General features: G+C 56.9%; 55 protein-coding genes and 1 tRNA gene (2 of these 56 cut by a window edge). 26 read left to right on the top strand and 30 right to left on the bottom strand.

Going from position 1 to position 56011, the window contains the following annotated elements:
* Positions 1–104 carry the start of a winged helix-turn-helix transcriptional regulator gene (locus tag PHA01_RS01395; RefSeq protein WP_271892852.1) on the bottom strand. 304 nt of this gene lie to the left of the window's left edge, so only the first 104 of its 408 coding nucleotides appear in the window; the start codon lies at positions 102–104; the stop codon falls past the left edge of the window.
* 89 nt (positions 105–193) lie between these two features.
* Here PHA01_RS01395 and PHA01_RS01390 point away from each other — a divergent pair, with 89 nt between their 5' ends.
* The gene (locus PHA01_RS01390) at positions 194–754 is read left to right on the top strand and encodes an NADPH-dependent FMN reductase (RefSeq protein ID WP_271892851.1); all 561 of its coding nucleotides are present in this window, start codon (positions 194–196) and stop codon (positions 752–754) included.
* Positions 755–784: 30 nt separating this feature from the next.
* Here PHA01_RS01390 and PHA01_RS01385 read toward each other — a convergent pair whose 3' ends face one another.
* Entirely contained in the window at positions 785–1141 is a 357-nt protein-coding gene (locus tag PHA01_RS01385; RefSeq protein ID WP_271892850.1) for a VOC family protein, read from the bottom strand.
* Between the two features lie 8 nt (positions 1142–1149).
* The gene (locus tag PHA01_RS01380; protein ID WP_271892849.1) at positions 1150–1560 is read right to left on the bottom strand and encodes an SRPBCC family protein; all 411 of its coding nucleotides are present in this window, start codon (positions 1558–1560) and stop codon (positions 1150–1152) included.
* A 137-nt stretch (positions 1561–1697) separates the two neighbouring features.
* Between PHA01_RS01380 and fumC the strand changes: the two genes are divergently transcribed.
* Together fumC and PHA01_RS01370 are read left to right on the top strand one after the other, a co-directional pair.
* Positions 1698–3089, top strand: a complete 1392-nt coding sequence (gene fumC, locus PHA01_RS01375) for a class II fumarate hydratase (RefSeq protein WP_271892847.1) — start codon at positions 1698–1700, stop codon at positions 3087–3089.
* 106 nt (positions 3090–3195) lie between these two features.
* Complete coding sequence (locus PHA01_RS01370) at positions 3196–3582, top strand: DoxX family protein (protein ID WP_271892846.1); 387 nt, start codon at positions 3196–3198, stop codon at positions 3580–3582.
* Positions 3583–3647: 65 nt separating this feature from the next.
* Here the strand turns inward: PHA01_RS01370 and msrA are convergent, their stop codons facing one another.
* The 6 genes from msrA to PHA01_RS01340 form a co-directional block, all read right to left on the bottom strand.
* A complete protein-coding gene (gene msrA / locus PHA01_RS01365) occupies positions 3648–4337 on the bottom strand; it encodes a peptide-methionine (S)-S-oxide reductase MsrA (protein ID WP_271892845.1) in 690 nt (229 codons plus the stop codon).
* Between the two features lie 20 nt (positions 4338–4357).
* Positions 4358–4852, bottom strand: coding sequence for a peptide-methionine (R)-S-oxide reductase MsrB (gene msrB / locus PHA01_RS01360; RefSeq protein WP_271892843.1), 495 nt, complete (start codon positions 4850–4852; stop codon positions 4358–4360).
* A 113-nt stretch (positions 4853–4965) separates the two neighbouring features.
* The gene (hisG, locus tag PHA01_RS01355; RefSeq protein WP_271892842.1) at positions 4966–5664 is read right to left on the bottom strand and encodes an ATP phosphoribosyltransferase; all 699 of its coding nucleotides are present in this window, start codon (positions 5662–5664) and stop codon (positions 4966–4968) included.
* A complete protein-coding gene (locus PHA01_RS01350; protein ID WP_271892840.1) occupies positions 5661–6791 on the bottom strand; it encodes an ATP phosphoribosyltransferase regulatory subunit in 1131 nt (376 codons plus the stop codon). The genes hisG and PHA01_RS01350 overlap by 4 nt, the downstream gene beginning before the upstream one ends.
* 6 nt (positions 6792–6797) lie before the next feature.
* Positions 6798–8312: a histidine--tRNA ligase gene (gene hisS / locus PHA01_RS01345; protein WP_271892839.1), complete on the bottom strand. Its 1515-nt coding sequence runs from the start codon at positions 8310–8312 to the stop codon at positions 6798–6800.
* Between the two features lie 97 nt (positions 8313–8409).
* Positions 8410–9066 carry a DNA-3-methyladenine glycosylase I gene (locus PHA01_RS01340; protein ID WP_271892838.1) on the bottom strand — a complete coding sequence of 219 codons (657 nt, stop codon included), beginning with the start codon at positions 9064–9066 and terminating at the stop codon, positions 8410–8412.
* Between the two features lie 188 nt (positions 9067–9254).
* Here PHA01_RS01340 and PHA01_RS01335 point away from each other — a divergent pair, with 188 nt between their 5' ends.
* Positions 9255–10040, top strand: coding sequence for a L,D-transpeptidase (locus PHA01_RS01335; protein WP_271892837.1), 786 nt, complete (start codon positions 9255–9257; stop codon positions 10038–10040).
* A 75-nt stretch (positions 10041–10115) separates the two neighbouring features.
* Here PHA01_RS01335 and glcF read toward each other — a convergent pair whose 3' ends face one another.
* From glcF to PHA01_RS01320, 3 genes are read right to left on the bottom strand one after another with little or no spacing between them, the layout of a single operon-like run.
* On the bottom strand, positions 10116–11447 hold the full coding sequence (glcF, locus tag PHA01_RS01330; RefSeq protein ID WP_271892836.1) for a glycolate oxidase subunit GlcF: 1332 nt from the start codon (positions 11445–11447) through the stop codon (positions 10116–10118).
* A gap of 2 nt (positions 11448–11449) precedes the next feature.
* The gene (glcE, locus tag PHA01_RS01325; protein WP_271892834.1) at positions 11450–12661 is read right to left on the bottom strand and encodes a glycolate oxidase subunit GlcE; all 1212 of its coding nucleotides are present in this window, start codon (positions 12659–12661) and stop codon (positions 11450–11452) included.
* On the bottom strand, positions 12662–14158 hold the full coding sequence (locus tag PHA01_RS01320) for an FAD-linked oxidase C-terminal domain-containing protein (RefSeq protein ID WP_271892833.1): 1497 nt from the start codon (positions 14156–14158) through the stop codon (positions 12662–12664). It abuts the gene before it with no gap.
* Between the two features lie 98 nt (positions 14159–14256).
* Between PHA01_RS01320 and PHA01_RS01315 the strand changes: the two genes are divergently transcribed.
* Positions 14257–14991 carry a metallophosphoesterase family protein gene (locus tag PHA01_RS01315; protein ID WP_271892832.1) on the top strand — a complete coding sequence of 245 codons (735 nt, stop codon included), beginning with the start codon at positions 14257–14259 and terminating at the stop codon, positions 14989–14991.
* 13 nt (positions 14992–15004) lie between these two features.
* On the opposite strand, the gene PHA01_RS01310 is transcribed toward PHA01_RS01315, so the two are convergent.
* Together PHA01_RS01310 and PHA01_RS01305 are read right to left on the bottom strand one after the other, a co-directional pair.
* Positions 15005–15145, bottom strand: coding sequence for a hypothetical protein (locus PHA01_RS01310; protein WP_271892831.1), 141 nt, complete (start codon positions 15143–15145; stop codon positions 15005–15007).
* Positions 15146–15323: 178 nt separating this feature from the next.
* The gene (locus PHA01_RS01305; protein ID WP_271892829.1) at positions 15324–16022 is read right to left on the bottom strand and encodes a type 1 glutamine amidotransferase; all 699 of its coding nucleotides are present in this window, start codon (positions 16020–16022) and stop codon (positions 15324–15326) included.
* A gap of 72 nt (positions 16023–16094) precedes the next feature.
* Here PHA01_RS01305 and PHA01_RS01300 point away from each other — a divergent pair, with 72 nt between their 5' ends.
* The gene (locus PHA01_RS01300; protein ID WP_271892827.1) at positions 16095–16712 is read left to right on the top strand and encodes a hypothetical protein; all 618 of its coding nucleotides are present in this window, start codon (positions 16095–16097) and stop codon (positions 16710–16712) included.
* Here PHA01_RS01300 and PHA01_RS01295 read toward each other — a convergent pair.
* Entirely contained in the window at positions 16686–17585 is a 900-nt protein-coding gene (locus tag PHA01_RS01295) for a DMT family transporter (RefSeq protein WP_271892826.1), read from the bottom strand. The two genes, PHA01_RS01300 and PHA01_RS01295, sit on opposite strands and share 27 nt — an antisense overlap.
* Positions 17586–17716: 131 nt before the next feature.
* Here PHA01_RS01295 and PHA01_RS01290 point away from each other — a divergent pair, with 131 nt between their 5' ends.
* The 6 genes from PHA01_RS01290 to PHA01_RS01265 all read left to right on the top strand — a co-directional run bounded on the left by PHA01_RS01290 (position 17717) and on the right by PHA01_RS01265 (position 23396).
* Positions 17717–18154, top strand: a complete 438-nt coding sequence (locus PHA01_RS01290) for an Lrp/AsnC family transcriptional regulator (RefSeq protein WP_114428303.1) — start codon at positions 17717–17719, stop codon at positions 18152–18154.
* A 20-nt stretch (positions 18155–18174) separates the two neighbouring features.
* Positions 18175–18909 carry a 16S rRNA (uracil(1498)-N(3))-methyltransferase gene (locus tag PHA01_RS01285; RefSeq protein ID WP_271892823.1) on the top strand — a complete coding sequence of 245 codons (735 nt, stop codon included), beginning with the start codon at positions 18175–18177 and terminating at the stop codon, positions 18907–18909.
* Between the two features lie 104 nt (positions 18910–19013).
* Entirely contained in the window at positions 19014–20387 is a 1374-nt protein-coding gene (locus tag PHA01_RS01280; RefSeq protein ID WP_271892821.1) for a glutamate--cysteine ligase, read from the top strand.
* A gap of 18 nt (positions 20388–20405) precedes the next feature.
* Complete coding sequence (locus PHA01_RS01275) at positions 20406–21149, top strand: SDR family oxidoreductase (RefSeq protein WP_271892819.1); 744 nt, start codon at positions 20406–20408, stop codon at positions 21147–21149.
* An 81-nt stretch (positions 21150–21230) separates the two neighbouring features.
* A complete protein-coding gene (locus tag PHA01_RS01270) occupies positions 21231–22169 on the top strand; it encodes a phosphoribosylaminoimidazolesuccinocarboxamide synthase (protein ID WP_271892818.1) in 939 nt (312 codons plus the stop codon).
* Positions 22170–22247: 78 nt separating this feature from the next.
* Entirely contained in the window at positions 22248–23396 is a 1149-nt protein-coding gene (locus PHA01_RS01265) for a DUF937 domain-containing protein (RefSeq protein WP_271892817.1), read from the top strand.
* 136 nt (positions 23397–23532) lie between these two features.
* On the opposite strand, the gene PHA01_RS01260 is transcribed toward PHA01_RS01265, so the two are convergent.
* Positions 23533–23820 carry a DUF1127 domain-containing protein gene (locus PHA01_RS01260; RefSeq protein WP_271892815.1) on the bottom strand — a complete coding sequence of 96 codons (288 nt, stop codon included), beginning with the start codon at positions 23818–23820 and terminating at the stop codon, positions 23533–23535.
* A gap of 214 nt (positions 23821–24034) precedes the next feature.
* Here PHA01_RS01260 and PHA01_RS01255 point away from each other — a divergent pair, with 214 nt between their 5' ends.
* Positions 24035–24991 carry a LysR substrate-binding domain-containing protein gene (locus PHA01_RS01255; RefSeq protein ID WP_271892814.1) on the top strand — a complete coding sequence of 319 codons (957 nt, stop codon included), beginning with the start codon at positions 24035–24037 and terminating at the stop codon, positions 24989–24991.
* Here the strand turns inward: PHA01_RS01255 and PHA01_RS01250 are convergent, their stop codons facing one another.
* Positions 24992–25582, bottom strand: coding sequence for a DUF2585 domain-containing protein (locus PHA01_RS01250; RefSeq protein WP_271892812.1), 591 nt, complete (start codon positions 25580–25582; stop codon positions 24992–24994).
* A gap of 115 nt (positions 25583–25697) precedes the next feature.
* Between PHA01_RS01250 and xseA the strand changes: the two genes are divergently transcribed.
* Positions 25698–27281 (top strand): exodeoxyribonuclease VII large subunit, encoded by a 1584-nt coding sequence (xseA, locus tag PHA01_RS01245; RefSeq protein ID WP_271892810.1) that lies wholly within the window; start codon positions 25698–25700, stop codon positions 27279–27281.
* A gap of 160 nt (positions 27282–27441) precedes the next feature.
* Here the strand turns inward: xseA and PHA01_RS01240 are convergent, their stop codons facing one another.
* From PHA01_RS01240 to PHA01_RS01230, 3 genes are read right to left on the bottom strand one after another with little or no spacing between them, the layout of a single operon-like run.
* Positions 27442–28539, bottom strand: coding sequence for an ABC transporter substrate-binding protein (locus PHA01_RS01240; RefSeq protein WP_271892808.1), 1098 nt, complete (start codon positions 28537–28539; stop codon positions 27442–27444).
* A complete protein-coding gene (locus PHA01_RS01235; RefSeq protein WP_271892806.1) occupies positions 28536–29936 on the bottom strand; it encodes a sensor histidine kinase in 1401 nt (466 codons plus the stop codon). The genes PHA01_RS01240 and PHA01_RS01235 overlap by 4 nt, the downstream gene beginning before the upstream one ends.
* Positions 29926–30603: a response regulator transcription factor gene (locus PHA01_RS01230; protein ID WP_271892805.1), complete on the bottom strand. Its 678-nt coding sequence runs from the start codon at positions 30601–30603 to the stop codon at positions 29926–29928. The genes PHA01_RS01235 and PHA01_RS01230 overlap by 11 nt, the downstream gene beginning before the upstream one ends.
* A gap of 629 nt (positions 30604–31232) precedes the next feature.
* Between PHA01_RS01230 and PHA01_RS01225 the strand changes: the two genes are divergently transcribed.
* Entirely contained in the window at positions 31233–32324 is a 1092-nt protein-coding gene (locus PHA01_RS01225; protein WP_271892804.1) for an AbrB family transcriptional regulator, read from the top strand.
* Between the two features lie 35 nt (positions 32325–32359).
* On the opposite strand, the gene PHA01_RS01220 is transcribed toward PHA01_RS01225, so the two are convergent.
* Together PHA01_RS01220 and PHA01_RS01215 are read right to left on the bottom strand one after the other, a co-directional pair.
* Positions 32360–32436, bottom strand: a tRNA-His gene (locus PHA01_RS01220).
* Between the two features lie 222 nt (positions 32437–32658).
* A complete protein-coding gene (locus PHA01_RS01215; protein WP_112526051.1) occupies positions 32659–33114 on the bottom strand; it encodes a phasin in 456 nt (151 codons plus the stop codon).
* A 301-nt stretch (positions 33115–33415) separates the two neighbouring features.
* Between PHA01_RS01215 and PHA01_RS01210 the strand changes: the two genes are divergently transcribed.
* Both PHA01_RS01210 and PHA01_RS01205 read left to right on the top strand, forming a co-directional pair.
* On the top strand, positions 33416–36511 hold the full coding sequence (locus PHA01_RS01210; RefSeq protein ID WP_271892803.1) for a PAS domain S-box protein: 3096 nt from the start codon (positions 33416–33418) through the stop codon (positions 36509–36511).
* Between the two features lie 149 nt (positions 36512–36660).
* Entirely contained in the window at positions 36661–38544 is a 1884-nt protein-coding gene (locus tag PHA01_RS01205; RefSeq protein WP_271892802.1) for an AsmA family protein, read from the top strand.
* A gap of 396 nt (positions 38545–38940) precedes the next feature.
* Here the strand turns inward: PHA01_RS01205 and PHA01_RS01200 are convergent, their stop codons facing one another.
* The 5 genes from PHA01_RS01200 to PHA01_RS01180 all read right to left on the bottom strand — a co-directional run bounded on the left by PHA01_RS01200 (position 38941) and on the right by PHA01_RS01180 (position 44119).
* Complete coding sequence (locus PHA01_RS01200) at positions 38941–39759, bottom strand: ABC transporter permease (RefSeq protein ID WP_112526061.1); 819 nt, start codon at positions 39757–39759, stop codon at positions 38941–38943.
* Between the two features lies 1 nt (position 39760).
* Positions 39761–40672 carry an ABC transporter permease subunit gene (locus PHA01_RS01195; RefSeq protein ID WP_271892801.1) on the bottom strand — a complete coding sequence of 304 codons (912 nt, stop codon included), beginning with the start codon at positions 40670–40672 and terminating at the stop codon, positions 39761–39763.
* Between the two features lie 14 nt (positions 40673–40686).
* On the bottom strand, positions 40687–41835 hold the full coding sequence (locus tag PHA01_RS01190; protein ID WP_271892800.1) for an ABC transporter ATP-binding protein: 1149 nt from the start codon (positions 41833–41835) through the stop codon (positions 40687–40689).
* A 72-nt stretch (positions 41836–41907) separates the two neighbouring features.
* Positions 41908–42999, bottom strand: a complete 1092-nt coding sequence (locus PHA01_RS01185; RefSeq protein WP_271892799.1) for a polyamine ABC transporter substrate-binding protein — start codon at positions 42997–42999, stop codon at positions 41908–41910.
* A 178-nt stretch (positions 43000–43177) separates the two neighbouring features.
* Entirely contained in the window at positions 43178–44119 is a 942-nt protein-coding gene (locus PHA01_RS01180; RefSeq protein ID WP_271892798.1) for a DMT family transporter, read from the bottom strand.
* Positions 44120–44366: 247 nt separating this feature from the next.
* On the opposite strand from PHA01_RS01180, the gene PHA01_RS01175 reads away from it, so the two are divergent.
* The 3 genes from PHA01_RS01175 (at position 44367) to PHA01_RS01165 (ending at position 46040) form a co-directional block, all read left to right on the top strand.
* On the top strand, positions 44367–44963 hold the full coding sequence (locus tag PHA01_RS01175; protein ID WP_271892797.1) for a L,D-transpeptidase: 597 nt from the start codon (positions 44367–44369) through the stop codon (positions 44961–44963).
* Positions 44964–45115: 152 nt separating this feature from the next.
* Positions 45116–45247, top strand: a complete 132-nt coding sequence (locus tag PHA01_RS01170) for a lipoprotein (protein WP_271892796.1) — start codon at positions 45116–45118, stop codon at positions 45245–45247.
* Positions 45248–45401: 154 nt separating this feature from the next.
* Complete coding sequence (locus tag PHA01_RS01165; protein ID WP_271892795.1) at positions 45402–46040, top strand: hypothetical protein; 639 nt, start codon at positions 45402–45404, stop codon at positions 46038–46040.
* Between the two features lie 188 nt (positions 46041–46228).
* On the opposite strand, the gene PHA01_RS01160 is transcribed toward PHA01_RS01165, so the two are convergent.
* Entirely contained in the window at positions 46229–47671 is a 1443-nt protein-coding gene (locus tag PHA01_RS01160) for a helix-turn-helix domain-containing protein (protein ID WP_271892794.1), read from the bottom strand.
* A gap of 406 nt (positions 47672–48077) precedes the next feature.
* On the opposite strand from PHA01_RS01160, the gene aceA reads away from it, so the two are divergent.
* Entirely contained in the window at positions 48078–49367 is a 1290-nt protein-coding gene (gene aceA, locus PHA01_RS01155) for an isocitrate lyase (RefSeq protein ID WP_271892793.1), read from the top strand.
* A gap of 27 nt (positions 49368–49394) precedes the next feature.
* Complete coding sequence (locus tag PHA01_RS01150; RefSeq protein ID WP_100000043.1) at positions 49395–49628, top strand: SMc00767 family acetate metabolism repressor; 234 nt, start codon at positions 49395–49397, stop codon at positions 49626–49628.
* Between the two features lie 201 nt (positions 49629–49829).
* Here the strand turns inward: PHA01_RS01150 and PHA01_RS01145 are convergent, their stop codons facing one another.
* A complete protein-coding gene (locus PHA01_RS01145) occupies positions 49830–50075 on the bottom strand; it encodes a hypothetical protein (RefSeq protein WP_271892792.1) in 246 nt (81 codons plus the stop codon).
* An 854-nt stretch (positions 50076–50929) separates the two neighbouring features.
* Here PHA01_RS01145 and PHA01_RS01140 point away from each other — a divergent pair.
* From PHA01_RS01140 to PHA01_RS01125, 4 genes are all read left to right on the top strand, one after another.
* Complete coding sequence (locus PHA01_RS01140) at positions 50930–51649, top strand: Crp/Fnr family transcriptional regulator (protein ID WP_271892791.1); 720 nt, start codon at positions 50930–50932, stop codon at positions 51647–51649.
* A gap of 99 nt (positions 51650–51748) precedes the next feature.
* Positions 51749–53182 (top strand): glutamine synthetase family protein, encoded by a 1434-nt coding sequence (locus tag PHA01_RS01135; RefSeq protein ID WP_271892790.1) that lies wholly within the window; start codon positions 51749–51751, stop codon positions 53180–53182.
* A 2-nt stretch (positions 53183–53184) separates the two neighbouring features.
* Positions 53185–54471 carry an NAD(P)/FAD-dependent oxidoreductase gene (locus tag PHA01_RS01130; RefSeq protein WP_271893898.1) on the top strand — a complete coding sequence of 429 codons (1287 nt, stop codon included), beginning with the start codon at positions 53185–53187 and terminating at the stop codon, positions 54469–54471.
* A gap of 221 nt (positions 54472–54692) precedes the next feature.
* Positions 54693–55754: a calcium-binding protein gene (locus PHA01_RS01125; protein WP_271892789.1), complete on the top strand. Its 1062-nt coding sequence runs from the start codon at positions 54693–54695 to the stop codon at positions 55752–55754.
* Between the two features lie 69 nt (positions 55755–55823).
* Here the strand turns inward: PHA01_RS01125 and PHA01_RS01120 are convergent, their stop codons facing one another.
* Positions 55824–56011, bottom strand: partial view of a beta-ketoacyl-ACP synthase III gene (locus tag PHA01_RS01120; RefSeq protein WP_271892788.1) — the 3' end only. It continues 937 nt past the right edge of the window; the window shows 188 of its 1125 coding nt (coding positions 938–1125); its start codon lies off the right edge, out of view — the gene reads right to left on this strand; its stop codon occupies positions 55824–55826.

Below are 56011 nucleotides of genomic sequence, written 5' to 3'. Positions count from 1 at the left end.
CCAAGGTAACTGACGACCAGCACCGTCCATTTATCGCCGACCCGCGCCAGAATGTGATGAACCGCGCTACACGCGGAGGTTACTTCAAAGTGATCCGGTTTCAAAAAAGTGCCTCCTTGCGGTCGTTTCGAACAGTCACTTATATAGCGCCGGTCACAAATAGTTACCATCCCAAGACAAAGGATTTCTCAACATGGCTAAAGCAAAAATCGGCATCATCGTTGGCAGCACGCGGATCGGCCGTTTCGCCGAATTTCCGGCCAAGTGGATCGCCGAAATAGCCGGCAGGCGTGACGATATCGAAATCGAAATCCTCGATTTGCTCGACTATCCCATGCACTTCTTCGGCGAAGAGCGCACGTCGACCGCCCAAACCGAGACGGCAGAGCGCTGGAAAAAGAAACTGCGTGAGTTCGATGGTTTTGTTGTCACCGTTGCGGAGTACAACCATGGCCCGACCGCCGTTCTGAAGAACGCCATCGATCTTGGTGAGTTCATTCACAAGCCGGTTGGATTTGTCGGCTATGGCGGCGTTGGCGGTGCCCGCGCAATCGAGCATCTTCGACTGGTTTTCGTGGAAATGAGTGCCGCATCAGTCAAGACCGGCATCCACATCTCCTTCCCCGAATATCTCACTGTGGTCAAAGGCGAGAAGAAGCTTGCCGACTATGAACATCTCAATGAAGCGGCCAACAACCAGCTCAACCAGCTTGTTCTGTGGGCAAACGCTCTAAAAACAGCTCGTGCTGCTTGATAATTGAAGAGCGGCCGCGCAAACGGCCGCTCACTTGTCGGACCAGACCGCCAATTCGTAACCCTCCGGATCGGTGAAGTGAAAGCGGCGCCCACCGGGGAAATTGAAGATCGGCTTGACGATCTCGCCGCCTGCTTTTTCAACCCGCTTCAATGTATCCGCAAGGTCGTCGGCGAAGAAGATCACCCGCGGACCGCCAACCGGTTTGACCTCGCCGGCATTGGCAAATCCGCCTTTGAGATTACCGTCGGAAAATTCGCAATAATCAGCTCCGTAATCGGTGAAAGACCAGCCGAATGCGCCGCCGTAGAAGCTGCGAGCCCGCGCGATATCCTTCACGTTGAATTCGATATAGTCGATACGCTTGTCTTTGCCAGAACTGGCCATTTTTCACCTCACTCTATAAGTTGTGCTTCAAGCACGTCCTTGAGTTTCTGCAGGTCACGCATCACCCAGGCCGCGTCTGCAGTGAATTTTTCGTCGTCCATTCCCGGCAGCCGGAATAAAGTGAATGTTACCTCCGAATTGTCTCCATTGGCGACAACCCGCAATGGAATATAAACCTCCTCGCCAGTTTCGGTGATGACCCAGTGATCGAGAACGCCGAGCTTGTTTGGCGGTGCAAAACGTAGTCTGAGCTTACCGGCAGGACTGTCCGCCAGCCATTCGTCGCCCGACTTTTGCAAGGCAGAAGTTAGTCCGGAGGCCCATTCCGGCAGGTTTTCCGGGATGCTTGCGTAGTCATAGACGTCGCGCCAAGATCGCTGAACGGAAATTTGAAGGGTTCGCGCTTCATGCGTCGCCATGCCCTGTCCTCCCTGCATGCTCTAATCGATTTTAACTTAGCATGGCATCGTTTTCCGGCCAACATTTGCGGCTCGAACCTTGCCTCCCGTCAAGCTTCGCAGTAGTGATCTGCCAACTCCCATCAGGAAAAGTGCAGATGAGCTCTACGCGTACCGAAACAGATACTTTTGGCCCGATCGAAGTTGCCTCGGACAAATATTGGGGAGCACAAACCGAACGCTCACTGCACAATTTTAAAATCGGCGGCGAAAGAATGCCGATCCCGCTTGTACGTGCTCTCGGTATAGCAAAGCGCGCGGCCGCCGAAACCAACATGGCACTTGGCAAGCTCGATGAAGTGATTGGCCGTGCCATCACCGTCGCTGCCGAAGAAGTGATCGAGGGCAAGCTGGACGACCATTTCCCGCTCGTCGTCTGGCAGACGGGATCAGGCACGCAGTCGAACATGAATGCCAACGAGGTGATCTCCAATCGCGCTATCGAGATGCTGGGTGGAACAAAGGGCTCGAAAAAGCCGGTTCATCCCAATGATCACGTCAATATGAGCCAATCGTCGAACGATACGTTTCCGACTGCAATCCACATTGCCACAGCGGTGGAAGCGACAGAGCGCCTCTTTCCAGCACTGAACCATCTGACGGCGGCGCTGGCCAAAAAAGAAGAGGCCTTTGCAGACATAATCAAGATCGGCCGCACACATACGCAGGATGCAACCCCGGTCACGCTTGGCCAGGAATTCTCGGGCTACCGGGCTGCGCTGGAATACGCGCACAAGCGTATCGAACAAAGCTTGGCGGACGTTTTCCTGTTGGCACAGGGCGGCACCGCCGTCGGTACCGGCCTCAATGCGCCCATCGGCTTCGATACCGGATTCGCTGAGGCCGTATCCGATATAACCGGCCTTCCCTTCAAAACGGCACCAAACAAGTTCGAGGCACTGGCCAGCCACGGTGCACTCACAAACTTCCATGGCAGCCTCAATGCGCTTGCCACCGATCTGTTCAAGATTGCCAACGACATCCGTTTTCTCGGCTCCGGTCCTCGCTCCGGTCTCGGTGAGCTGAAGCTGCCCGAAAACGAACCGGGCTCATCGATCATGCCTGGCAAGGTCAATCCGACCCAAGCTGAAGCACTGACCATGGTGGCCACACAGGTGTTCGGCAACAACGCCACCGTCACCGTCGCAGCCAGCCAGGGTCATTTCGAGCTCAATGTTTTCAAGCCTGTGGTTGCATTGAACGTGCTTCAGTCGGTCCGCATTCTCTCCGATGCGATGATCTCCTTTGCCGATAATTGCGTCGAAGGTATTGAGGCGGATGAAGTCCGCATCAAGGACCTGCTTGAGCGTTCATTGATGCTTGTAACGGCATTGGCTCCGGCTATCGGCTATGACAACGCTGCCAAGATAGCCAAGACAGCCCACAAGAATGGTACGACACTGAGGGAAGAAGCTCTCGCCAGCGGTCACGTCTCGGCCGAAGACTATGATCGCCTCGTTCGCCCGGAACGTATGATTGCGCCGGAGTGAGATTGGAAAACCGTTCTCTTGTGAACAATGTGTAGAGAAAATAATGGCTTTGTTTGACAATCGGATTTAGCTATTGGGGATCAACGCCAAACCGGAGAGATTCCTTATGTCTAACAATGCCCTAGTTACACTAGTCAGTCGTATTCTACTTTCAATTCTGTTCATTCCTGCTGGCTTCGGCAAGCTGACCGCTATTGGCGCCACAGGCGGGTACTTCGCTGCCAAGGGCCTTCCTCTTCCGGAAGTTACCGCAGTCATCGTTGGTCTGGTTGAGTTGTTGGGCGGACTTGCCGTACTCGTCGGCTTTCAGACGCGCTATGCTGCGATCCTGCTTGGCCTATTTACCATTGCCGCAGCATTTGTCGGTCACCTGGTTCCATGGGACATGGCGAACCAGACCAACTTCTTCAAGAACCTTGCCATAGCCGGAGGCTTCTTCGTTCTCGCGCAACACGGTGCTGGTGCACTTTCGGTAGACGCCAAGCGCGGCTGATCCGGTTTGACCGAATGTAAAAAAGGCCGCCCAGAGCGGCCTTTTTCTATAAGAGGAACAGGGATTTAGTTCGAAGCTTTCGCTTCGCTGACCAATATCGGCTTGTCCCGATAGTCCTGCGGGAACAACTTGCTCAAGTTTTCGATTTTTGGCAGATCGTAGTAAGCGATATAGGGCTGGGTCGGATTGATCGTGGCGTAGTCCTGATGATAGGCCTCGGCCGGATAAAATTTTTCGAGCGACGAGATTTTGGTAACGATCGGGTCGGAATAGACTTTCGCCTTATCAAGCTGAGCGACGTAAGCTTTGGCTACCTTTTCCTGATCGGCACTGGTCGTGAAAATCGCTGAGCGATACTGGGTCCCCGAATCCGGCCCCTGACGATTGAGTTCCGTCGGATTATGAACCACCGAGAAATACACCTGCAGGATTTTGCCAAGGCTGACAGCCTTCGGATCGAAAGTCACCTCGACCGATTCGGCATGGCCGGTGTCGCCGCCGCTGACAATCTCATAGCTCGCCGTTTCTTTCTTGCCGCCGGAGTAGCCGGAAACGGCGCTGGATACACCCTTCATGTGCTGGTAAACGCCTTGGACGCCCCAGAAGCAGCCGCCGGCGAGGACGATAGTCTCGCTTTTGGCCGGTGTCGTTTGATCGAGCGCCGGCGGTGGCACCATGGTGACATCCTCCCCGGCAAGAGCAAAACCGGGAGCCAACAGAATCGCCGTGGCGAGCAGAATTTGACGAAGTTTCATAGGTTTTGTCCTTCTAGCGCTTACGCAGCGACAGGTTTGAATTTCAACGCAACGCCATTCATGCAATAGCGCAGGCCCGTCGGCTTTGGGCCATCATCGAAAACATGGCCAAGGTGACCGCCGCAGCGATGGCACGAGACCGCGGTGCGCGCCATGCCAAACGACCGATCCGTCTCCTCATTGACGGCGCCCTTTATCGGCATCCAAAAACTTGGCCAGCCAGTGCCGCTATCGAACTTTGTGTCTGAATCGAAGAGCTGCAAATCGCAGCCGGCACATGCAAACGTGCCTTTGCGTTTCTCATGATCCAACGGGCTCGAGAAGGGACGCTCTGTACCCTCCTGCCGCAGCACATCGTACTGTTCCGGCGTCAGCAGCTTTCTCCATTCGGCGTCTGTATGCTCGACTTCGAAAGTGCCTGCTGCATGGGCGGCGGGCGCGCTCGCAAAGCGCGTGGCCACGAACGCACCAAGCCCTGCTATAGCACCGCCAAAAAGCGTTCGACGTGTCATCATGGCTGAACTCCCTGTTCCAATATACCGATAATAGTCGGTTTCTGCAGGGAGATACGTAAGGACGGCCGGAAAGGTTACACAACCAGCCTGGAATCACGGAGAGTTGATGAAAATCAGCCTTTGTTCAAAGCGGCCTCGATGCGCCGCGATAGTTTTTCGACTGCGCCAGCCTCGGCTGTACCACGTGATGAAAACAGACAGGCTTCCGATTTGAGGATTGTTCCGTCGTCAAGAACCTTGAGATGATTAGCTTGCAGCGTCGACCCTGTCGATGTGATGTCGACGATAATATCAGCGGAGCCCGAAGCCGGGGCACCCTCGGTCGCGCCAAGACTTTCGACGATGCGGTAGACCTGAATGCCATGCATCTGCGAAAAGAACTGCTGTGTGAGACGCCAATATTTGGTAGCAATGCGCAGACGTCGGCCATGGCGCTGGCGGAAATCAGCGGCAACGTCATCTAGATCGGCCATGCTCGATACGTCGTACCAGACCTCTGGTACCGCGACCACAACGTCCGCTTGGCCGAAACCGAGTCGAGCTTCGATCTGAACACGCTCATCAGCCGATGACAAAGTCTCGCGGATCAAGTCTTCACCCGTGATGCCGAGATCGACGCTGCCATAGCCAAGCTCGCGCGCAATTTCCGAGGCGGAGAGAAACAGGATATCGATTTGGCTTTCGCCCTTGACCTGCGCTCGGTAGTTGCGTTGATCCTTGGGAAGGATCACGCTGAGACCGGCGCTTTCGAGCACAGCAAGCGCCTGATCCTTGAGACGACCTTTGGAGGGAAGGGCCAAGGTAACCGTCATTTTGCCCCTCCCGCGATCTGTTCAAGCCTGTCGAGCCAGATCGAGAATCCGACGCCTGGAATAGAGCCAACGGCTCCGAGCATCGTCAGCAACCGGTCATAACGGCCGCCACCCACGATTGCACCGAGGTCGAGATTATTCAGCGCGCGCGTTTCATAGACCAGACCGGTATAGTAATCGAGCGGGCGTCCGAACGCGGCGTCATAGATAATCGTCTCATCTCCGATGCCCGCTTCGACGACCGAGGCCGCCCGCGCTTCGAACTGTTCAAGCGCAGGCCCAAGATCAAACTCGTTGGAGCGCGCGAATTTGAGCAATTCACCGGCGGCGGATCGCAGTGGCACGCGGATCGCAAGAAAGCTCTCCAAAGCAGAGAAGGCCTTGGCGGGCAGCCGTACCGAAGCAAGCGCCGCCTTTTCGATCAAGCGGCGCGCGATTTCGACAGGTGCGCGACCTGCGGCCGGCGAAATACCAGCAACCCGCATATCCTGTTCGAGTGCAGCAGCCAGTACAGCTTCATCGCCTTTTTCGACCAGTGCCGCGAGATGATCTGGTAGCGCATCGCTTTGCCGGTCGGACGACAGATCTTCAAGCAAACCCTTCAATTGACCGGGATTACCAAAGGCACGCGCGAGTTTTTTCTGCCAGCCTCGCGGCAGGCCGAGCGCCGCCAGCACCGACTCGAAAATCGCCTGGTCGCCGAGCAGGGTTTCGAGTTGCGCATCGGGAGCAATAAGGCGGATCGTGGCAATAGCATCGGCCAGCGAACGCGCATCAGCACGAGCCCGGTTGGCATCGCCAAGATCCTCGATGCCGGCCTGGAAAAACTCGTTACCGCCCTCGCGGCGCTGGCGGAAGACCTCGCCCAGATAGGCATAGCGTTTTGGCGTCGCGGCGTTGCGTTCGATATGATTGCGGCAAACGGGAATCGTGAATTCCGGGCGAAGGCACAGGCTCTCGCCCTTTTCATTTTCTGTCAGAAAGATGCGGCGGCGCAGGTCTTCGCCCGCCATGTCAAGGAACTGGTCGGCAGGCTGAATAACAGGAATATCAACGAGCTCAGCATCCCGCCCCGAAATCAACGCTGCGAGTTCATCGGAAAAAGCTGGGGCTCTGGAGGCGACCATCTGAATTCAGACGGCCTTCGCCGCGTTGGCGCGATCTTCCGCCTGCGCCTCAAGGATTTTGCGCACCTCGGTGACCAGATCGCTTTCCTTGGTTGTGATCTGTGCGGGACGGCCCTCACGCCACGTGACATTGTCCTCGATTTCCGCCGAAAGACGCGCGCCCTCGATCAGGTCCTTGATCTGGACTTCGCCATTGTCGCGCTCCTGCGATCCCTGGATGATCACGCAAGGCGCACCGCGGCGATCGGCATATTTCATCTGTGGCTTCATGCCGGACCCGCCGAGATACATTTCCGCCCGGATGCCGGCTTGGCGCAGATCCGACACCATCTTCTGATAGCGGCCAAGGCTAGAAGTATCTCTATCCATGACGAGCACGACGACCGGGCCGATATTGTCGGACGTATCGAGCTTGCCGAGATTTCTTAAAGCAGTCATGAGGCGCGAAACGCCGATTGAGATGCCGGTTGCGGGCACTGGTTCACTGCGGAAGCGGGAGACAAGCCCGTCATAGCGGCCACCGCCACCGACGGAGCCGAAAACAACCTTTTCGCCCTTTTCGTTGGTAACGTCGAAGGTCAGTTCTGCCTCGAATACCGGACCGGTGTAATATTCCAGACCGCGCACGACGGAAGGGTCAATCTTGACACGGCCTTCATAACCCGCCGCGGAGCAAAGCGCCTCAATTGTTGCAAGTTCTACAACTCCCTCGACACCCTTCTCATTGCCGGTAACAACACGTTCAAGGTTGGCAATCGTCTCGCCGCCCGTTGCGCCACCTGCGGAGGTGAAATCGATTACCTTGGCAATAGCCGCCTCGTCTAGACCAGCGCCCTTGGTGTAATCACCGCTCTCGTCGAGACGGCCCTTGCCCAGCAATTCGCGCACGCCATCGGGACCAAATTTGTCCAGCTTGTCTATGGCGCGCAATACGACCAAACGCTTGCCACTGTTCTCCTCGCCACTCAAGCCAATTGCGTCGAGCACGCCGTCCAAAACTTTGCGGTTGTTGACCCGAATGACATAGTCGCCGCGTTTGATACCCAAGGCCTCCATGACGTCGGCCATCATCATGCACATTTCCGCATCCGCCGAGACGGATGGTGCGCCGACCGTGTCGGCATCGAACTGCATGAACTGGCGGAAGCGGCCAGGACCGGGCTTCTCGTTGCGGAACACCCAGCCGGCGCGGTAGCTGCGGTAGGGTTTGGGAATGCTCTCGAAATTCTCGGCGACGTAACGTGCCAGTGGTGCGGTCAGGTCGTAGCGCAGCGACAGCCACTGCTCATCGTCGTCCTGAAACGAAAACACGCCTTCGTTCGGACGATCCTGATCCGGCAAGAACTTGCCCAGCGCATCGGTGTATTCAATGAGCGGCGTTTCGACAGGCTCGAAACCATAGAGTTCGTAGACCTTGCGAATCTCCGCCATCATTTTTTCGGCAGCGCGCAGATCCTCCGGCGCACGATCCACGAATCCTCGTGGCAGCCGTGCCTTAACTCTATCTGCTTTCATTGCCATGATGGAACCTTGAAATCTCTTGATTGCTGAAGCGGGTTTGCTCTAGCCGATCAGTGCATCAAGGGCAAGGATTGATGAAGCCGCAGCGATTTGAGAGCTACGAGGCCGGGACGGGTCGTTTGAAATCTTTACGCAGCTTTTCTATTTCCTGACGGCATTTGCAGCCTTCAATATGATCGTTAACGAGCCCCATGGCCTGCATATGCGCATACATCGTCGTCGGACCGACGAAGCTCCAACCACGCTTCTTCAGATCCTTGGACAAGCGGATCGAAGTCGGCGAGGTGGGGTTTGCAACAAGCGTCGGATAGTCGACCACCTTGGGACGCTCGTCTGCCGGAGGCTCGAAGGTCCAGAAATAGGCAGCAAGCGATGCCGTCTCTTTAACGAGTTCAATCGCGCGGTTGGCATTATTGATTGCGGAATTGATCTTGCCGCGATGGCGGATGATCCCCGCATTTGTAAGCAGCCGCTCGACATCCTTCTCGCCATAGCGGGCGATACGGTGATAGTCGAAGCCGTCGAACGCCTCGCGAAAATTCTCGCGTTTCCGCAATATGGTCAGCCAGGAAAGGCCAGACTGGAAGCCTTCGAGGCATATTTTCTCGAACAAGCGCGTATCATCCGTAACCGGCCTGCCCCATTCGTGATCGTGATAGTGAACATATTCGGGAAGAGTGCCCGGCCAGAAGCAACGGGTGACGCCATCCTCGCCTGTCATCAGACCAGTCTTGACCGGGACATCATCTTGCATATTGCCTACCCTTCGAATGTTTCACTGGACGTTAACCAGTTCTGAAAACCAGCTGGTAACCACACCAAATAGTTTCGACAAAAAATCGTATTTTATCGATCGCGATTCACTTTTTTCTACCCACGCGCAGGCAAACTCAACCCGAAAGCTGACAAATCCTGTCAGCAGAGTTTTTGAGAACAATCAAAATGAGAACTGCCTTACTGCTTCTGACATCCTGCCTGGTCGTGGCCGTTGTCCCCGGTGCGATAGCCAGCGAGCGCTACGCAACAAGGCCGCCTGTCATGAGCCCCGACCTCACTGCGCCCTGGGTCATGCAACTGCGCCAAAGGCCCGTCGGCGCACCAGTCAATCCTCGCGGTTATGTGGTCTTTAGTGACCCACCAGTACGTGCAGTCAAGCAACGGGATCGCCGCGCGGTTCGCCGGGATGTCGACGCAAATCCGGCCGTTCGTGAAGTTTCGTTTCAACGCCCTGAACAGCCGGCTGCAGACGCCCAGCCAAAACAGCGGGGCATGGAGCCGAAATTTCTGCCGCAAACGGTTGCTTATGATGGACCGGAAAAACCTGGCACCATCGTCATCAATACATCGCAACGATTTCTGTATCTGGTCGAGGCCGGTGGAACCGCACAGCGCTATGGCGTTGGCGTCGGCAAGGAAGGTTTTGGCTGGTCTGGCACCAACGCGATCAGCCGCAAGGCCGAATGGCCCGATTGGAATCCGCCCGCGCAGATGATCGAACGCGAGCGACTGAAGGGACGCATCATACCGGCGCACATGGAGGGCGGCGTTGCCAATCCGCTCGGAGCACGCGCGCTCTATCTCGGCTCGACGCTTTACCGCATCCACGGCACCAATGCGCCCTGGACGATTGGTCATTCCGTCTCAAGCGGTTGCATCCGCATGCGTAACGAAGACGTCACCGATCTCTATGAACGGGTGAATGTCGGTACCAAGGTCATTGTGAGGTAAACAGTTATGGGGGCCGGCACCGGGGGCGGTGCCGGGAATTGGGCAGGGGTTCGCTTGAATCCCTGCCCTCTTTATTCATTCTGCTGCTTGCAAGAATGATTTTGGAGCCGGCACACCTTCAGGCCGGGGTCCGCCATAGGCCCAGTCCAGCAACTCAACAGTGTGGACGATCGGCAATTTCGAACCGCTGGCAATCTGCGTGATGCACCCGATATTTCCGGTGGCAATGATGCTGGCGCCGGTCGCTTCAATGTTCTTCACCTTGCGGTCTCGCAGGGTGCGAGCGATCTCCGGCTGCATGATATTGTAGGTCCCGGCCGAGCCGCAGCAAAGATGCCCTTCGGCTGGATCCTTGACGACAAAGCCCGCTGTCCTCAGCAAGTCCTTGGGTTGGCGCGTGATCTTCTGCCCATGTTGCATGGAACAAGCGGAATGATACGCAACGCTAAGACCAGCAGGCTCTTTAGGTTCAGGCAGGGTCAAGGTCGCCAGATATTCGGTAATGTCCTTGGCCAAGGCAGATACACGGGCAGCCTTGTCCTTGTAGTCGGGATCGAGGCGAAGCATGTAGCCATAGTCCTTGATCGTCGTGCCGCAACCGGACGCGGTAATCACGATGGCATCAAGGCCACCCGTATCAAGCTCGCGGATCCAGACATCAACATTACGACGTGCATCCTCAAGTGCCTCTTCTTCGCGGCCCATATGGTGCACAAGCGAGCCGCAGCACCCTTCGCCTTTTGGCACCACGACTTCGATACCAATCCGCGTCAACAACCGGATTGTCGCCTCGTTTATACCGGGCCTCAGCACCGGCTGGGCGCAGCCAGTAAGAATAGCAACCCTGCCCATTTTCGATGTCTCAGGCATGTGCGAACCCGGCTCGGCAAAGCGCGATTTCGCTGGGACAGATTTGGGTGCGAGTTCGAGCATCGCAGCCATCGGCTTCAACGCGGCGATCGATCTGAACAGCGGCGCCAGCGGACTGCTTAGTTTTGCTGCGGTGAGAGCAAGGCGAAAGCGGCCCGGATAAGGCAAGACTAACGCCAGGAGAGCACGCGTCAGCCTGTTCATCATCGGGCGTTTATAGGTCTTCTCAATATGCGCGCGGGCGTTATCGACCAGATGCATGTAATTCACGCCGGAAGGACAGGTTGTCATGCAGGCAAGGCACGACAGGCAGCGGTCGATATGCTTGACAACCTGCTCATCAGCCGCACGGCCGTTTTCCAGCATGTCCTTGATCAGGTAGATGCGCCCGCGCGGACTGTCGAGTTCGTTGCCAAGGGTCACATAAGTCGGGCAAGTCGCAGTGCAGAAGCCACAATGCACACATTTGCGCAGGATCTTCTCGGATTCTTCAACGCCGGGATCCAGCAACTGCTCGGGAGTGAAATTTGTTTGCACGTTTATACTCCTGCGACCATACGGCCCGGGTTTAGTATTCCGCTCGGGTCGAATTGCTGCTTGAGCCGCTTCGACAACGCTGCCAAGGGCGCGGGCTGCGGCTCGAACACCGGCAATGCCGCGCGCACGCTCGTCGATGCGCGAACAAGAGTTGCATGACCTCCGCCATATTTCTTGATGAGAGCACGCACGGCCTCCGCTTCCGGTTCGCCTTCCATGCGCAACCACACGAGCCCGCCCTGCCAATCATAAAAGGCATCGACCGCGGCACCCATGCGTAAGGATGCGACGAGTTTGTAAGCCTCCATCGGCACCATAGATACGCGCCATACGGGGTGCTCGGTGCCGTCCGCAAAGGGGATGACATCGCGGATTTGCTGCCAGAGTTTATGCGAAGTATCGCCAGCAACCTCAACAATCGTGCCCGCCGACGCCAATAGACCTTTGAGCATAGCTGCCCGATCATTGACCGAGGGCGCAAAACCTTCAAGTCGCAGCAACGTCGATGCGTCACCCTTGAGATCACCGTCGATAACGCGTCCGGATACATTGAGAGGGAGATGCGCTGCGGAAGCCACCTCGCCGCTCGATCCCATGGCAATCGCCATGGCACGCGCCGCTTCATCATCGGCAAGACCACGCACCACTAGCGTGGTTTCGGTTTCCGGAGCGGGCAGGACCTTGAAGGTTATTTCCGTGGCGATGCCGAGCGTACCCCACGAATTGGCCATGCCTTTCGACAAATCATAGCCGGTCACGTTCTTGACAACACGGCCGCCTGACTTGAACAGTTCGCCTCGCCCTGAAACAACGCGCACGCCCAAAACATGGTCGCGTGCCGAGCCCGATTTCAGACGGCGCGGCCCGCATAGGTTGGTGGCAAGCAGGCTTCCAAAAGTGCCCTGTCCCGCGGCTTGCCCAAGAAGCGGCCCATAGTCCATTGGTTCGAACTGAAACGCCTGGCCGTGCTCCGCAAGCAGCGTCTCGAGCTCGACAATCGACGTGCCTGCTTTTGCGCTCAACACAAGTTCGTCCGGCTCGTAGAGCGTCACCCCTGAGTATTCCGATAGCGCGATTGTGTGTTCCGTCTGCAGTGGACGGCCAAGATTGCGTTTGGAGCCATGGCCGACAACTTCCACCGGCGCGTTCTCAGAAAGCGCCCACTGGACAGCCTCGACGATTTCGTCCTCGGTCTTGGGAGTAAATATGGTCACTCAGAATCTCGGAATTTCGGGGAATGGCACCTGTCCGCGATGCACATGCATGCGGCCAAGTTCGGCACAGCGATGCAACTGCGGGAATACTTTGCCCGGATTGAGCAGGTGCTTGTCATCAAAAGCGCATTTGACCCTGATCTGCTGGTTGAGATCGATTTCGTTGAACATTTCCGGCATCAATTCACGCTTTTCTACACCGACGCCATGCTCGCCCGTCAACACGCCGCCAACTTTGACACAGAGCCGCAGGATGTCGGCGCCGAAGTCTTCTGCCTTGTGCAATTCTTCCGGAATATTCGCATCGTAAAGAATGAGCGGATGCAGATTGCCGTCGCCAGCATGAAAGACGTTGGCGACGCGAAGGCCGTATTTTTCGGAAAGTTCGCGCATACCGGCCAGCACTTTCGGAAGTTCCTTCCTTGGGATCGTGCCGTCCATACAGAGATAGTCCGGCGAAATGCGCCCAACCGCGGGGAAGGCCGCCTTGCGGCCGGCCCAGAATGCCATGCGTTCCTCTTCGCTTTGCGAGATCACGCACGTCGACGCACCGTTTTTGTAAGCAATAGCCTCTACCATGCTGATCAGGTGATCAACCTCTACCACCGGGCCATCGAGTTCGATAATCAGCAGCGCCTCCACATCAAGCGGATAACCGGCATGGACGAAGTCTTCGGCCGCGTGAATCGCCGGACGGTCCATCATTTCCATACCGCCGGGAATGATCCCACCAGCGATGATGTCAGCGACGCATTTGCCAGCTTGCTCACTTGTCGGAAAGCCCACCATCAACGCGCGCGCCGTCGCTGGTTTCTGCAATATACGCACGGTTACTTCAGTGACAACGCCAAGCAACCCCTCCGACCCGGTCATTAGCCCGAGAAGATCATAACCCTCCGAATCGAGATGCTTGCCGCCAAGCCGGACCACTTCGCCGGTGATCAGCACCATTTCGAGGCCAAGGACGTTGTTCGCGGTAAGCCCGTATTTCAGGCAGTGCACTCCACCTGAGTTTTCGGCAACATTGCCGCCGATCGAGCAGGCAATTTGCGACGAAGGGTCTGGCGCATAGTAGAAGCCCTCGTGTTCGACCGCCTTGGTGATGCCGAGATTGGTTACGCCGGGCTGTACGACTGCGACGCGATTGGGATAGTCGACCTCCAATATCTGATTGAAGCGCGACATGACGAGCAGTACCGCGTCTTCGAGCGGCAGAGCGCCCCCAGACAGTGACGTTCCGGAGCCACGCGGCACGACCTTTACATTGTTCTCGTGGCAATATTTGAGAATGCGCGAAACCTGTGCCACAGTTTGCGGCAGGACCACCACCAGCGGTAGTTGGCGATAGGCGGTCAGAGCATCCGACTCGAATACCCGCATCGCATTGGTGGCATCGACGACACCTTCGCCCGGAACTATTGCCCGCAGCGCCGTCACGATGTCCGGACGGCGCGACATGGTTGCGTCGTCGGCTTTCGGCATCAGTAGTCCGGACATGAACTTTCCCTTGCTACAGCTATTCCAGCATGTCTCGCTATGACATTATCCGCTTGGACGAGATATCGCACAACTACGACGCGAAAGACAATTGCACAATGAAAACAGTTTATTTCAAACATGCACGGGGACCCGACAGGCTGCGTGTCTATGCCATCGGCGATGTGCATGGCCGGCTCGATCTTCTGCAGGAAATGCATCGGCGCATTCAGACGGCGAACGAGAAATCACCACCCTTCGATTGGGTGATCGTTCATCTTGGCGACTACGTCGATCGCGGTCCCGAGTCAAAAGGCGTGCTTGATCTTTTGGTCAGCGCACAGAAGAAGACGCACCGAATGCTGGCCCTCGCAGGAAATCACGATATCGGCTTTCTTGAATTTCTGGCGACTGGAGCCCCCAATGGAATGTTTGCACACAATGGCGGTCGCCAGACTGCGCTTTCCTACGGCGTTTCCATCGATTTCAACGATCTTGGATCTGTAGCGACAGGACGGCACGCGCTGCTAGATGCGGTTCCCCCGGGGCACATAGAATTTCTTCGCGGCCTGAAGCGTTCGATGATTTTTGGAGATTTTTTCTTTTGCCATGCTGGCATACGTCCGGGAATTGAGCTCGACAGTCAGGATCCGGAAGATCTCGTCTGGATCAGGGAGCAATTCCTTGGCGAGCCACGGCTCTATCCGAAAGTCATCATCCATGGCCATACCCCCGTCACTGACGTGGAAATCAGACCAAACCGCATCAACCTCGATACCGGAGCGGTGTTCAGCGGTCGTCTCAGTGCGATCGCAATCGACGCCGAGAACAAGTTTTTCCTGGAAGCAGTGTGAGAGACTCTGACTATCAGCGGAAAGAGGTGCTGACCCCATAGCCGTCGGTGGAAACCGTATGGCTACCGGCATCTACCGAGAACAGACCTGCGCCCATGAAGAGGATGGCTGAGAGCATCACGGCAGTTAAAAGTGCAGCACTCTTGGTGGTCATTTCGGGCGTTTCCATCGGTTTCTATCGGTCTGGCTTCATGCCAGTTAACCAGTGTGGCCAATAAAGGACGCAATTATTACCAACTAGTGAATTGGAGACACGCTTCACCTGAATCCCGACATCCAATCGGATTCGGAATTAGTCTGTTGCCAAGTTGCAACGAAATCACGATGCAGGCCTAAATCAGTGCCACCCAAGCACGAGCGAGCGCCAGCCCGGCCGCATCTGCTTCAGCCCCGTCACGCTCCAGATAGGTGCGGTAATTGACGAGCCAAGCAGCATCCATATTTTTGATCTGGTCATGAAAAACTCGTTTCCACTCGTCAACGAGCTTGGTATCGGCCTCGAAATGAAACTGGATGCCATAGACAGCACGACCGATGCGAAATGCCTGGTTCCGGGTCATCTGACTTGAAGCAAGATGCACGGCGCCTTCAGGAAGCGTAAAGGTGTCGCTGTGCCAGTGAAAGATTGGAAACTTTTGCTGAACAGCAGAAAGAACGGGATCAGACTTCGCTTCAACAGTTCGGGTCACCTCGCGCCAACCGAATTCGGCCGGACGTCCTAGAAGGTTCTCTCCACCATAGCCACGCGCAACAAGTTGACTGCCGAGACAGATGCCGAGAACGGCTTTTCCGGCATCGCCGAAACGTTTGGTGAGCCGTGCCAGTTCGGGAAGATAAGGATAGACGTCATCATCGAGCGCGCTCTGGTCACCACCGAGTACGACCAGCGCATCGTGATCCAAATCGTCGTTTGGCAGTGTTTCCCCAAGATACGGCTGACGCAGATCGATTTCAGCGCCTGCTTCCTCCAATGCGCGTCCGACTTGGCCAAGGCCTGTATTCTGATAATTCTGAACGACGAGAACGTGCATGCAGCCTGCCTGATGATCGCAATAACGGGAGTTCTCGGATAGCATGTGCTCTCGAGAGTCGAAAGCCGCCAAATGACCCTGCAAAACCGCGTCACACCTTTTGGCGATATTGTCGCTGCGCCATATCGTGGCGCGCTGATGGGAAATCGCGGGATCATCCACGATCCCACGACGCGCACTTTGCTCAAGCGTCGATGGACGACACGGGCCTGGATCATCTGCGTCTGCGAATTCAAAGGCGTGCGGCGCGAGGTTATGGCACGACCAAGCTGGACCGAGTTGTTCTTTTTAGACGAAGCGACGGCGCTCGCAGCAGGACACAGACCATGCTTCTATTGCCAGCGGCAACGGGCGAAAGCCTTTCAGGCAGCGTGGACTGACGGGAAGAAAACATCGATCCAGCCTGCGCCTGCAATGGACGCCGTCCTGCATAGCGAGCGCCTAGATGCCAAGGGTGGCAAACGGCTACATCCCATCGAAGGTCAAATAAAGGATTTACCGAATGGGACGATGATTGCCAGTGGCGAAGATGCCTATGCTGTAAAAGAAGGAGTGACGTATCTCTGGTCTTGGCAGGGTTACACACCATCTGATCCGCCCAGCCGCAATGTTATGCTCCTCACACCGCCTTCAACCGTCCTGGCGCTGAGAGCGGGCTATACATCAAGCCTTGACACTCACCGGAAGTGACCTGCGGAATGTCCAGCCGAGGCTGGTGCCCGCGGCAGCGATCAAAATAGCAGCGGACCCGACCAACTGGCTTGGCTGCAAGGCGTGTCCGAAGGCAATATAGTCCACCAGGATCGCAGCAATCGGATAGATGAAGGAAAGCGAGCCCGTAATGTGCGTCGGCAGTTTCTGGATTGCGCTATAGAGCAGGATATACATCAGGCCGGTGTGAACCACGCCTATCGTTATGATGCTGCCCCATTCGCCGGTGCTTTGCGGCAGTTGAGCGAAATCAGCGAATGGTGCAAGCATCAGGACGCCAACGCAGACCTGAATGAGGGCGATGAGGTATGATGGAATGCCTTTCAGGCGTTTGGCCACTATGGCGGCGATCGCATAGAGAAAGGCCGCGCCGAGCGACAGGGCAATGCCCACCATGTAGTCGGAGCCGTCATAAGCGCCACCAGGTTTGGCCTGGACGATTAGCAGCATCCCTGCAAAGGCGAAACCCAGCCAGAAAAGCTTGGTAGTGGTGAGTTTTTCCTTGAAAATCAACGCGCCTAGACCAACCAGCATGAACGGCTGGACGTTATACACCGTGGTGGCGATGGCAATGGATGCGCGTGAGTAAGCGGCAAAAAGCAGAACCCAGTTCAACACGATTGCTATTCCGCCAACTACGGCAAGCCCGAAGAGTTTCAGCGAAATGGCATCACGTCGAAGCAGCCCGAACGCCCCGCATACAGCGAGCAACGTCACAGCACCGATGGCGCAGCGCCAGAACACCACCGACAGGACCGGTTGGCCTGACATCAATACAAACCAGCCGATTGTCCCTGAAATGAACATGGCGGCAGTCATTTCAGCGCTGCCCCTCAACACATCTTTTTCCATGTCGAACACCTTTTGTTGATTTGCCGAGGGTATGCGGCAAGTGACGAATTTGATATATGTCACAAAAGGCAAAACTCGCGCTTTACCTTCTTATTTGAGGCGAAACAAACGAGTGGCCTTAGGAGGGAATTATGCTTGATGATCTTGACCGAACTATCATCGAGATTCTTGTTCATGATGCGCGTATATCGCTAAAAGAACTTAGCAATCAGGTGGGCCTGTCTTCGCCCAGCGTTTCCGAGCGGTTGCGCCGCCTTGAAGAGAAAAAAGTGATCCGCTCCTTTACGATCGACATCGATCCCGTCGCCCTCGGCTACAGCCTCTCGGCCATCGTACGCGTCCGGCCATTGCCTGGCATGCTGCACATCGTCGAAAAGCTGATACAGGAAACGCCGGAAATCACTGAATGCGACAAGGTCACAGGTGACGATTGTTTCGTTGGTAAATTACAATTCCGGACGATGGAACAACTCGACATGATACTCGACCGTTTATCGGAAAGGGCCGAGACAAACACTTCCATTGTCAAGTCGTCGCCAGTCAAGCGCCGCCTGCCGCCGCTCAGCTAAATCCAACCTTCGGTTATTCAATGCGCGCAAATTACAAAATGCAGCGGCTCTACGTCACCGACAGTCTTGCCGCCGGGAAGCGTGCGGAGACGGGTCCGGAGGCTGTCAACTATCTGTCCAATGTATTGCGGATGAAGGACGGCGATGAAATCCTCGTCTTCAACGGGCGTGATGGCGAATGGCGTGCGGCATTGCGATTTGAAAGCAGGAAAAAGCTGTTCCTTGAGCCGCTGGAACAGGTTCGCCAACAGCCAGCCGCGCCCGATCTCCTCTATTGCTTCGCACTGTTGAAACAGGGCCGGCTCGACTATCTGGTCCAGAAGGCGGTGGAGATGGGCGCAGGCGTTCTGCAGCCGGTGATCACCCAGCATACGCAAGTTTCCCGCATCGGGACCGAGCGAATCGAGGCCAACGTGATCGAAGCAGCGGAACAATGCGGCGTGCTGGCCATTCCGCAAACGCGTGAGCCTGCAAAGCTTGAAAAGCTGCTTGAGGGCTGGGATAATCAGCGTCGCCTCATTTTCTGTGATGAGGGACATGACACACATAATCCGCTGCCGCTGCTGCAATCGCTCCCGCGCAGCCCGCTTGGCGTCCTCATCGGTCCGGAAGGAGGCTTTTCCGACCAGGAACGCGAAACCTTGCGAAAGCTGCCCTTTGTGACCGCTATTCCATTGGGTCCGCGCATCCTGCGGGCAGATACAGCCGCCGTTGCGGCCCTCGCCTTGATTCAGGCGACGATAGGCGATTGGTGAGTTACAAATACTCTTGATGAGACCATAAGCGAAATTTGCTTGCGCTCCTGCACGAAAACGGTCAATCACGCGCGACGATCTCATCATCTCGGAAAGCACCATCCATGGCGCGCGATACGACAGACGAAACACCGATCACCGGCACCGAAGAACTGGCTGCCTATCTTGCACAGGGATCGAGGCCGGAGTCCGACTGGCGCATCGGCACGGAGCATGAGAAGTTCCCATTTTACACGGAAGACAACAGCCCGGTTCCCTATGAAGGTCCGCGCGGAATTCGCGCGATCCTCGAAGGCATGCAATCCAAGCTTGGCTGGGAGCCGATCATCGACGAAGGCAATATCATTGGCCTCGTCGAGCCAACTGGCCAAGGTGCAATCTCGCTTGAACCGGGTGGACAATTCGAGCTTTCCGGTGCACCGCTTCTCACCATTCATCAGACCTGCCGTGAATCCAACGCACATCTGGCGCAGGTGCGCGAAATCGCGGAGCCGCTAGGTATTCGTTTTCTTGGTCTTGGCGGTAGCCCCAAATGGACTCTCGCCGAAACGCCGCGCATGCCGAAATCACGCTATAACATCATGTCCAACTATATGCCGAAAGTCGGCAAGGACGGCCTGAACATGATGTATCGCACCTGCACGATCCAGGTGAATCTCGACTTCTCGTCCGAAACGGATATGCGCCGCAAGATGCAGGTTTCGGTGAAGTTGCAGTCCATCGCGACGGCGCTCTTTGCAATGTCGCCTTTCACCGAGGGCAGGCCGAACGGGCTTCTCTCATGGCGTTCAAACATATGGCGCGACACGGACAACAATCGTTCGGGCGTTCTGCCTTTCATCTTCAATGAGAATTTTGGCTTTGCCGACTACGTCGAATGGGCACTCGACGTGCCCATGTATTTTGTCATGCGCCATGGTCGCTATCATGATTGTACCCACGTGACATTCCGTCAGTTCATGAACGGCGCTCTGAAGGATTCCATCCCGGAAGGCACGCCGAACATGGGCGACTGGGCAAATCATTTATCGACCCTGTTTCCGGAAGTACGGCTGAAGCGCTTCCTCGAAATGCGTGGCGCCGATGGCGGACCTTGGCGGCGCATTTGCGCGCTCCCGGCTTTCTGGGTTGGGCTACTCTACGATGCCGAGGCGTTGGATGCAGCCGAGGCCATGACCTATGACTGGACCTACCCGGAAGTACAGGCGCTGCGCGACGAGGTTCCGGCGCAAGGCCTGCGCGCCACGCTACGCAATCGGTCTGTGCATGAAATATCACGTGACGTGCTGGCGATTTCGCGGCTCGGCCTGAAGAACCGGGCAAAGCTCAACAGCGAAGGCTTCGACGAGACGCATTACCTCTCGTCGCTGGAGGAAGTTGTTGCGCGTGGAACAACGTCGGCTGAGCAGATGCTGTCGCAGTATAATACTGCTTGGGGCAGTTCCGTTGAGCCGGCATTTCTGGAATATGCTTATTAGTCAACGCGAGGATCGGCCATGACCAAAACCATTCTGATTACCGGCGCCAGCCGCGGCATCGGCCGCTCGTCGGCAATTCTAGCAGGTCAGAGGGGCTGGTCGGTCGGCGTCAACTATGTGGGCAATAAAGCGGCTGCCGACGACGTGGTTGAGACCATCATTGCAGCGGGTGGCAAGGCAAAAGCCATTCAAGGCGATGTCGCCGTCGAAACCGATGTCATCTCCATGTTCGAACAGACTGCCGAACTCGGCACTCTCGACGGTGTCGTGGTGAATGCAGGTATCGTTGCTCCTGGCTCGCGACTGATGGATATGGACATTGAACGTATGCGCCGCATCTTCGACGTGAACGTGCTTGGCGCCTATGTCTGCGCACGTGAGGGCGTACGCCATCTTGCCCGCTCACGTGGTGGCAATGGCGGTTCGATCGTTCTTTTGTCTTCGGCGGCGGCACGGCTCGGCGGGCCAGGCGAATATGTCGATTATGCCGGATCGAAAGGTGCCATGGATACGCTGACGATCGGCCTGTCCAAGGAAGTCGGAGCGGAGGGTATCCGCGTCAACGCGATCCGACCGGGACTGATTGAAACCGATATTCATGCCAGCGGCGGCCAACCGGACCGGGCGCAGCGTCTTGGGGCTACCGCTCCACTCGGTCGTGCGGGTACTGCCGATGAAGTCGGCCAATCCATCGTGTGGCTCTTGAGTGACGAGTCATCCTATGTGACCGGGGCCATCCTTGACGTGACTGGCGGACGTTGAGCCAAGCATTACAATTGTGACTCCCGCCGCCGGTTATCTGTGTTATGCGGGAACCATATCATTCATGCGGATTTCTGAACCATGCCGAAATACAAAGCGCTGTCCGAAGCCTATATCCCAGAATTGCCGAACTACTACAAAGGCAAGGTGCGGGAGAATTACGATCTGCCGGATGGAAGGCGCATTATCATCGCCACGGACCGCATCAGCGCGTTTGACCGCATTCTTGCGTCCATACCACTGAAGGGTCAGGTGCTGACGCAAACGGCGCGTTTCCAGTTTGAACAGACACAGGACATTTGCCCAAATCATGTCATCGAGTATCCAGATTCCAATGTACTGGTTTGCCGCAAGCTGACCATCCTGCCGGTCGAAATCGTCGTGCGCGGTTATCTTGCCGGAACAACCGGAACGTCGATACTGACGCTCTATAAGGCAGGTAAGCGTGAAATGTACGGCTTCACCCTGCCCGATGGGATGCAGGACAATGAGAAGCTGCCAGCGCCGATCATCACGCCAACCTCAAAGGCCTTCGATGGCGGCCACGACGAACCGCTGACCGCTGAGGATATCCTGCAACAACAGCTTCTCACCAAAGAGCAGTGGGAAACGATTACTGGCTACGCTCTGAAGCTCTTCGCGCGGGGTCAGGAGATCGCCGCAAGCCGTGGTTTGATCCTTGCCGACACGAAATATGAATTCGGCACTGACGATGAAGGTAACATCGTGCTGGCCGATGAAATCCATACACCGGATTCCAGCCGCTATTGGTTTGCCGACAGCTACGCACCCGGCACGCGGCCGGTCAGTTTCGACAAGGATTTCGTCCGTAATTGGGTCGTGGAACGTTGCGATCCCTACAAGGACGATATCCCGGAGATACCGGAAGACGTGATAGACGCGACGACGCAGGTCTATATTCAGGCCTATGAGAAAATCACCGACCGGAAATTTGAAGCCGGCGATCCAGCAGTTGATCCGCTTCAGCGTATTCGCAACAATCTGGCGAAATATTTCTAACGAGAGAAAAGTATTGAAGTCCGCATTACTACGGCGCTAATCTTCCTTCGCGCATCAGCCCGGAGGAGGATCGGCGCCATGAATCTCGTAGACATGTTTTTGAAGGCACAGGGCGGACAAACAGTCGATGCCCTTTCAAACCAGTTCAATCTCTCCCAGCAGCAAACCGTTGCCGCCCTCGAGGCATTGATGCCCGCATTTTCCCAGGGATTGCAGAGAAATGCGGCCGATCCGATGGGTTTTGGCGGCTTTGTTCAAACGCTCTCTTCGGGTCGGCAGGTCAATTATTTTGATAATCCGCAAGCGGCTTTCGACCCTATGGGCATTGCCAACGGCAAGAATGTTCTCGATCAACTCTTCGGGTCGAAAGACCTGTCGCGAGCCGTTGCCGATCATGCTTCGGCGGTCTCCGGGGTTGGCGCGGATACACTGAAACAGATGCTGCCGGTGGTCGCCTCCATGATGATGGGCGGCCTGTATAAGAAGTCGACCGGCCAGTTTGCTGCGTCCGGACTTGGCGGTGGCAATGTTATCGGCGACCTCATCGAGCAGATGATGCGCCAGAGCGGCAGTCAATCGCCCGCCCCCCAGCAAAATGCACCTGGCGCAGGCGCCAACCCATGGGGACAGATATTGGAAAGCATGCTCGGCGGAGGTGCTGCAGGGCAGCCACAGCCGCAAGGCCAGGGCAATCCGATGGGAAACAATCCGCTCGGCAAGATATTCGAGGAGATGATGAAGGGTGCTGGCGGCGCAGCGCAGCAAACCCCGGCACCGCGTGGCAGAGTCCCCCAAGACGCAGCACCTCAAGATACGGCGCAAGGACAAAACCCGTTCGGTGATAATCCGCTGGGGAAGATATTCGAGGAAATGATGAAGGGCGCTGGTGGGCCCGCAGCACCGCAAACATCAACGCCGCGCGGCACTCCTCAAGATAATGCACCTCAAGAGACGACTCAGGGACAAAATCCGTTTGGCGACAATCCCTTGGGCCAGATTTTCGGAGAAATATTCGGTGGCGGTGCGCAGCAGCGTCCAGCACAGCAATCACCTGAACCACAGCCGCGAGCGCAGCAAAGAACGGCGCCTTCCGCCCCTTCGGATAATCCTCTAAAGGACATACTCGGCCAGATGTTCGATACGGGTAAACAGGCCAACGATCAGTATCAGAAAGGCCTGGATTCCATTTTCGACCAGTATAAGCGCGGTATGGACCGTTATCGCTGAAGCGTGGGACGGTAAACGGGATAAGAAAAAGCCCGGCCACTTGCATATGCAATGTGGGCCGGGCAGGAGGCAGGCGGGACGCCGGGAGGGGATTCCGGCGTGAATGGGCGCCTGCTAAACAGTCAAATCGTCAGCCTTAGATGATCGAGCGAGCAGCGCGAACACGCGACCTTACATCGGCCAATGCGCCCAGTCTTTCGCTCGGATCATCGAGAAGCGAGGTGCCAATCGCAGAATGAAGATCGGCACGGGTGACGCCGATATCATGCAGCATTTCGTCATTCCACTCGCCGAGGCTCATAATCGTTTTACGATTGCGACGTGCGACGATTACTTGCCTGACAAAGTTGGCAGCCTGCGACGCAAAGGTTGCGATCGTGCGGGTGAAACCAGTTACTTCAATCATTCTCGTTGTCGTCGTCATCGCCGTTACTCCTTTTGAAGGGCGATCAAGAAAGTTAAACCGCGCGAAAACCATTTTCCGCGCACCACGCCGCGTTATCCCTTGAACCACTCGTAGGACACCGACGCTTCCTGAACATTTGCAGGATGATCCATAATAATTGATTATTCAAACGAATGTTTTTAATGTAAACGTTCAATAATAATGATGGATCAACCATTCCGGGAACATTGCCATGAACGCACCTCTTGATCTCGACCAGTTGCAAACATTCACGGCTATTGCCGACCTAGGTAGTTTTACAAGGGCTGCCGACAAGGTGAACAAGACGCAATCCGCCGTTTCCATGCAGATGCGCCGGCTGGAAGAGCGCGTTTCCAAATCGCTTTTCGAGCGCGATGGCCGCACCAATCGACTGACGGAAGATGGCGAGCGCCTGCTGGCCTATGCACGGCGGATGCTGCAGCTCAACAACGAAACCATCGCAGCTTTTGATGATACGCAACTGCAGGGTCACATACGCATCGGCACACCAGACGATTATGCCGACCGGTTTCTGCCGGAAATCATGGCGCGATTTTCCCGTTCCAATCCCCGCGTCGAGCTGTCGGTTGTCTGCGAGCCTACCGTCAATCTCGACGAGATGATCCGCAAGGGGCAACTGGATATTGCGCTCGTAACGCAATGCGACGAGCAGCGGCGCTCGGAAGTTGTGCGGAGCGAACAACTACTCTGGGTTACCTCAGCCCACCATAATGTGCATGAAGAACAAGTACTTCCACTGGCAGTTGGCCGCCCGACCTGTATCTGGCGCGCTGCCGCGGTGGATGTCCTCGACACCATGCACCATGACTACCGCATTCTCTTCACGAGCTGGTCGGCCACTGTCCTGGCAGCGGCGGTTCTGGCGGGCCTTGCTGTCTCTATCCTGCCCGAGTGTGCTTTGCGTCCGGGAATGCGTGTTCTGACTGAGGCCGACGGTTTTGGCCGCTTGCCGGAATTCGGCATCGGCATCATGCGTGGGCACACCAAGCCCTCGGCGATCGTCGACGCACTGGCACAGCACATTGTCGAAAGTCTCGACAATTTGTCGATGCCCTCTCCTGTCAGCGTGAGCCAGGCTTCAGCGCCGATCATGGCAAATCAGCGTTTGCGCCAAGTTCGTGCTGCGGAACTCGTTCCTGGCTGGTGATCACATTCCCCCTTGCCATGCCTTCACTGCGTCCAGGGGATAGAGCAGCATAAGTATGTTGAGGCTGAGATTGTCGCGTATGACCCAGCCAGCCAGGAGCTCGAAGAAGATCGCCAGCACGACCGTCAACCAGAGAGGGGCTCTGGCGGCGAAGAAGAAGCCTAATACCATGAATAATATGTCGCTGACGGAATTCAGCACACTATCGCCGACATAGCCGAGCGCGATCGTTGCTTCGCGGTAGCGATTGATGACCATGTCGGTGTTTTCAAAGATCTCCCAGGCCGCCTCGACCAACATAGCCATCAGCAGACGTTGGCCAATGGGCAATTTACGGGCGATAAGCCAGAAGATACCGTAGAACAGGAAGCCGTGGATAATATGTGAGAGCGTGTACCAATCGGCGATATGCTGTGAATTATCTGACGAATTCGTCTCGCCAACCCATAGCTTTATTGTCCCACAGGTACATATCGGGTTGCGGCCCATCCATAGCAAGATCGCTGCAGCGGCAGCAATCATGAGAGCCCCCATCAGCAGATAATGACGTAATTTCAAACCTTTAGAAGTGGCGGCAACATCTGCTGGCATGTGGATTTCCCCTTTTTCCAACTCTTGCGGATAGGCGAAATTCCTGAAGCTTGCAATGGTGCAATCAAGGATTGCCGAGACTTGACCCTGACGGCAGGGGGACTAGGAATAGCGCATGAGCGAAAAGCCCGAATCTGCGTCGAACGTTGCCGAATATACCGTCTCTGAAATATCCGGTGCGTTGAAGCGCACGGTCGAGGACACTTTCGGGCACGTAAGGGTCCGCGGCGAGATTTCCGGGTATCGCGGCCCGCATTCGTCCGGTCATGCCTATTTCTCGCTGAAAGACGACAAGGCACGTATAGAGGCGGTTATCTGGCGCGGTTCCATGAGCCGGCTGCGCTTCCAGCCGGAAGAAGGCATGGAAGTCATCGCCACGGGCAAGCTGACGACTTATCCCGGCTCGTCCAAATACCAGATCGTCATCGAGCAGATGGAACCGGCCGGCGCCGGCGCACTGATGGCACTCTTGGAGGAACGCAAGCGCAAGCTTGGTGCAGAGGGGTTGTTCGATCCCGCGGCTAAGCGGCGGCTGCCCTTCATGCCGCGCATTATCGGCGTTGTTACATCGCCGACCGGCGCTGTCATCCGCGACATCATCCACCGCATCACCGACCGTTTCCCGCTGCATGTTCTGGTCTGGCCGGTACGTGTGCAGGGCGAGACCTGCGGCGCTGAAGTCGCCAATGCGATCAATGGTTTCAATGGGTTAGAGCTGGGTGGCGTTCTTCCCCGCCCCGACGTTCTCATCGTAGCGCGTGGCGGTGGCAGCCTTGAAGACCTTTGGGGATTCAACGATGAAGCCGTTGTGCGCGCTGTCGCCGCATCGCGAATTCCCATCATTTCTGCTGTCGGTCACGAGACCGACTGGACGCTGATCGACCTTGCTGCGGACGTTCGCGCGCCGACGCCGACTGGCGCTGCAGAGATGGCTGTGCCGGTCAGGGCAGACCTTAAGGCGCAGGTCGCGACGCTTGGCGCCCGGCTTGCCTCGGGCATGTCGCGCTATCTCGATCGCCGTCGTCAGGCGCAGCGGGCGCTGGCCCGCGCCCTGCCCTCGGCGGATCAGTTGCTTGCACTTCCACGCCGGCATTTCGATGAAACCGCAGGCCGTTTGGGCCGCGCCTTACAGGCGAATACGCAGAAGAAGCGCGGCGAGTTCGACGGCTGCGCCAGGCAATTATCGCCGCGGCTGCTTGAGCAGAAGATTCGCGAAAAGCGGATTGAAATCAAGCGCTTGGACAGTCAGCTGCCGCGTTGCCTTACAGCTTTTCTGCACAAGAGGCGCGGACTTTTCGACCGGCAGGCCGCACGGCTTTCTATCGAACCTGCCGCACGGCTGGCACAGAGAGACCGGCAACATCTGCAACAGCTGGACCGGCGTCAGGTCCAAGCCGTCAATCTGCTGATCGACGGCGCGAAACGGCGCAGTGGGGAACTCGAGCGTCTGCTGAAAACCCTGTCATATCAAGGGGTTCTGGAACGTGGATTTGCTGTTGTCCTCGACCTCTCAGGCACGCCGATCAAGCGCGCGGGGGCTGTTGCAAGCGGCGATGACCTTACCCTCAAATTCCACGACGGTGACGTGCAAGCGGTCGCAAAAGATGGCGACGAACGTCGATCGCAGCCTAAAACCGAGCGTCCCGCTCCCGCCAAAAAGCCCCCTGTTCCGGCTGGTTCGCAGGGCTCGCTCTTCTGACGATTCGCGTCGCCACAACCATTTTTCTCGCCAGAGTTGAAAAATTCGTTCCAGATTCGATGATTCATGTGTGAGAATCGGGACTTCTTGCGTGTGAATTGAATATTCTTGCGGAGAAATTGGCCCGGTGTTGCGATCTGCTATTCAGGAATCGGGTTTGCTATTCTCGCGTCCACGCTGGACTGTTCAATTCAATCAGAGATTGCGACCAATCCTCGATGAAACGTTGGCGTTGTGCCCTGTCCTGCACCGCGAGCAGAGCCGGGCCGATGCGGATCGGCTGGGCAACGCCGGACTCTTTCAAATTTTGCGGACCATCGACACCGGGTGGCAGTTCACCACTTTCCGTGAAATAGAACGCATTGGTTCGCGCCACGGATTGGCCGCGCTCTGATAGCAGATAATCGAGGAACCTTGCACCGAGATCTGCTCGCTGTGCACCTTTCGGGATAAGCGCACCGCGGCTCAGGACGAGCGTATAATCGCGGGGCACGACCACGCCTAGTTCCGGATGGCGTTGGGCCGCGTCATAAGCATAGGAACCCAGCATATTGTAACCGATGTAGAGATTGCCCTTGGCTACCTCCTCCAGGATTTCGCCGGTGCAGCAACGGGCCACGGCGGAAGCTCGCGCCATGCTCTCCAGCAGACGGCCGAAGACGGTCGTGGTTTGTCGCGCATCATTGAAAGCGAGAAGATAACCGATCCCGGACAGGCGAATATCATAGGTGCCGACACGGCCGCGATAATAGTCGAGCCGCTCGCGCAGAAGGTCCGCGAGTTCGACATGGGTGCGCGGGACTTCGGCGGGCGGAACCTTGCTCCTGTTATAAACGAACACCGCCGGCTCATAGGTGAAGCCGAAGACCTCGTCGCGCCAATTGGCCCACTCTGCAACGCGAAGGGTTTCGGGCGACGTATGCGCCGCGGCGCAGCCGTCATTGGCGAGCTTGAGCAATTGGTCGACCGATGACGACAAGAGCAGATCGCCGAGCGGTTCGCCCTTGCGGCAGGCCTCGCTAGCCAGGGCATTCAGTTCGTTGGTCAGATATTCATTATAGTCGATCGACACATCCGGCGACGATTTCTGAAAATCCTCAATCAGCGGTTTTATCGCGACCAGATCTGTCGTCGAGTAGATCGTCAGCGTGCCGGCACCCGACTGGACGGCTGGGAACAACGTTTTGTTGCTTTCAGCAGCCAACGCTTGTGCTGCGGTGAAACCAGCCACCAAGAATGCGAAACAGATTCGGATCATTTCACCTCCCCTTTGTACAGCGGCAGGGTCAGAACCACGGTAAAACCTTTTTCATCGCGGGCGCGGAAGCCCAAGGTGCCGCCATGGGCATTTGCCACTTCCTGGGCAATGGCGAAGCCAAGACCTGAGCTGCCTTCATGCGATTTCGACGTGGCAAAGCGCTGCGTCGCCTTCTCCCAGCTTTCAGGCGGGATGCCGGGACCATCATCCTCAACCTCTACAAAGGCTTGCGTGCCGCTGGCGCGTACGCGCACCTCCAGCCGCTGATCCGTACCATGCCGCAAAGCGTTGTCGATGACGTTGACAATAGCTTCGCGCAGACTGACTGCGTCGCCGAGAACGAAGGGCCGGTCATCCGGCGCTTCGAAAGAAATGACGATATCGGGATCGACCGTGACTGGAATAGCGACCCGGTAGGCGCGCCTCGCCACATCGACAAGGCTGATCGGCTCCAGCTGAACGGAATCCGCACGATGAATCACCATCGCATGGCTGAGCAACTGGTTGGTCAACCGGGAGAGTTCGCTTGTCCTTTCCTTGACCCGATTAAAATGCTGACGGCCCGCCTTGTCGAGTTTGCCGGTTCCCAGAAGATCGATCTGCGCCGTCAGTGCAGTCAATGGCGTGCGTATCTGATGTGCGGCATCGGCAATGAAACGCTGCAACAGATCGACGCGTTCATTGAGCCTTCCCATGAAATGGTTGATCGAGCTGACAAAGGGATCAAGCTCACGCGGCACGTCGACTGTAACCGGCGTTAGATCATGCGGATCGCGGCCACGGACTTCCGTCCCCAGCTGTTCCACCGGCTGCAGCGCATAGCGGATCGCGAGCATGGCACCAGCGAAAGCCAACAGACTCATGATGAAGACGAGGATCGTCGCGCGCAGCGTGAGCTCGCGGGTCAAAGCCAATCGCGCCTCGTTCGTCTGAGCTACGATAACATAGGCACGGCCAGAGACTGCGGGATCGGCGAGGATCCGGGTCGCGTGGGCGATGCGCACAGGCTCACCCTTGTAGACGCCCTCTTCGACGCTCAGAGGATCTTGCGCGCGCTCCAGTGGTGTCGGGGTCTTGAGATCGTCGTATCCCGTCAGGGTCTGGCCATGCGTATCGATGACGCGGTAGAAAATCCGGTCGCGATCCGCCAAACCGAGCAGTTCGAACGCAGAGGTCGGCAGACGCGCAGTCAGTATTCCATCCTCGACCGAAAGACTTTCCGCCATCTGCAACGCCGCGCCAACGAGCAGGCGATCATAGGCCTTGTTCGCGGCAGTCTCCGCATAATACCAGGCGGCACTAACGAGCAGTGCGGCGCCAATGAAAAGGACAAACGAAATGCGCCGGGCGAGACGCCCGAATAGAGACGGGCCGTGTTGCAGGGCTTCAGGGCGCATCGCCAGGTACCAGTTGATAACCGAGCCCCCGTACGGTGACGATATGCGCTTTGGCGCCCTCCAGCTTCTTGCGCAAACGGCCTATATAGAGTTCGATCGCATTGGCGTTCGCCGCTTCGTCGAAACCGAAAATCTGATCGAGTAATTCGTCTTTGCTGAAGACGCGGCCCGGCCGGGCAACGAGAACTTCGAGCAGGGTCAGTTCACGCCGCTTCAACTGCACCTCGCGCTTGCCGACGTGCACGGATCGCGTTCCGCGATCGACGGCAATATCACCGCATTTGATCAAGTTGGTCGCCTCGCCACCCGTGTGGCGGCGCATCAGGACGCGTGCCCTCGCCTCCAATTCGCGGAAGTCAAACGGCTTTACCAGATAGTCGTCCGCCCCGAGATCAAGCGCCCCTACCCGGTCGTCGATTTCAGAACGCGCGGTCAGGACAAGGACGGGAACCGCATTGCCGGATTTGCGGATGCGTTTGAGGATTTCAAAGCCATCCATGCCCGGCAACATGACATCGAGAATGATCAGCGCATATTCGGTGAAATCGATGATTTCCGCTGCGTCCCGCCCGTTGGTTTCCCAGTCCACGGCATGCCCTGTCGCCTCGAAACGCCTGGCGATTGCCTCCCCCACATCGTGCGTGTCTTCTACGAGCAATATGCGCATGGCGTTTCATTCGCATGAAACATCAAGGGCCGCAAACAGTAAAAAATCGGCACAGTGTCAGCCGTTCATACAACTGCGCAACCGACTAATAGCGAAACGTTTCAACCGGGCGTTCGTGGCGCCGATGCCTCAACCAAGCGATGAAGTGAGAGCATTTCAGTTTGGAGGCAGAAGCAGTCTGCACCGAGCCAGCCGGTGCATCGAAGGCGATTGGCCATTTCGACCGCGGCGGCCTTGCTTCCAACTTGGAGGTAAAGCGATGTGGTTCACACCATGTAGCGTTACCCTCATCATAAAAAGAACCCGGACAGGCTGGCAAGTCTCGTTCCGGGTTCATTTTATGAAGTGAGGAATGGGGGCGGACGAAAGTTCGTCCCCGCTCCAAGATTGAACATAGCAGTTCTGCGAATTTTTCCAAGATTCAAATGCTCCAAACAGGGGTGGACGGCTCGCAATAGAAGATTATCCTGCGGCCAACTTTGTTGAGGCTGGCGGGACATTGGGGCGATGATAGTTAGTGATGCTTTTCCAAATGGCTTCCACAAAGGCGAAAAGCTCCGCCCATGTATGCCGCTTCGGCAACGTCGTCTCAATACGCAGCGCCTCTCCCGGCTCTCCAACGGTTCCCAATGAATGTTCCTGAATGGATCGGCCGCATTCTTGGCGGCGGATTGAGCAGTCGCGGCATTGGGTTGCAATGGGCGACTTTGCTCGGATTGTCGATCCTGTTCTTCTTGCTTCTGCACGCGACTCATCTGCCGGCAGCGCTTCTGCTTGGGCCGATGGCCGCGGCCATTGTCGTGGCTGCAGCGGGCGGTTCGATCCGCCTGCCGATGCGCCCCTTCATTATCGCTCAAGGCGTGATCGGCTGCCTGATCGCGCTCAGTATTCGGCCCGCAGCGCTTGCCGAGATGCTGCACGACTGGCCCCTCTTCCTGGTGGTCATTGCGTCTGTTCTTATGGCAAGCAACGCGCTCGGCTGGTTGCTGACGCGCTGGCAGGTTCTGCCCGGTACGACTGCCATCTGGGGCTCATCTCCCGGCGCAGCGTCGGCGATGACGCTGATGGCCGAGGCCTTTGGTGCGGACATCCGCCTGGTGGCATTCATGCAATACCTACGCGTGGTCTTTGTGGCAGTCGTCGCCTCGGTCGTATCCAGCATATGGGTCACAGGTCCAACGGCCCCGGTCCCAGAAATCATCTGGTTCCCGTCCATTCCCTGGCTTGGTCTTGCACAAACTTTGATACTCATAACACTTGGAAGTTTGATCGGCATGCGGCTGCGCATCCCCGCGGGCCCACTCCTGGTGCCGCTTGTCGTGGGTGTGGTTCTGCAGAACACGGGTATGATGGAGATCGTATTGCCGCCCTGGCTGCTTGCCGCGAGCTACGCGTTCGTTGGCTGGAATATTGGCTCGCGCTTCACACGGCCCATTCTTGTTCATGCAGCACGCGCTCTGCCCCGCGTCGTCGCCTCTATTCTGACCTTGATTGCGATTTGCGGAGGAATTGCCGCCATCCTTGTATGGGTGGCTGACGTGGACCCGCTGACGGCTTATCTAGCGACCAGTCCGGGCGGTGCCGATTCCGTTGCGATCATTGCGGCGTCCAGCGATGTCGACGTGGCATTCGTCATGGCGATGCAAACATCGCGTTTCATCGTCGTACTTTTGACAGGCCCTGCGATTGCGCGTTTCATCGCGAAACGAACAGGGGTTTAAGGCCCGTCTTGGATTTGAAGAGTTTCGTGGAGGGATGGTACGGACGGGTGGGCTCGAACCACCGACCTCAGGAGCCACAATCCTGCGCTCTAACCAACTGAGCTACGACCGCATACCGTCATATTTTTGACAGGCGTCACATACGAAGGATTGACGCTTTTTGCAAGCGTTCGATGTAACAAAGACAGCCAGAAACTAAAAAAAGAAAAAGGCCGGGGGAGGATCCGGCCTTTTTCCATCAGCGCAAGACCAGGCGGGAGGAGCCATGAAGTCTTGCTTCCCTACGGCCGGGAGGAGGAGTGCCGTCGGGGTATTTCTTGCGTCAAATCACCAATTAGGCGACCTTGACGTCCTTGATTGCCTTCTCGACAGCCGACTTGACCGGTGCGGAGATCTCTTCAACGGCCTTCGAAGCAACAGCCTGGAATTCCTTGGCCTGACCGGAGATGGCTTCAGCCTGCTTGCGAACGAACGCGCTCTGCAGTTCGATCACTTCGCCAAAGGACTTCACGCCGATCAGCGCTTCGATGTGAGCGAAGCCGGCTTCGGTGTTGGCGCGGAATGCAGCCAATGCCTTGAGCGAAAGAGCGGCGCCGTTCGACTGAGCAGTTTCAAAAGTGGTTTCAAGCGTCTTCTGAGCAGCTTCGGCCTGATCCTTGATCTTGGCATAAGCTTCCTTGGACTGAGCAACGCCCTTTTCCGTGAATTCGCGAACCTGGTCGGTTACAGCGGTTGCATCGAAAGTAGGGATCGAGAACGCATCGGCAGTCTGTTTGGTGGTCTTGCTCATAACAGGTTCCTTCCTTGGTGCAGATGGTCATTTGCCTCTGCAGCTGATTTCATGACCCCTATATAATTGAAAATATGGTGCGTTGCAACATTTATTTTGCAGTGCACAATCGAGCGCGTGAGACTAAATCGAAATTATTATGTGGACGGTTGTATTACCGCTACGGAAGTTAACTAAACCAAGAGAAAGACATGTAAGATAGAGGGCTGCGAGTGGACGAGTGACGGCTGGATCATTATTAACAAAGTCTTAAGAACATCGCGAGGATGCGACTGTTCGATCGGAGCATGCTGGTCAACATATGGCGTCTGGAACTTATCCATTCATCGACATCGCCGTCCTCGACGAGATCCGCGAGCACTTTGCCAATGGTGATGCGCTCGTCGTGATATCGCAGGATCTGCAGAACGTCATCTGGGCCAATGGCCAGGGTGCGTCGATGCTTGGCTATGCGTCGATCGACGAGATACTCGGTGGCGGAGCAGTGCTCGGCATACAGGCACGGCGGCAGCTCATGGCGCTGGATGGTTTTCCGGCCATCGGTCATGGACGCACTGTTTCGTTGCGCGTTGCCTTCGGGCTTTCCAGTCACATCCTGACATTCCAGGCGAGCGATCTGACACTGCCGCGCGGCGAACAGGCTATTCTTCTCTCCATCGCCAATGCTGATCGGGCAAGTTCCGGGAAGCAGATCGCAGCATTGGCAATCAAGGGCTTTGGCGACCGGACAACGCATGCGGCGATGATCGATGCGAATGGCGGCGTGATCGCCGCATCGCAACAGTTTGCCAGGCTCGAACTCAATGACAAGATCCTCGGCGATCTCGTACGGGAGGTGCGGCTCGAGCGCGACCGTTTGGTCAAGCGCCCGGTACAGACAGCCAAGGGCGCTGTACCCACCGGTATTGCGAGACTGACGGACAGTCCCGCAATGCATCTGCTGTTTGCGATCGAGCCGGAGATTGTGGACGCGCAGACAAGCGAGAGCGTAGCGGTTGACGACCCGCAGCCCGAACTTGACGTTGTGCCCGAGGCGCCCATTGCCGATGCGCAGGTTACAGACCACACATTGGCTGCGACGAGGGAAGAACCTCAGGCTTCCCTTGCGCTCGAGCCATCATTTAAAGACACTAAGATACCCTCGGGCGTATTCCAGTACGCACCATCCGAGGCGCCGGTGCGCTTTGTCTGGAAGGTCGACGCGCAGGCGAATTTCAGCGAGATATCACCAGAATTCTCGGCCGCTGTCGGACCGCAATCGGCGTCTATCATCGGCAAATCCTTCCGGACGGTGGCTGCGACCCATGGGTTCGACGACAACGAGGAAATCGCCGCGCTTCTCGAGCGCCGCGACACATGGTCGGGACGGACGGTGCTATGGCCCATCCAAGGCACCGACCTGCGCGTACCGATCGAGCTTGCTGCGCTGCCGATCTATTCGCGCGACCGGGCATTCCTGGGTTTTCGGGGGTTTGGCGTAGCCCGCATGGGCGACGTCACAGCCGATCCGAAAGCCGACGGCAAGACATTGAACGACGGAGGTACCGAGGGGCGAAATGCCGCCGTCGACGTGTTCAACGGGGAAAAACCCGCGCTGGAGATCACACCGGATACGGCAGACAACATCATTCCGCTCAAGACGCAGCGGCCCTCGCGCGACGACGGCCGGCTCAACGATGCCGAACGCAATGCATTTCGCGAAATTGCCGAAAGGCTGCGCCGTGAAGTGCTGGGTGACGGCCCGAAGAGCAATAGCGACGCAGAACCCGCGCCTGTCGCAGCTCCCGCTTCAACGACGAAGCCCAAGGTTCCGGACGCGGAAGTGGTCGGTCCGGGCTATGCCGTTGCGGATGGCGATAGCAGGGACGAGCTCTCCCGGCCTGAGGATTTTGCGGTAAACATTCGCGAACAGGCTCGGCAGGGTGTCGACACGTCCATTCTAGCAGCCCTGCCCTTGCCGGTCCTGATTCACCGCCAGGGCCAGATACTCTATGCAAATCCCGCCCTGCTGGAGAGCATATTGTATGCGTCTGCCGAAGCGATCAACGATGCGGGCGGCTTGAGCATCCTCTTTGCCGATGAAACTGGCGATAGCGGCGATGACGACGAGGCTGGCATGAACCTGCGGCGCAGCGATGGTTCGGTGATGCGGGTGCAAGCGCACCTGCAGGCGGTCCGCTGGGACGAAGCAACCGAGAATGGCGAGCGGGCGCTGCTGCTTGCGTTGTCGCCGCAAGCCCCGGCTGCCGACCATTTCGAGGTGAGCGAACGCCAGATCCTGCAGACACGCATCGATGAGCTCAGCGCTATTCTCGATACGGCGACGGACGGCGTGATCCTGCTCGATTCAGCCGGTTCGATCCGCTCCGTCAACCATTCCGCCGCTGCGCTCTTCGGCTACGAGCCGGAGGAATTGACCGGCAAAGCCTTCTCCATGCTCTTCGCCATCGAAAGCCAGCGCGCGGCGATGGATTATCTGAGCGGCCTTTCGGAAAATGGCGTCGCCAGTCTGCTCAATGACGGGCGCGAGGTGATCGGCCGTGAAGCCCAAGGCCGCTTCATCCCCCTGTTCATGACGATAGGCAAGCTGGACGCCTCCAAGGGATATTGTGTTGTCCTTCGCGACATCACCCACTGGAAGCGCGCCGAGGAAGAGTTGGTCAGCGCCCGGCGGGAGGCCGAACGCACGTCGGCCCAGAAGAGTGAATTTCTGGCACGCATCAGCCATGAAATCCGCACACCGCTCAATGCCATCATCGGCTTTTCCGAATTGATGGCGGACGAGAAGTTCGGCCCCATCGGCAGCGAACGCTACCGCGACTATCTGAACGATATCAGCCGCTCCGGCAATCATGTCCTGTCGCTGGTCAACGATCTTCTCGATATTTCGAAGATCGAGGCCGGTGCGGTCGAGATGGATTTCGAGGCGGTGTCTCTCAACGAAGCGCTGACGGAAGCCGTCGCGATCATGCAGCCGCAGGCGAACCGCGAGCGTGTCATCATCCGCTCCAGCCTGACATCACGGCTGCCCGACATTGTCGCAGACCATCGTTCGATCACCCAGATCGCGTTGAACCTCTTGTCAAATGCCATCCGATTTACGGGGCCCGGCGGCCAGGTCATCGTTTCTACGAGTTATGAGGCCAGCGGCGATGTGCTTCTGCGCGTGCGCGACACGGGAATCGGCATGACGCGACAGGAGGTCGAACAGGCCCTGCGGCCCTACAAGCAGATCACCACGCCGAAGCATTCTCGCAGCGATGGCACCGGCCTTGGCCTGCCGTTGACCAAGGCAATGGCTGAAGCAAACCGCGCCAATTTCACGATCGACTCCAATCCCGGTCGCGGGACAATGGTCGAGATAACATTTCCTTCCACGCGTGTTCTTGCTGAATAGACGGCCAATTCACAAACGGGTCATTTCCAACAAATCGATCGCAAAAGGTCTATACCGGCTTGAATTGCCCCACATGATCGCTAAACCGTGGAAGGCAATGCAAAAATCCTTACAGCATGCAGCTGAAGGGACTGAAATCGGAAACGCTCATGTCCTGGTACAGGCCAAGGAACCTTCTCGCCACGGTCTTGATGTTGGCTCTCGTTGCCGTGGGAGTTCTGGCGGCCCTGCCCTACCTTGTCAGCACGGATCTGATCCGGGCGAGGCTCATTCAGGAAATCAGCAACTGGACCGGCTATACCGTCGAGTCTCGCCAGTCGCCACAGATATCGTTTTTCCCCGTTTTCGCCGCTTCACTCGGTGATGTGACCATCCGCAATCCGTGGCAGAGCGAAGGCGCCGCACCGTTCATGCAGGCGGAGCGCATCGACGTCGATCTGTCGTTACTTTCCGCGCTGATGGGCAATATCGAATTCACCGAAACCAAAATCGTGCGGCCAAAATTCGTCATCGACGAACCGATCAAAAGCCTGTCGGAGATTGGCGAAGCCCTTGCCAAGAGTGATGGCCGGATCGGCGATGTCGTCCGGGAAGCGCGCGTTGCTGTTGAAGCCAATCCCGCCAAGCCGGATATGAGCACCGTATCGTCGCAACCGTTCGGGCGCGTGCGGCTCGAAGACGCGACGGTCACCTTCAAGCGGCCAATCAACGGTGCCGAAGAACAGATCTCAAGTATCAGCGGCGTTTTCGACTGGCCGCAGACTTCGGGTGTTGCCAGTTTCCAGGGCAAGGCCATCTGGCACGGCGAAGAAACGGAGATCGACAGTTCTGCGACGCGGGCGTTGTTGCTTCTGGCTGGAGGCACCAGCCCTCTGCAGGTCAATCTCAGCTCGACGCCCTTGACGCTGTCATTCAACGGATCGGCCAATGTCTCCAAGGGCCAGTTCTTCGAAGGCACGCTTTCACTGACCTCGCCATCCCTGAGACGCACGCTTGAATGGTCGAGAATGGCGACAATTCCCGGCGCGCCCATCGGCAGTTTCGCACTGGATGCATCCGTCTCAGGTTCCGCTACGCGCATGAAGCTGGACGGGCTGACGGCAACATTGAACGACAACCCCGCCAAGGGTGTCATCGAAGTCGTGCTTAATCAGGGAATACCCAGCGTTACCGGCACGCTCGCCTTCGAAACGCTCGACATTCATTCGGTGTTCTCAGGTTTCATGCCCTTGCCGGATGGTTCCACGAACGCTGACGCGGTGATCGACAGTGGTTTCCTGAAGCTGCTCAATCTCGACCTGCGTGTCTCCACACAGAAAGCGACCATCGGGACGATCGATCTCTCGAAGGTCGCGGCAACGGCCCAAATCCGCAATGGGCGCGCCATGTTCGACATCGGCGAGGCCTCGGCGTTCGATGGTTCTGTTGCCGCCAGTTTTCAGCTTGCGGATGAGGGGGATGGCGCAACGACGGGTGAATTGCGTCTCAACGGCACCGATGTGAACAGTGCTTCCATTGCCTCCCTGCTTGGATTTGGCGATCGCTTTCAACTTGGCAAGGGAACGATGTCCCTTGTCTTGAAGGGTCCGATATCGCGTTGGTCAACAGCGCTCGGCAATGCCAAGGGAACGCTGTCCATGCGCTTCGGTAGCGGGCAGATTCGCAGCCTGGACTTCAATGGCCTCCTGAGCAAGGCCAAGACGGACCGTTTCTTCAGCCTCAACGAAAAGACAGATGCCTGGCTGGCCTTCGACAAATTCGAGGCCAAGGCGAATATCATGGATGGCGTGGCGGCACTGGAAACGGCGCAAATCCAAACCAAGTCCGGCACGCTGAGTTTTGCCGGTATCGTGACGCTGATCGGTAAAAGCCTGGCGCTCACAGGTGACTTCGCGGCCCCAGTTTCTGCTTCTGCACCTGCGGCAGACGCCACGCCGGATGCACCCAAACCGGCACCGACAGTCAATCACACACGCTTTTTCATAGGGGGTTCCTGGGACAACCCATTTATCTCCCCGATCATTTCCCAGTAGACGAAAGTCGCTTGGGTATGATGCTTGGCAACTGTTCGGAACATGGTATGATGTCTTGGAGCAGAGGATGAGCTCTCGCCCACCCTCCGTTCCTTATCTGAAGAATTGAACCCGGACGGTTATGAACCAGCTCGTCCGGGTCTTCTTCAAGATGAGGGTTACGCTAAACGGCATGTACCGCACTAGTTTCACCTCCAAGTTTGAGGCAAGGCTCTTGCCGCAGTCGGGGGAGCCTGTCTTCCCCGATACACCGCTGGCCCCGGTGTTGCTGCTTTGCCGTCAAACCGTTAGCGCGTGAGCGCCATTTCTCATCTATTGCTTGGTTTGAAGCGCGCAACAACGAACGCAGAGTTGCATTCGAGGCGCTATCTCAGGCTCGGAAGTTGTCCAGGGTTGTCAGTTCCGTGCAGCGGCCTGTTCGTCGCGTGCCTTCTGAACCTCGCGGCGCTTGTTGGCGATCGAAGCAATGATCACTCCGACTGCGACGATGGCAATCAGGATGGTACAAGCGGCGTTGATTTCCGGCGTCACGCCAAGCCGGACCTGCGAGTAGATGCGCATTGGCAGCGTGGTCGCGCCCGGCCCTGAGGTGAAGCTGGAAATGACCAGATCGTCCAACGAAAGGGTGAAGGCAAGCATCCAGCCAGAGACCACCGCCGGGAGGATCACCGGCAGCGTTACCTTGAAGAAGGTCGTGACCGGCGTTGCCCCAAGGTCCATTGCCGCTTCTTCCAGCGAGCGGTCGAATGTCACCAGTCGCGACTGCACGACGACGGCGACAAAGCACATGGAAAACGTGATATGCGCGAGGATCATGGTCCACAGGCCGCGGTCGAAGCCGATGGCAACGAAGAGCAGAAGCATCGACAATCCCGTGATGACTTCCGGCATGACCAGCGGTGCGTAGATCATTGCTGAAAACAGCAAGCGCCCGCGAAAGCGCGTATAGCGGGTCATAGCCAAGGCACCGAGTGTTCCAAGAATCGTCGCGACGGTGGCCGAGACCAGCCCGACGCGGATCGTCACCCAAGCCGCATCGATGAAGCTCTGGTTGTGAAACAGGGACACGTACCATTTGGTCGAGAACCCTGCCCACACGGTGACGAGCCGGGATTCGTTGAACGAAAAGACGACCAGAAGGACGATCGGCAAATAAAGGAAGGCGAAACCGAAAACCAGGGAGGCAATGTTGAAGCGGGACCAGGTGGTGTTCATTTTATTTCTCGCTTTCCTGGGCCCGTGCTTCCGCACGCTGGAACAGAACGATCGGCACGACCAGCAACAGCAGAAGGATAACAGCGACGGCGGAGGAAACCGGCCAATCGCGGTTGGAGAAGAACTCGTTCCACAGCGTCTTGCCAATCATCAGGGTCTGCGATCCGCCGAGGAGGTCAGGAATGACGAATTCACCAACCGCAGGAATGAAAACCAGGAAACACCCGGCTATGACGCCCGGCATCGACAGACGAAAGGTGATTTTCCAGAAGGCGAGTATGGGCGGACAGCCAAGATCCTCAGCTGCTTCGACCAGTGAGTAGTCCATCTTTTCCAGCGCCGAATAAATCGGCAGAACCAGAAATGGCAGGTAGGAATAAACGATACCGATAAAGACGGCTGTATTGGTGTTGAGGATGTTGAGTGGTGTGTCGATCACATGCGCCCACATCAGGAACTGGTTGAGCAGGCCCTCGGGCTTCAAGATGCCTATCCACGCATAGACGCGAATCAGGAAACTGGTCCAGAACGGCAGGATGACCAGCATCAGCAGTGTTGGCCGGATCGTCGCGGGCGCGCGCGCCATGCCGTAGGCGATGGGATAGCCGACGATAAGCGTCAGAACGGTCGAAACCGCGGCGATGATCACGCTGGAGATATAGGCTTTGTAATAAAGCGGGTCTTCCAACAGCCAAATGTAGTTGTCCCATGAAAACTGGGAGAAATTATCCGCAAAGGCTTGCCAGCCGGCCGAGAGGTTGAACACCGGCGTATAGGGCGGGATGGCCATCGCGACTTCCGAAAGCGATATCTTGAAGACGATGACGAAGGGGATGAGAAAGAAAATCAGTAGCCATAGATAAGGAACGGCTATGACCAGCCGGCTTGCGATGGAGGATATCAAGTTCTGCATGATATCGCCCCTTCTCAAGCGGTCAGAACGATACCGGCATCGGCATCGAAATTGACCCAGACCATATCGTCATAGCCGAGCGGGTCTTCGACCGTGCGCACAGCGTTGAGGCTCGCAGCCTTGATGATCCGGCCGCTTTCAAGCTTCACATGGAAGACCGTCATGTCGCCGAAGTAGGCGATGTCATAAAGCTCCCCGTGCGCGGAATTGATTGACGGATCGGCGGGCTGCTTGCGGCTGACCCTGATTTTCTCCGGCCTGATGGCAAACCCAACCGGCTGGCCGACAGTGCAGCTTTTCGAAGCGGCATCGGTGCGGATCGTCAGGTTTTCAGGTGCGACAGCAATGTCGATCTTGCCATTGGCGACTGCGGCGGCGGTACCTTCGAACATGTTTACATTGCCGATGAAGTCGGCGACGAACTTCGAGTTTGGGGCTTCATAGACTTCCGCCGGCGTTGCCACCTGCATGACCTTGCCCTTGTCCATGACGGCGATGCGGTCGGCCATGGTCATCGCTTCTTCCTGATCGTGTGTAACGACAACGAATGTCAGGCCAAGTTTCATCTGCAGGTCCATGAGCTCAAACTGCGTTTCCTCGCGCAGTTTCTTGTCGAGCGCACCAAGTGGCTCGTCGAGCAGCAAAACCTTCGGACGCTTTGCAACGCAACGCGCCAGCGCCACGCGCTGGCGCTGACCGCCGGAGAGCTGGTGCGGCTTGCGCTTGGCGAACCGCTCGAGCTTCACAAGCTTGAGCATTTCGGCGACACGCGCCTCGATATCGCCCTTGGGCATGCCCTCCTGCTTCAGACCAAAAGCGATGTTACCTTCGACCGTCATGTGCGGAAAAAGGGCATAGGACTGGAACATCATGTTGACCGGGCGCTTGTAGGGCGGAATGCCGCGCATATCCTGACCGTCGATGAGAATGCGCCCGGCGGTAGGCTCTTCGAAGCCGGCAAGCATGCGCAAGAGGGTCGACTTGCCACAACCGGAAGCACCGAGCAGCGCAAAAAATTCACGATTATAGATGTTGAGGGACAAATCATTGACGGCCGCGAAATCACCGAACTTCTTGGTGACGTTTTCGATGGCGATAAAGGGCTTCGCTGCAGGATCGTTCCAAGGTGCGAATGTGCGGCGGAAACTTCCCAATGATTTCATGATTTGCCCCGGACTTTTCTGTTCTTAGATTTAAAAAGACCCCGGCATCGGCTGCCGGGGTCTTTGCAGGATTTACTGCCCTGTGACCACCTTCGTCCAGAGCCGCGTCACCACGCGCTGAATTTTCGTATCGTAAGGCGTGACGGTGAACAGCTTCTTGAGCGTCGCTTCATCCGGATACACTTCCGGATTCTCGAGGACCGCCTTGTCCATCACCGCTTGAGACGCCTTGTTGCCGTTGGCATAGGACACGAAATTCGAGGCCTTTGCCGCAACATCCGGCTTGAGCATGTAGTTGATGAATTCGTGCGCTTCCGCAACGTGGGGCGCATCGGCGGGGATCGCCATCAGGTCAAACCACATCTGGGCACCCGCAGCCGGAATTGCATAGGCTACATTGACTCCGGCCTTGGCTTCTTCGGCGCGTGTCTTGGCCTGGAGTATATCGCCAGAATAGCCGAGCGCGAGGCAGATATCACCATTGGCAAGGGCGTTGATATATTCGGAAGAATGGAACTTGCGGACATAAGGGCGGATTGACTCAAGCAGCGCGCCCGCCTTGGCCAATTCATCCGGATCCTTGCTGTCGGGGTTGAGACCGAGATAGGCAAGGGCAGAAGGCATGACGTCGGAGGCCGAATCAAGGATGTGAATACCGCAATCCTTGAATTTCGCCGCCACTTCAGGCTTGAACAGCACGTCCCATGTCGGCTTCTCGTCTGAGCCGAGAATGGCTTTCATCTTGTCAACATTATAGCCGATACCTGTCGTACCCCACATGTAGTCAACCGAATACTCGTTGCCGGGATCGTAGGTGGCGATGCGCTCGTTGATCATATCCCACGTGTTGGAAAGATTCGGAAGCTTGGATTTGTCGAGCTTCTGGAACACACCCGCCGCAATCTGGCGCTGCAGGAAGTTGGCGGTGGGGACCACCACGTCATAACCGGTACCGCCGGCGAGAAGCTTGGTTTCAAGAATCTCATTGGAGTCGAAGGTATCGTAGACGACCTTGATGCCGGTCTCCTTGGTGAATTCTTCAAGGATCGCCGGATCGATATAGTCAGACCAGTTGTAGATATTGACGACGCGGTCCGCCGCCCAAGCGGAACTGGAAATTCCGAGCGCGAGAGTGGCCGTCAACAGAGCGGTTTTGATACCCATTTAGTTCTCCATGATGCTGGCACTAATACTTTGAATTGTGCCGAGGTTCCCGTGATTAGCCCTACCTTTTTAGATTGCGAAGGGTTCGTCAACTGGCTTCAGGCAACACTTTCATTGAAAATTGCGCAAGTGCGAAATTTTCAATGATGCAGCGCAGTGGTCGTGTGGAGAATTGCGACTAGCGGACGACCGCCGCCACGCGCTTTTGACGCCGATATTCCCAGCCGAGATGCATGAGAAGCGCGGCGAGAATGACGGCGCCGCCGATGATGGTGCGCGGAGCCGGGACCTCGTTGTGCAGGAGCCAGACCCAGACGGGGCCGAGCACTGGTTCGAGAGTGCCGATCAGCGCGGCCAGCGCCGAGGGAATGAGCCGGGCGCCGCTGACGAAGAATGCGAGGCCGAGACCGAGATTGACCGCGCCGAGTGCAAAGAGCAGGCCGAAATCCCGCACGCTCGTGCTGAACTGGCCGGCCATCGTCGATGCCACGCAGGCAGCAATGACCACGCCGAGAAAAACCGCCGGCGTCATGCGCAGATGCGCCTTGCGACGGGTGATGACAGTGGCGATGGCGAACGAGATGGCGATCAACAGCGCCAGCATATCGCCGATGGGCGAAACCTCCCCATCGAGCGAATCCGAGACCATGATGGCGACGCCGGCAATGACCACGGCAATAGCGATCCATGTGGCGGAACTGATGCGCTCGCGGAACAATATCCACGAGATCAAAGCCGCGAACAACGGTACGCCCGCCTGCAGCAGGAGCACATTGGCGACCGTCGTATAGGACAACGCGATGATGAAGCAGGATGAGGCGATGGCGAAGCAAATTGCGACGCCGAGGCCGGCCAGCCCCATATGTTGAAAAAGCCGCCATGTGCCGCGCGGCCCGTCGCGCACCAGCATGAAGCAAAGGAGAAACAGAGCGGCGAAGACGGAGCGCCAGAAGACGATCGTCCAGTTGTCATTGGCTTCGACGAAGCGCGTGAGCGCGCCGCCGGTGCTCCAGGCGATCGCGGCGCCCGCCACCAGCAGACAGCCGATCGCAGCCTCCGAAGAGGTCTTGGCAGGGTCTGGCCCGGCGACGGGCGGCAGGGGCACGGCGGAGATACTCATGCACCGACAATGCCAAGCCTGTGGCAAAGGTTAAGTCTGGAAAACGACTGTTGATTGTCGGTTTAACGGCACCGGCACAGGTGTTCAGCTCTAATAGTGCCTTTTCAGCTTCGGCTTTTTCAATAGCGCGTGAGCCGCAGATATTCCAGGTTGTTGTTCATAGTCTATCGCTGCGATGCGTGAGACTTGGCCATCAACTGCTGCGATGTTAGGGTGGCCGTAATGTGTCGACTGGTTGGGGCAACAAATGATCAATGGAAAAGTTACGCGCCGGGGGCTGATGCTTGGCGGGCTGGCAATGCTGACCTCCGGATGCGGGTCCGGGATGCGCCAGGCAATGTCACCCATTTCGTCTGCCTTTGCCATACCTCAGGGCATGGATCCCCGTCTGAGACGGCAGGAGGTGGCGTATCAAGGCAGCGAGGCGCCCGGGACGCTCGTCGTCAACACCTATGAGCGTTTCCTCTATGCAGTCCAGGATGGCGGGTCGGCCACGCGCTACGGTATCGCCGTCGGCGAGGAGGGACTGACGCTCAAGGGCAGAGCGACGATCGAGCGCAAAGAGGAATGGCCATCGTGGATGCCCACCGCAAGCATGATCAAGCGCAAGCCGCGACTTGCCCAATATGCCGGCGGGGTCCCAGGCGGGCCAAACAACCCGCTTGGTGCGCGGGCGCTTTATCTCTATCGCGGCGGACGCGACACCTATTTTCGTCTGCACGGCACAAATGAACCTTGGCTGATCGGACAAGCCGTGTCGAACGGGTGCATTCGCCTGACGAACGAGGACATCCTCCATCTCTACGACAATACGCCCTTGGGAACGCCGGTGTTGATCATCTGAATATCCCGCTGGGCTGCCCCTGTTGCAAACTGGACACACTTGTTGTGCGTTTACCTTACCAAGCTCTAGTCATCACAATGATTTGTGCTACTCTACCATTGGTAGTACTCTACCGTCGGTCACCTACTCGCCTTTGAGGGAAAGGAAATCTGATGAGCAGGATTCTATTCGCTGTAGTAGCCACTCTAACCATTGCAAGCCTAAGCGCGTGTGGGACGATAGGTAAGGGGAAAGCTCCGCCGCCAGTCGCTGAAGAGCCCGCAGCAGCACCAGTTTATAAATAAGAAGTTTCGTCAAAAAAATGGAAGGGTCGCCCGACCCTTCCAGCATCATGTGATTCGCAAAATGCCGGCCTAACAGGCGGCTGTGCGGCCCCCGGTGGTTTATAGCGGGTATGGCCGGGCTTGGGGATTGCGTTTTGATGAATTCTGGGATGGGATGACGCTCATGAGTGTTCGTCTGTTATCTGTGATCGCGCTTGGGCTCGCAGTGGCGGGATGCCAAACGAGTGATGCGAGCAAGTCGGGTTCCGTAGCCGGTACCGGCGATAACGCGGCGGCCGTTCAGGTGACCTCCGCGACAGCAGCCCAGCCCGAGCAAAAAAACGGGCGTTATTATATCGAATTTCGCTCGCGCTATGCCCTTACCTACGGCCACACCTATGTGATGTTCGGGCGTCTGGATAAGGCGGGCAATATAGTTGATCGCGAAGTTGCCGGCCTCCACCCGGCTACGAACAGCGTGGTTCCCTATATTCTTGGCCATTACATACCCGTTCCAGCCGAGACCGGCGAGAGCGACGGTGATACGGACGACAGGTACAGGTCGGCAACCTGGCGCGTCACCTTGAACGAAGCCGAGTACAATAAAGTCGTCGCCTACATACGCAAACTGCAAGCCAGGTCGCGCTTCTGGCAAGCAACGACGTTCAACTGCAATGCCTTCGTGGGCGAGATCGCGCGGTCCATGGGATATAAAGCACCCGGCCATTTGCTGCGTCCGCAGCATTACATCGTCAAGCTTCGGGAGATGAACGGCGGGCCCAACGCGGTCGGGTATACCGGCCCTCCAGGCTAGGCATTCACACTCTGACGGCCTGCAAATGGCACTTTTCTGTGCTCCGGTGCTCACGTACCCTAAAGTACGCTCCGCTCCGGTGCTCGAAACCCACCATTTTCGTCGCGTCATAGCGCGAATCTCAACAGCCTCTGGCGCATTTCCGATCAAATAAACACAGTTCTGTTTCCCGTAGGGAGAATCTCGCCCTACTGAAAATCGAATGCGCTGAGCCCAGTCACCATCTCGTCCAGTCCCACTGGCCGCGTCACGGGTGGTTCGGCCCGGGAGAGGCAGGCCGAGCGCTCGCACAGGCGGCAGGCCGGGCCGACGGGCGTTGAGCCGACGAATTTTCCAAGTGGTGGGGCACTGATGCTGTGGTTGCCGATGGCGCTGCCATAGACCGTCTGGTCAGCAAATTCGATGTCGCAGCCAAGCAGGATGGCGGTGCGGCGCGGCCGTTCGTTGAAGGCGCCTTGCGGCCCCTCCAATGTGCGGGCAATGGTCATGAACTCGGTGCCATCGGGCATCTCCACAGCCTCGACGAGGATCTGGCCGGGTTGAGCGAAGGCGGCATAGACAGGCAGCTTCGGGCACTCGCCGCCGAAACGGGACTGCGGAAACCCTTGCGCCCCGGCGCGGCGGAAGCGGTTTCCGGCGTGATCGACCTCCAGCATGAAGAATGGAATGTCTTGTCTGCCGGTGAGTGTCGTCAGGCGGTTGGCTGCCTGTTCGAACGAGACATGGAAGCGCGAACGGAGGACGTCAATGTCATAGCGAGCGCGGACAGCGGCACTCTGGAAAGCCTGATACGGCATCATGAGTGCATGCGCCGCGTAGCGGCCGAACTCGAAACGGGCGATGCGCCGCGCTTCATCCGAGGAGAGCTTCAGATCCTGTATTTCGGCGGCAATGACCACCTGCATGCGCATGAGAGCAGCCTCCATCGCCACTTCGCGTAACTGGTCGAAGGGTGACAGCCGCTCGGAGACGAACAGCCGCTGCGAATGACGATCATAACGCCGGCGCCAGTTGGGCATGGTTGCGACGGGAAGGATGCGCACCGTTATACCGTGCTCTGCCTTGAGCCAGGCCTTCAGGGCGCCAAGCAGATCATCGCCGGGCTTGAGCAGACCGGCAAAGCTGTCGACCTCCCCCTCAATGCGGGGAAAATGATTGGCGCGGCGCTCCAGCGTTTCGCGTACCTCATTCAGCGGCATGCGTGTGGCGACAAGCGACGGCGCGCGGCCGTCCTTCGCCAGAAGTTGCGACAGATCAGAAAGACGCTCGAGCGATTCCCGGTACGCGCGATAAAGCTTGATGACGCCAGTGGCGGCATTGGGCGCAGCATCGCTGATTTCGATCAGCTCCTGATCGCCCGGCAATTCGCCATTGAGCAGCGGATCGGAAAACACTTCCTTGAGCACGGCCATGGAGGAGCCCGTCTCCATCTGCAGCGTGTCGAGCTCGATCTTGTAGGTCGAGGAGAGCTTGAGCAGGAGCTGGACCGTGAGCGGCCGCTGATTGCGCTCGATGAGATTGAGATACGACGGCGAAATGCCCAACGCCTCGGCCATCGAGGTCTGTGTCAGACCGCGTTCGTTGCGGATACGCCTGATGCGCGGTCCGGCGAATATCTTGCCTTCAGCCATGGAGGTGCACCAAGTTTTGCCCTCCCCCTTGTGGGGAGGGAGGCTGCGCAGCAGCAGGGAGGGGTCTTTTCGACTGTGGCAAGAAAGACCCCTCCCCGTCGCTTCGCTCCGCCCCTCCCCACAAGGGGGAGGGTGAGAAGTGGCGATCTTTGCGCATGATCAGCTAACCCTCCTGCACTATGACAAGTTTTTACACGTCATTTACCCAAATCAGAATATTACAAACTTTACAAATTTACAAACCAGATTTGTCAAACACACAACAGCATAACTCGATAAAACCATCAAAACGCGCGATATTTCTGGATCATATCGCGCTGCAATGTAAATCTAGTCATATCAACGCGGTCGTCAAACCTCCTATCGGACAGGCTGCGGCGGGATAAAACTCTTTGTGGAGATAATAATGACTGATTTTTACAACCTTGTACCAAACGCACCGGAGGGCCGCTATGACGGTATCGAACGCCCCTATACACCTGACGATGTCCAGCGCCTCAGAGGCTCGGTTCAGATCAAGCATACTCTCGCTGAAAACGGTGCCAACCGGCTCTGGAAGCTCATCCACGAAGAAGGTTTCGTCAATGCGCTGGGCGCTCTCTCGGGCAACCAGGCTATGCAGATGGTTCGCGCAGGTCTCAAGGCAATCTATCTTTCCGGATGGCAGGTGGCTGCAGACGCAAACACAGCTTCAGCCATGTACCCTGACCAGTCGCTCTACCCGGCGAATGCCGCGCCGGAACTGGCCAAACGCATAAACAAGACGCTGCAGCGCGCCGACCAGATCGAGACTGCGGAGGGCAAGGGCCTTTCTGTCGAGACCTGGTTTGCACCGATCGTTGCCGATGCGGAGGCAGGATTTGGCGGACCGCTGAATGCCTTCGAGATTATGAAGGCCTTCATCGAAGCTGGCGCCGCCGGCGTTCATTACGAAGACCAGCTCGCTTCCGAAAAGAAGTGCGGCCATCTTGGCGGCAAGGTCCTGATCCCGACGGCGGCGCATATTCGCAACCTCAACGCCGCGCGGCTCGCTGCCGACGTCATGGGAACGCCGACACTGGTCATCGCCCGCACCGATGCGGAGGCTGCCAAGCTCTTGACATCGGACATCGATGAACGCGATCAGCCCTTTGTCGACTACGATGCCGGACGGACGACCGAAGGCTTCTATCAGGTCAAGAACGGGCTGGAGCCTTGCATCGCCCGGGCCATCGCCTATGCGCCGCACTGCGACATGATCTGGTGCGAGACCTCGAAGCCGGACCTTGAGCAGGCCAGACGCTTTGCCGAAGGTGTGCGCAAGGAGCATCCGAACAAGCTGCTCGCCTATAATTGCTCGCCTTCCTTCAATTGGAAGAAGCATCTGGACGAAGCGACGATTGCCAAGTTCCAGCGCGAGCTCGGGGCGATGGGCTATAAGTTCCAGTTCATCACGCTGGCCGGCTTCCATCAGCTCAACTTCGGCATGTTCGAACTCGCCCGCGGTTACAAGGACCGGCAGATGTCGGCCTATTCGGAGCTGCAGGAAGCTGAGTTTGCGGCCGAGACCAATGGTTACACAGCGACCAAGCACCAGCGCGAAGTCGGCACCGGCTATTTCGATGCGGTTTCGCTGGCAATCACCGGCGGCAAGTCATCGACGACGGCAATGAAGGAATCCACCGAGACGGCGCAGTTCCGTCCGGCTGCAGAGTAAAACAACAAAACGCCAAGGAGAAAAATCATGGCACCGCAGACACGCGTCAAGGAACGGGCCGAGGAGCAATCATCGGCCATGAATACAGACCAGCAGGCTGTCATTCGCATGGTCGCCAATGACCTGCATCGCCTCAACCAATCCGTTATGAAGGCGGTTGACGCCGGCGTGTCCGTGGAACTGGTCCGCTCCGCCCGTCACCATGGCGGCGACGGCAACTGGGGCGATCTTCTTATCCCGGTTGTTGTAACAAGGCAGTAATTTCGCCCGTGGCCTTCTCTGGCTTCGGTCTGGAGCCAGCACGGTGCGCAGAACCGCTCGCAAGCAATTGCGGGCGGTTTTTGGGCCAAGTCGCAAAAAGTGCGTGGTTCGATTTGCCATCGAACCACGCACCGGATGACTGGAGCTGTCTGACCCCACAGCGAACGAAGGAAATTCGCTTCAAACCACCCAATCACCTGCTCAGTTCAAGAAGAGGCGTTTTATGTTCTTGGTTGACTCAGGTGTTCGATCCATATGCTGGTCCGCCGCATAGGCAAGAGCAAGGCCGACAATGGCTCGAGTGGTTTCATTCGTCGACCATCCTGCTTCTCCTGCCTCACATGCAAGCATGTCGATCGCACGCCGGAACTCCGCTCCCAGGGCCATCTGACAATCGAAGCTCCGGCTTGGGTAGTCGGTTGGACGCATCGGTTTCTGGATACGCATGTTCTCCTCCCTATGCCATGCACGAACTCTCGGGAAATGCGACGGACGCCAAAGTGTCTAGTGGCATCTCAGAAACCTCAAATGCATGCGCTCGCGCCTTTTTGCCTTACGCAGAGCATACTTCCCAACCAGCGTCCTCTCGGTCAGCACTGACACCAAAAACTTCGGATTGCGCTCTTCAACATCCGAACCTGATTGCCCGACGTAGCGTTTTTGGCAAAAAGGTAGAATGTTATCCCCCGCAAAATAGTAGACATTATTCATTCAAGTCTTCCCCTCCAGAAAGAGCTAAACAAATTTATCAATAAAATAGTTATTTCAGACTATAGAAAATATATACTGCAAATTTTGTCTGTCAATGGACAAACGTTTTTGAAATAAAACTTTACCAAAGGGATATGTTCAAGCTGATAAAACATTGTGTGCGTTAATTTTGATTGGTCATTTGCTCAAGACAGGCTTACACGCGATAATCGTCTTCGATCAAACTTCGCCTCTGCTGCACGTTTTTTTTCACTTCGAGTGCCGCGGATGGCACCCGAGAGTGTGAACATGGTCACGTGATCCCTTTAGGTTTTCGTTTCAGAAAATATGCGCCATAACTTTGGCTAATTTCCTCCACAGAAATGATTCAAAGCATCGATCGGGTCTTCTGATGTAAAGCAATCCTTTATATATTTTACAATTTGTGTCATAATACAATCCAGAGAAAATATAACCGGCTACCCGGTCAAATAATGACAGGCGATTCGACAATTGTCCATTGGTGGACAATGCATTGTGTCATCTTTTTATTTCGATATTTATAGCATTTCATCACGCAGGATTCTCTGTTCCCGCGAGAAGGGACGAGGATGTCAGCTTCACAATTTGCGTTTGAGAACAAGCTTCTCAGGCATATGCGCGCGAACGATTTTGAATTGCTGGCTCCCCACCTTGAGGCAAGAAAGTTGCCGCTGAGGCTCATAATCGAGCAAGCACAAACGCCGGTCACGGATGTTTACTTTCTTGAAACGGGTCTTGCCTCGATCGTCTCAAAAATGCCCAGTGGCCGCGAGATCGAAGTTGGGGTGTCCGGCAGCGAGGGGATGACGGGGTCCTCGGTCGTGCTTGGCGGGATGCAATCGCCGCACGACAGCTACATGCAAATAGCCGGCCTCGGCTACAGTATCGCCACCGTGCATCTTCAACGTGCTATGGAAACAAGCACCACGCTGCGCAACTACCTGCTCCTTTTTGTCCAAACCATGGTCATCCAGACAGCCTCGACCGCATTGGCGAATAGTCAGGCGGACGTCTCATCCAGAATGGCTCGTTGGCTGCTGATGGTGCATGACCGAACCCACGGTCCAGATATTGTGCTGACGCACGAATTCCTGTCGGTCATGCTTGGAGTGCGGCGGCCATGGGTGACGGAAGTCTTGCATATACTGGAAGACAAACGGTTGATCCGGGCAAAGCGAGGACAGATAACCATTGTCGATCGTACCGGACTCATGGTCGAGGCCAATGGTTTCTACGGGGTAGCCGAAAACGAGTACAAACGGCTTCTCGGGATAAATCTCGCCCGATAATCCCTAGAAACGAGTGGAGCGACAATTTTCTCGTCCCCGCCTCCCATCCCGTCATATTTTGTTCTATCATCTTGTCATCGCAACTCATTCTGGTGATTGATGCCTCCCGAAACTCCCGAGAAAAAACCCGCACGGACGACAACGCGGCGGCGTACACCCGCCTATGTCAAAGCCACGCGCGGCGTGAAGAACTGGCGCGAAGCTTCCGAGTGGCTGGCCTGGCGGGATATCGAGGACATCGAATGCATTACCCCGGATCAGGCCGGTGTGGCGCGCGGCAAAATGATGCCGTCGAAGAAATTCACGTCCAATACCTCGTTGGCTCTGCCATCCGCCGTATTCATGGCGACGATCTCGGGTTCCTATCCGGAAGATGGGCATGGATTTTCCTATCCTGAGGATGATGGCGATCTGAAACTGATGCCGGATCTTTCCACGCTCTCGGAAGTACCGTGGGAAAGCGATCCGACGGCGCAGGTCATTTGTGATCTCGTCAACAAGGACGGGGAAGCGGTGGAATTTACCCCGCGCAATGTGTTGAAGCGCGTCATGGCCGCTTATGCCAAGAAGGGCCTGAAGGCGGTCGTCGCGCCGGAAATCGAATTCTACCTCGTCAAGAAAAACCCCGATCCGGATTATCCCCTGACCCCGCCTGTCGGACGCTCTGGCAGGGCGATCGGTGGTGGACAAGGTTATTCAATCGCCGGCGTCAACGAGTTCGACGAACTCATCGACGATATCTATCATTTCTCCGAAAGTCAGGGCCTCGAGATCGACACGCTGATCCATGAGGAAGGCGCGGCGCAGCTGGAAATCAATTTGCGACACGGCGATCCGATCGAGCTTGCCGATCAGGTGTTCCTGTTCAAGCGCACCATTCGTGAAGCCGCATTGAAGCACGACATGTATGCGACGTTCATGGCGAAGCCCATTCAGGGCCAGCCGGGTTCCGCGATGCATATCCACCAGTCGATCATCGACAAGAAAACCGGGCGCAATGTTTTCTCCAACCCGGATGGCACGGAAAGCCCGGCGTTCCGGCATTTTATTGGCGGCATGCAGAAACATGTCCCGGCTTCGCTCGTGATGTTTGCGCCTTACGTGAATTCCTACCGGCGGTTGACACCGGCGGCCTCCGCGCCCGTCAATGTCAAATGGGGCTATGACAACCGTACCACGGCCTTTCGCGTGCCGCGCTCGGACCCTGCGGCGCGACGTGTCGAAAACCGTATCCCCTCCTCCGATGCCAACCCATATCTGGCACTGGCGGCATCGCTCGCCTGCGGCTTGATCGGCATGAACAACAAGATCGAGCCGGACGAGCCTGCCTCCACGACGGTCAACGACAATCTGATCGAATTGCCGCGCGGGTTGATCGAGGCGACAATCCTGTTCGAGCAGGACAGGGAACTGGTGGCCATGCTCGGCGAATCCTTCGCAATCACCTACGCCGCAATCAAACGCGCCGAGTTCGAGACCTTCATGGAGGTCATCAGCCCGTGGGAACGCGAGTTCTTGCTGCTGAACGTTTGAGCATGCCCTACCAATCACCCATTTCCCCCGGCATCTCCTGGTACGAAACCGCGATCGATGACCGAATCGAATATCCGGCGCTGGATGGATCGCGCAGTGCCGATGTCGTGATCATTGGCGGCGGCTTTACCGGCCTCTCCGCCGCCGTGCATCTGGCGTCGGCGGGTGTCGACGTGGTTTTGCTCGAGGCCTGGCGCTTCGGCGATGGCGCATCGGGGCGCAATGGCGGCCAACTCGGTACCGGCCAGCGCGCCTGGGCAGAAGAGCTCGAGGCGCAATATGGTTTCACCCGCGCCAAGGCGCTCTTCGATCTTGCCGAAGAGGCGAAAAGCCATCTTCTGCAATTTGCCGAGACGCACAAGATAGACATCGAATATGTGCCGGGACAAATGTCCGTCGTGCACAAGAAGCGCTACCTGAAGGACTATCGGGCGCACGCGGAACTGATGGCGACGCGCTTCGGCTATCCGCACATCCACTACATGGATGCCGCGGAAACCGCGGAACGGCTTGGTTCGACGCGCTATCTCGGCGGAACATACGACAAGGGCACCGGCCATATCCAGCCGATGAAGCTGGTGATCGGCACGGCCAAGGCCGCGGCGCAGGCCGGCGCGCATCTCTACGAGAACAGCAAGGTAACCGGGATCAAATCCGAAAACGGCCGCGTGACTGTCACGACGCCCTTCGGCAATGTGACGGCGGCGAAGTGCCTGATCGCCGTCAATGCCTATGGCGGCAATCTCGAACCCATCAGCGCCTCGCATGTGATGCCGATCCGCTCGTTCATCGGCGCGACGGTGCCGCTCGGGTCCGATAGTCCGGTGCTGCCGGGCGGCGAGAGTGTCGACGATTCCCGCTTCGTCGTGCGCTATTTCCGCCGCTCGAAAGATGGGCGGCTCCTGTTTGGCGGGCGCGAGGCCTATACGGCGGACAACCCGCTTGACATCAGCACGCATATCCGCCGCCAGATCGCCGAGATTTACCCGGCGCTCGCCGACGTCGAAATCACGCAGGCCTGGGGCGGATCGGTGGGCATTACCCTGCCGCGCCAGCCCTTTGTGCGCGAGGTCATGCCGAACGTGATCTCGGCGGGCGGCTACTCGGGGCATGGGGTGATGCTGTCGAATTTCGTCGGCAAGCTTTATGCCGAGACCATCGCCGGCAACCGTGACCGGCTGAAACTGCTGGAGGAGCTGAAAGTGCCGGCCTTTCCGGGCGGACGAACCTTCAGGGCGCCGCTGTTGTTTCTGGCGCTGAGTTGGTACGCACTGATGGACAGAATTTAGCTTTTTCCAAATAAAAAATGAACAATTCTTGCGTCTAAGTATATGTTTTCGGTAGTTATTCTGAATTATGCATTAGATATTAAGGATTATACTTGGATGTAACTAAATATAGGTATATACTCTTATACTGCGACTGTGGGGTTCAAGGCCCCATAATGGTTGACCGCCCCGCAGCCCGAGAGGGCAGCGCTTGCCCTCTCACCAACGGGGAGGATTTAATTATGGCAACATTATCCGAAACTTATAAAGTTATTCTTGGCGTAGGCGGCGTGACGGGGACGATCGGAACGGGTCGTAATGACACCCAAACATTTCTTACTACAACTCTCAGTGATCATTACTACGAGGGGCTGGGAGGCAATGACACTATCACCGGCACGCTCGCCGACGACTACATTGAGGGTGGCGCGGGAGCCGACACATTCGTCGAACTCGGTCTCGGCGTGAATGACACGCTCGGCTATCTCAACTCGGATGCCGGTGTCACAGTCACGCTCAATAACCTTGGAGGGCTCAGCGTGGCGCAGGGTGGTCATGCTACGGGTGACGTGTCAGTTGGAACTCTGCTAGTGGGCTTCGAAAATCTCGTCGGCTCGGAGTTCAACGATACGCTGACAGGTAATGCCGGCGCCAACAAGCTTCTCGGTATGGGCGGTGATGACACCATAAACGGCGGCGGCGGCAACGATGTGCTGTATGGCGGCGACGGTGTCGACACCATTCACGGCGATGCAGGAGACGACAAGATTTATGGCGAGGCCGGCGACGATAAGCTCTTCGGGGACGACGGCAACGATACGTTCTACTACAGCCGCGGGTTCAACAAGATGTTTGGCGGAAATGGAACTGATACCGTCGACTATTCCGCTAGTCCTGGCGACCATGGCGGCGCTACGATCAATCTCAAAACGGGAAAGGGTGACCATGATGCGCTCGGAGATGAATATGATAGCATCGAGAATGTGTTCGGCACAGAGTTCAATGACCACATTTGGGGTAATGCCTCGGCAAATACCATGGATGGAAAGGGTGGACGCGACACGTTCTTCTACGCATCCGTGGCCGATCTGAACGGTGACAGGATAAACGCATTCTCCGACAACCAAGGTGATAAAATCGACCTGCGCGAATTGCATATTGGGTTTGGCAACATCCAAGCAGCTAATACGTCTGGCGACAATAGTGTAGTATACACTATAACCGACGATGGCCAGACTGGCTTCTTAACTGTGCAATTTTTGGGCGTTGGTGTCCCGGGTACTCACCAAGTATTTGACCTTTAGCATTTCACCACGAACGATAACCAGGAGAGCCATCAAGGATCTCTCCTGGTTTCTATCGTGCCCTGTCTCCTAAACCTTCCGCACAATCACACTGCCCACCGAATACCCCGCGCCGAACGAGCAGATGACGCCGAGGCTGCCGGGAGCCAGATCGTCGGAATATTTCGAGAAGGCGATGATCGAGCCGGCCGATGATGTATTGGCGTAGTCCTGCAGGATGTTGGGCTGCTCGCCCGGTTCGGGCTCGCGGCCGAGCA

It is taken from the genome of Candidatus Phyllobacterium onerii (assembly GCF_028331445.1).
GTDB lineage: Bacteria > Pseudomonadota > Alphaproteobacteria > Rhizobiales > Rhizobiaceae > Phyllobacterium > Phyllobacterium onerii.
This window is presented reverse-complemented; position numbering and strand designations above follow the sequence as displayed.

Excerpts from the sequence above, each read along its gene's own strand:
- PHA01_RS01225 (WP_271892804.1), top strand. The coding sequence starts at position 31,233 with ATGAATGTTCCTGAATGGATCGGCCGCATTCTTGGCGGCGGATTGAGC.
- PHA01_RS01290 (WP_114428303.1), top strand. The coding sequence starts at position 17,717 with ATGCTTGATGATCTTGACCGAACTATCATCGAGATTCTTGTTCATGAT.
- PHA01_RS01190 (WP_271892800.1), bottom strand. The coding sequence starts at position 41,835 with ATGAAATCATTGGGAAGTTTCCGCCGCACATTCGCACCTTGGAACGAT.
- PHA01_RS01315 (WP_271892832.1), top strand. The coding sequence starts at position 14,257 with ATGAAAACAGTTTATTTCAAACATGCACGGGGACCCGACAGGCTGCGT.
- PHA01_RS01255 (WP_271892814.1), top strand. The coding sequence starts at position 24,035 with ATGAACGCACCTCTTGATCTCGACCAGTTGCAAACATTCACGGCTATT.
- PHA01_RS01235 (WP_271892806.1), bottom strand. The coding sequence starts at position 29,936 with ATGCGCCCTGAAGCCCTGCAACACGGCCCGTCTCTATTCGGGCGTCTC.
- PHA01_RS01135 (WP_271892790.1), top strand. The coding sequence starts at position 51,749 with ATGCCTCCCGAAACTCCCGAGAAAAAACCCGCACGGACGACAACGCGG.
- PHA01_RS01320 (WP_271892833.1), bottom strand. The coding sequence starts at position 14,158 with ATGTCCGGACTACTGATGCCGAAAGCCGACGACGCAACCATGTCGCGC.
- PHA01_RS01350 (WP_271892840.1), bottom strand. The coding sequence starts at position 6,791 with ATGGTCGCCTCCAGAGCCCCAGCTTTTTCCGATGAACTCGCAGCGTTG.
- PHA01_RS01195 (WP_271892801.1), bottom strand. The coding sequence starts at position 40,672 with ATGCAGAACTTGATATCCTCCATCGCAAGCCGGCTGGTCATAGCCGTT.
- PHA01_RS01170 (WP_271892796.1), top strand. The coding sequence starts at position 45,116 with ATGAGCAGGATTCTATTCGCTGTAGTAGCCACTCTAACCATTGCAAGC.
- PHA01_RS01145 (WP_271892792.1), bottom strand. The coding sequence starts at position 50,075 with ATGCGTATCCAGAAACCGATGCGTCCAACCGACTACCCAAGCCGGAGC.
- PHA01_RS01335 (WP_271892837.1), top strand. The coding sequence starts at position 9,255 with ATGAGAACTGCCTTACTGCTTCTGACATCCTGCCTGGTCGTGGCCGTT.
- PHA01_RS01300 (WP_271892827.1), top strand. The coding sequence starts at position 16,095 with ATGACCCTGCAAAACCGCGTCACACCTTTTGGCGATATTGTCGCTGCG.
- PHA01_RS01185 (WP_271892799.1), bottom strand. The coding sequence starts at position 42,999 with ATGGGTATCAAAACCGCTCTGTTGACGGCCACTCTCGCGCTCGGAATT.
- PHA01_RS01210 (WP_271892803.1), top strand. The coding sequence starts at position 33,416 with ATGGCGTCTGGAACTTATCCATTCATCGACATCGCCGTCCTCGACGAG.
- aceA (WP_271892793.1), top strand. The coding sequence starts at position 48,078 with ATGACTGATTTTTACAACCTTGTACCAAACGCACCGGAGGGCCGCTAT.
- PHA01_RS01230 (WP_271892805.1), bottom strand. The coding sequence starts at position 30,603 with ATGCGCATATTGCTCGTAGAAGACACGCACGATGTGGGGGAGGCAATC.
- xseA (WP_271892810.1), top strand. The coding sequence starts at position 25,698 with ATGAGCGAAAAGCCCGAATCTGCGTCGAACGTTGCCGAATATACCGTC.
- PHA01_RS01165 (WP_271892795.1), top strand. The coding sequence starts at position 45,402 with ATGACGCTCATGAGTGTTCGTCTGTTATCTGTGATCGCGCTTGGGCTC.
- hisS (WP_271892839.1), bottom strand. The coding sequence starts at position 8,312 with ATGGCAATGAAAGCAGATAGAGTTAAGGCACGGCTGCCACGAGGATTC.
- PHA01_RS01180 (WP_271892798.1), bottom strand. The coding sequence starts at position 44,119 with ATGAGTATCTCCGCCGTGCCCCTGCCGCCCGTCGCCGGGCCAGACCCT.
- PHA01_RS01340 (WP_271892838.1), bottom strand. The coding sequence starts at position 9,066 with ATGCAAGATGATGTCCCGGTCAAGACTGGTCTGATGACAGGCGAGGAT.
- PHA01_RS01275 (WP_271892819.1), top strand. The coding sequence starts at position 20,406 with ATGACCAAAACCATTCTGATTACCGGCGCCAGCCGCGGCATCGGCCGC.
- PHA01_RS01125 (WP_271892789.1), top strand. The coding sequence starts at position 54,693 with ATGGCAACATTATCCGAAACTTATAAAGTTATTCTTGGCGTAGGCGGC.
- PHA01_RS01270 (WP_271892818.1), top strand. The coding sequence starts at position 21,231 with ATGCCGAAATACAAAGCGCTGTCCGAAGCCTATATCCCAGAATTGCCG.
- PHA01_RS01130 (WP_271893898.1), top strand. The coding sequence starts at position 53,185 with ATGCCCTACCAATCACCCATTTCCCCCGGCATCTCCTGGTACGAAACC.
- PHA01_RS01390 (WP_271892851.1), top strand. The coding sequence starts at position 194 with ATGGCTAAAGCAAAAATCGGCATCATCGTTGGCAGCACGCGGATCGGC.
- PHA01_RS01240 (WP_271892808.1), bottom strand. The coding sequence starts at position 28,539 with ATGATCCGAATCTGTTTCGCATTCTTGGTGGCTGGTTTCACCGCAGCA.
- PHA01_RS01280 (WP_271892821.1), top strand. The coding sequence starts at position 19,014 with ATGGCGCGCGATACGACAGACGAAACACCGATCACCGGCACCGAAGAA.
- fumC (WP_271892847.1), top strand. The coding sequence starts at position 1,698 with ATGAGCTCTACGCGTACCGAAACAGATACTTTTGGCCCGATCGAAGTT.
- PHA01_RS01385 (WP_271892850.1), bottom strand. The coding sequence starts at position 1,141 with ATGGCCAGTTCTGGCAAAGACAAGCGTATCGACTATATCGAATTCAAC.
- PHA01_RS01160 (WP_271892794.1), bottom strand. The coding sequence starts at position 47,671 with ATGGCTGAAGGCAAGATATTCGCCGGACCGCGCATCAGGCGTATCCGC.
- PHA01_RS01215 (WP_112526051.1), bottom strand. The coding sequence starts at position 33,114 with ATGAGCAAGACCACCAAACAGACTGCCGATGCGTTCTCGATCCCTACT.
- hisG (WP_271892842.1), bottom strand. The coding sequence starts at position 5,664 with ATGACGGTTACCTTGGCCCTTCCCTCCAAAGGTCGTCTCAAGGATCAG.
- msrB (WP_271892843.1), bottom strand. The coding sequence starts at position 4,852 with ATGATGACACGTCGAACGCTTTTTGGCGGTGCTATAGCAGGGCTTGGT.
- PHA01_RS01140 (WP_271892791.1), top strand. The coding sequence starts at position 50,930 with ATGTCAGCTTCACAATTTGCGTTTGAGAACAAGCTTCTCAGGCATATG.
- PHA01_RS01285 (WP_271892823.1), top strand. The coding sequence starts at position 18,175 with ATGCGCGCAAATTACAAAATGCAGCGGCTCTACGTCACCGACAGTCTT.
- PHA01_RS01150 (WP_100000043.1), top strand. The coding sequence starts at position 49,395 with ATGGCACCGCAGACACGCGTCAAGGAACGGGCCGAGGAGCAATCATCG.
- PHA01_RS01310 (WP_271892831.1), bottom strand. The coding sequence starts at position 15,145 with ATGACCACCAAGAGTGCTGCACTTTTAACTGCCGTGATGCTCTCAGCC.
- PHA01_RS01250 (WP_271892812.1), bottom strand. The coding sequence starts at position 25,582 with ATGCCAGCAGATGTTGCCGCCACTTCTAAAGGTTTGAAATTACGTCAT.
- PHA01_RS01265 (WP_271892817.1), top strand. The coding sequence starts at position 22,248 with ATGAATCTCGTAGACATGTTTTTGAAGGCACAGGGCGGACAAACAGTC.
- PHA01_RS01295 (WP_271892826.1), bottom strand. The coding sequence starts at position 17,585 with ATGGAAAAAGATGTGTTGAGGGGCAGCGCTGAAATGACTGCCGCCATG.
- PHA01_RS01205 (WP_271892802.1), top strand. The coding sequence starts at position 36,661 with ATGTCCTGGTACAGGCCAAGGAACCTTCTCGCCACGGTCTTGATGTTG.
- PHA01_RS01380 (WP_271892849.1), bottom strand. The coding sequence starts at position 1,560 with ATGGCGACGCATGAAGCGCGAACCCTTCAAATTTCCGTTCAGCGATCT.
- PHA01_RS01200 (WP_112526061.1), bottom strand. The coding sequence starts at position 39,759 with ATGAACACCACCTGGTCCCGCTTCAACATTGCCTCCCTGGTTTTCGGT.
- PHA01_RS01260 (WP_271892815.1), bottom strand. The coding sequence starts at position 23,820 with ATGACGACGACAACGAGAATGATTGAAGTAACTGGTTTCACCCGCACG.
- PHA01_RS01305 (WP_271892829.1), bottom strand. The coding sequence starts at position 16,022 with ATGCACGTTCTCGTCGTTCAGAATTATCAGAATACAGGCCTTGGCCAA.
- PHA01_RS01370 (WP_271892846.1), top strand. The coding sequence starts at position 3,196 with ATGTCTAACAATGCCCTAGTTACACTAGTCAGTCGTATTCTACTTTCA.
- PHA01_RS01175 (WP_271892797.1), top strand. The coding sequence starts at position 44,367 with ATGATCAATGGAAAAGTTACGCGCCGGGGGCTGATGCTTGGCGGGCTG.
- msrA (WP_271892845.1), bottom strand. The coding sequence starts at position 4,337 with ATGAAACTTCGTCAAATTCTGCTCGCCACGGCGATTCTGTTGGCTCCC.